At 69.3% G+C, this 41,396-nt stretch carries 45 protein-coding genes and 1 pseudogene; 6 read left to right on the forward strand and 40 right to left on the reverse strand.

Annotated elements, in window-relative coordinates:
• Window positions 1-167, reverse strand: a 167-nt coding sequence (locus tag ACTWP6_RS24715; protein ID WP_443189078.1) for a transposase, incomplete at its 3' end; no start/stop codon positions are given.
• A gap of 343 nt (window positions 168-510) precedes the next feature.
• On the opposite strand from ACTWP6_RS24715, the gene ACTWP6_RS24720 reads away from it, so the two are divergent.
• Window positions 511-891, forward strand: coding sequence for a nitroreductase family deazaflavin-dependent oxidoreductase (locus tag ACTWP6_RS24720; RefSeq protein ID WP_443189052.1), 381 nt, complete (start codon window positions 511-513; stop codon window positions 889-891).
• Here the strand turns inward: ACTWP6_RS24720 and ACTWP6_RS24725 are convergent, their stop codons facing one another.
• The 14 genes from ACTWP6_RS24725 to ACTWP6_RS24790 form a co-directional block, all read right to left on the reverse strand.
• Complete coding sequence (locus tag ACTWP6_RS24725) at window positions 892-2,256, reverse strand: cytochrome P450 (RefSeq protein ID WP_443189053.1); 1,365 nt, start codon at window positions 2,254-2,256, stop codon at window positions 892-894.
• The gene (locus tag ACTWP6_RS24730) at window positions 2,240-2,740 is read right to left on the reverse strand and encodes a pyridoxamine 5'-phosphate oxidase family protein (protein ID WP_443189054.1); all 501 of its coding nucleotides are present in this window, start codon (window positions 2,738-2,740) and stop codon (window positions 2,240-2,242) included. Before ACTWP6_RS24730 ends, ACTWP6_RS24725 begins: the two co-directional genes overlap by 17 nt.
• Before the next feature lie 46 nt (window positions 2,741-2,786).
• Window positions 2,787-3,122: a hypothetical protein gene (locus tag ACTWP6_RS24735; RefSeq protein ID WP_260756875.1), complete on the reverse strand. Its 336-nt coding sequence runs from the start codon at window positions 3,120-3,122 to the stop codon at window positions 2,787-2,789.
• Between the two features lie 42 nt (window positions 3,123-3,164).
• Window positions 3,165-3,758, reverse strand: coding sequence for a TetR/AcrR family transcriptional regulator (locus tag ACTWP6_RS24740; protein ID WP_260756874.1), 594 nt, complete (start codon window positions 3,756-3,758; stop codon window positions 3,165-3,167).
• Window positions 3,745-4,641: an oxygenase MpaB family protein gene (locus ACTWP6_RS24745; RefSeq protein ID WP_260756873.1), complete on the reverse strand. Its 897-nt coding sequence runs from the start codon at window positions 4,639-4,641 to the stop codon at window positions 3,745-3,747. The genes ACTWP6_RS24740 and ACTWP6_RS24745 overlap by 14 nt, the downstream gene beginning before the upstream one ends.
• 103 nt (window positions 4,642-4,744) lie before the next feature.
• Window positions 4,745-5,023, reverse strand: a complete 279-nt coding sequence (locus ACTWP6_RS24750; protein WP_443189055.1) for a hypothetical protein — start codon at window positions 5,021-5,023, stop codon at window positions 4,745-4,747.
• Complete coding sequence (locus ACTWP6_RS24755) at window positions 5,020-5,511, reverse strand: DUF3093 domain-containing protein (protein WP_260756871.1); 492 nt, start codon at window positions 5,509-5,511, stop codon at window positions 5,020-5,022. The genes ACTWP6_RS24750 and ACTWP6_RS24755 overlap by 4 nt, the downstream gene beginning before the upstream one ends.
• Window positions 5,508-5,954: a hypothetical protein gene (locus ACTWP6_RS24760; RefSeq protein WP_260756870.1), complete on the reverse strand. Its 447-nt coding sequence runs from the start codon at window positions 5,952-5,954 to the stop codon at window positions 5,508-5,510. The genes ACTWP6_RS24755 and ACTWP6_RS24760 overlap by 4 nt, the downstream gene beginning before the upstream one ends.
• A gap of 47 nt (window positions 5,955-6,001) precedes the next feature.
• Complete coding sequence (locus ACTWP6_RS24765) at window positions 6,002-6,412, reverse strand: hypothetical protein (RefSeq protein WP_443189056.1); 411 nt, start codon at window positions 6,410-6,412, stop codon at window positions 6,002-6,004.
• Window positions 6,409-7,389, reverse strand: coding sequence for a porphobilinogen synthase (hemB, locus tag ACTWP6_RS24770; protein ID WP_443189057.1), 981 nt, complete (start codon window positions 7,387-7,389; stop codon window positions 6,409-6,411). The genes ACTWP6_RS24765 and hemB overlap by 4 nt, the downstream gene beginning before the upstream one ends.
• A 77-nt stretch (window positions 7,390-7,466) precedes the next feature.
• Window positions 7,467-9,182, reverse strand: coding sequence for a uroporphyrinogen-III synthase (locus ACTWP6_RS24775; RefSeq protein ID WP_443189058.1), 1,716 nt, complete (start codon window positions 9,180-9,182; stop codon window positions 7,467-7,469).
• Window positions 9,179-10,117 (reverse strand): hydroxymethylbilane synthase, encoded by a 939-nt coding sequence (hemC, locus tag ACTWP6_RS24780; protein WP_443189059.1) that lies wholly within the window; start codon window positions 10,115-10,117, stop codon window positions 9,179-9,181. The genes ACTWP6_RS24775 and hemC overlap by 4 nt, the downstream gene beginning before the upstream one ends.
• A 25-nt stretch (window positions 10,118-10,142) precedes the next feature.
• Entirely contained in the window at window positions 10,143-11,513 is a 1,371-nt protein-coding gene (locus tag ACTWP6_RS24785) for a glutamyl-tRNA reductase (RefSeq protein ID WP_443189060.1), read from the reverse strand.
• Window positions 11,514-11,658: 145 nt separating this feature from the next.
• Window positions 11,659-11,913 (reverse strand): glutaredoxin family protein, encoded by a 255-nt coding sequence (locus ACTWP6_RS24790; protein ID WP_260756862.1) that lies wholly within the window; start codon window positions 11,911-11,913, stop codon window positions 11,659-11,661.
• 39 nt (window positions 11,914-11,952) lie between these two features.
• Between ACTWP6_RS24790 and ACTWP6_RS24795 the strand changes: the two genes are divergently transcribed.
• Both ACTWP6_RS24795 and ACTWP6_RS24800 read left to right on the forward strand, forming a co-directional pair.
• Window positions 11,953-12,858, forward strand: a complete 906-nt coding sequence (locus ACTWP6_RS24795; RefSeq protein ID WP_260756861.1) for an HAD family hydrolase — start codon at window positions 11,953-11,955, stop codon at window positions 12,856-12,858.
• A gap of 38 nt (window positions 12,859-12,896) precedes the next feature.
• A complete protein-coding gene (locus tag ACTWP6_RS24800; RefSeq protein ID WP_443189061.1) occupies window positions 12,897-13,439 on the forward strand; it encodes an FAS1-like dehydratase domain-containing protein in 543 nt (180 codons plus the stop codon).
• An 8-nt stretch (window positions 13,440-13,447) separates the two neighbouring features.
• Here ACTWP6_RS24800 and ACTWP6_RS24805 read toward each other — a convergent pair whose 3' ends face one another.
• From ACTWP6_RS24805 to ACTWP6_RS24845, 9 genes are all read right to left on the reverse strand, one after another.
• The gene (locus ACTWP6_RS24805; RefSeq protein ID WP_443189062.1) at window positions 13,448-14,515 is read right to left on the reverse strand and encodes a lysophospholipid acyltransferase family protein; all 1,068 of its coding nucleotides are present in this window, start codon (window positions 14,513-14,515) and stop codon (window positions 13,448-13,450) included.
• 52 nt (window positions 14,516-14,567) lie between these two features.
• Window positions 14,568-15,680, reverse strand: a complete 1,113-nt coding sequence (locus ACTWP6_RS24810; protein WP_260756858.1) for an SDR family oxidoreductase — start codon at window positions 15,678-15,680, stop codon at window positions 14,568-14,570.
• A 30-nt stretch (window positions 15,681-15,710) separates the two neighbouring features.
• Window positions 15,711-15,812 (reverse strand): 30S ribosomal protein bS22, encoded by a 102-nt coding sequence (locus ACTWP6_RS24815; protein ID WP_003402602.1) that lies wholly within the window; start codon window positions 15,810-15,812, stop codon window positions 15,711-15,713.
• Window positions 15,813-15,945: 133 nt separating this feature from the next.
• Window positions 15,946-16,218, reverse strand: coding sequence for a helix-turn-helix domain-containing protein (locus ACTWP6_RS24820; RefSeq protein WP_260756857.1), 273 nt, complete (start codon window positions 16,216-16,218; stop codon window positions 15,946-15,948).
• Between the two features lie 139 nt (window positions 16,219-16,357).
• On the reverse strand, window positions 16,358-17,230 hold the full coding sequence (gene proC, locus ACTWP6_RS24825; protein ID WP_260756856.1) for a pyrroline-5-carboxylate reductase: 873 nt from the start codon (window positions 17,228-17,230) through the stop codon (window positions 16,358-16,360).
• Window positions 17,231-17,310: 80 nt separating this feature from the next.
• Window positions 17,311-18,183, reverse strand: a complete 873-nt coding sequence (locus ACTWP6_RS24830) for a thioesterase family protein (protein ID WP_443189063.1) — start codon at window positions 18,181-18,183, stop codon at window positions 17,311-17,313.
• A gap of 20 nt (window positions 18,184-18,203) precedes the next feature.
• Window positions 18,204-19,049 carry a sugar phosphate isomerase/epimerase family protein gene (locus ACTWP6_RS24835; RefSeq protein ID WP_443189064.1) on the reverse strand — a complete coding sequence of 282 codons (846 nt, stop codon included), beginning with the start codon at window positions 19,047-19,049 and terminating at the stop codon, window positions 18,204-18,206.
• 14 nt (window positions 19,050-19,063) lie between these two features.
• The gene (locus tag ACTWP6_RS24840) at window positions 19,064-20,368 is read right to left on the reverse strand and encodes a hypothetical protein (protein WP_443189065.1); all 1,305 of its coding nucleotides are present in this window, start codon (window positions 20,366-20,368) and stop codon (window positions 19,064-19,066) included.
• A gap of 27 nt (window positions 20,369-20,395) precedes the next feature.
• On the reverse strand, window positions 20,396-21,433 hold the full coding sequence (locus ACTWP6_RS24845) for a Ppx/GppA phosphatase family protein (RefSeq protein WP_443189066.1): 1,038 nt from the start codon (window positions 21,431-21,433) through the stop codon (window positions 20,396-20,398).
• A 12-nt stretch (window positions 21,434-21,445) separates the two neighbouring features.
• Here ACTWP6_RS24845 and ACTWP6_RS24850 point away from each other — a divergent pair, with 12 nt between their 5' ends.
• Complete coding sequence (locus ACTWP6_RS24850) at window positions 21,446-22,249, forward strand: hypothetical protein (protein ID WP_443189067.1); 804 nt, start codon at window positions 21,446-21,448, stop codon at window positions 22,247-22,249.
• Complete coding sequence (locus ACTWP6_RS24855; protein WP_443189068.1) at window positions 22,246-22,545, forward strand: YciI family protein; 300 nt, start codon at window positions 22,246-22,248, stop codon at window positions 22,543-22,545. Before ACTWP6_RS24850 ends, ACTWP6_RS24855 begins: the two co-directional genes overlap by 4 nt.
• Here ACTWP6_RS24855 and ACTWP6_RS24860 read toward each other — a convergent pair.
• Complete coding sequence (locus ACTWP6_RS24860) at window positions 22,535-24,958, reverse strand: glutamate-1-semialdehyde 2,1-aminomutase (RefSeq protein WP_443189069.1); 2,424 nt, start codon at window positions 24,956-24,958, stop codon at window positions 22,535-22,537. The two genes, ACTWP6_RS24855 and ACTWP6_RS24860, sit on opposite strands and share 11 nt — an antisense overlap.
• Before the next feature lie 14 nt (window positions 24,959-24,972).
• Here ACTWP6_RS24860 and ACTWP6_RS24865 point away from each other — a divergent pair, with 14 nt between their 5' ends.
• A complete protein-coding gene (locus ACTWP6_RS24865) occupies window positions 24,973-25,527 on the forward strand; it encodes a dTDP-4-dehydrorhamnose 3,5-epimerase family protein (protein ID WP_260756850.1) in 555 nt (184 codons plus the stop codon).
• Here ACTWP6_RS24865 and ACTWP6_RS24870 read toward each other — a convergent pair.
• From ACTWP6_RS24870 to ACTWP6_RS24940, 15 genes and pseudogenes are all read right to left on the reverse strand, one after another.
• Complete coding sequence (locus ACTWP6_RS24870; protein WP_260756849.1) at window positions 25,511-26,545, reverse strand: NAD-dependent epimerase/dehydratase family protein; 1,035 nt, start codon at window positions 26,543-26,545, stop codon at window positions 25,511-25,513. The two genes, ACTWP6_RS24865 and ACTWP6_RS24870, sit on opposite strands and share 17 nt — an antisense overlap.
• Entirely contained in the window at window positions 26,542-27,201 is a 660-nt protein-coding gene (locus ACTWP6_RS24875; RefSeq protein ID WP_260756848.1) for a PIG-L deacetylase family protein, read from the reverse strand. The genes ACTWP6_RS24870 and ACTWP6_RS24875 overlap by 4 nt, the downstream gene beginning before the upstream one ends.
• On the reverse strand, window positions 27,198-27,998 hold the full coding sequence (locus ACTWP6_RS24880; protein WP_260756847.1) for a glucose-1-phosphate cytidylyltransferase: 801 nt from the start codon (window positions 27,996-27,998) through the stop codon (window positions 27,198-27,200). The genes ACTWP6_RS24875 and ACTWP6_RS24880 overlap by 4 nt, the downstream gene beginning before the upstream one ends.
• Window positions 27,995-29,239, reverse strand: coding sequence for a methyltransferase domain-containing protein (locus ACTWP6_RS24885; RefSeq protein ID WP_443189070.1), 1,245 nt, complete (start codon window positions 29,237-29,239; stop codon window positions 27,995-27,997). Before ACTWP6_RS24885 ends, ACTWP6_RS24880 begins: the two co-directional genes overlap by 4 nt.
• Window positions 29,236-31,344: a hypothetical protein gene (locus ACTWP6_RS24890; protein ID WP_443189071.1), complete on the reverse strand. Its 2,109-nt coding sequence runs from the start codon at window positions 31,342-31,344 to the stop codon at window positions 29,236-29,238. The genes ACTWP6_RS24885 and ACTWP6_RS24890 overlap by 4 nt, the downstream gene beginning before the upstream one ends.
• Entirely contained in the window at window positions 31,337-33,409 is a 2,073-nt protein-coding gene (locus tag ACTWP6_RS24895; RefSeq protein ID WP_260756843.1) for a family 16 glycosylhydrolase, read from the reverse strand. The genes ACTWP6_RS24890 and ACTWP6_RS24895 overlap by 8 nt, the downstream gene beginning before the upstream one ends.
• A complete protein-coding gene (locus ACTWP6_RS24900) occupies window positions 33,406-34,704 on the reverse strand; it encodes a glycosyltransferase family 2 protein (RefSeq protein WP_260756842.1) in 1,299 nt (432 codons plus the stop codon). The genes ACTWP6_RS24895 and ACTWP6_RS24900 overlap by 4 nt, the downstream gene beginning before the upstream one ends.
• Before the next feature lies 1 nt (window position 34,705).
• The gene (locus ACTWP6_RS24905; RefSeq protein ID WP_443189072.1) at window positions 34,706-35,695 is read right to left on the reverse strand and encodes a glycosyltransferase family 2 protein; all 990 of its coding nucleotides are present in this window, start codon (window positions 35,693-35,695) and stop codon (window positions 34,706-34,708) included.
• Entirely contained in the window at window positions 35,685-36,587 is a 903-nt protein-coding gene (locus ACTWP6_RS24910; RefSeq protein ID WP_443189073.1) for a glycosyltransferase family 2 protein, read from the reverse strand. The genes ACTWP6_RS24905 and ACTWP6_RS24910 overlap by 11 nt, the downstream gene beginning before the upstream one ends.
• A 23-nt stretch (window positions 36,588-36,610) precedes the next feature.
• Window positions 36,611-37,444: a glycosyltransferase family 2 protein gene (locus ACTWP6_RS24915; protein ID WP_260756839.1), complete on the reverse strand. Its 834-nt coding sequence runs from the start codon at window positions 37,442-37,444 to the stop codon at window positions 36,611-36,613.
• 477 nt (window positions 37,445-37,921) lie between these two features.
• Window positions 37,922-38,608, reverse strand: a complete 687-nt coding sequence (locus ACTWP6_RS24920) for a winged helix-turn-helix domain-containing protein (RefSeq protein ID WP_443189074.1) — start codon at window positions 38,606-38,608, stop codon at window positions 37,922-37,924.
• A gap of 7 nt (window positions 38,609-38,615) precedes the next feature.
• Complete coding sequence (locus ACTWP6_RS24925; protein ID WP_443189075.1) at window positions 38,616-39,809, reverse strand: sensor histidine kinase; 1,194 nt, start codon at window positions 39,807-39,809, stop codon at window positions 38,616-38,618.
• Between the two features lie 137 nt (window positions 39,810-39,946).
• Window positions 39,947-40,699 (reverse strand): phosphoglyceromutase, encoded by a 753-nt coding sequence (locus ACTWP6_RS24930; protein ID WP_443189076.1) that lies wholly within the window; start codon window positions 40,697-40,699, stop codon window positions 39,947-39,949.
• Between the two features lie 12 nt (window positions 40,700-40,711).
• Window positions 40,712-41,275, reverse strand: a complete 564-nt coding sequence (locus ACTWP6_RS24935; protein ID WP_443189077.1) for a YbjN domain-containing protein — start codon at window positions 41,273-41,275, stop codon at window positions 40,712-40,714.
• Window positions 41,272-41,396: pseudogene (locus tag ACTWP6_RS24940) on the reverse strand (hypothetical protein); the annotation flags it as partial. The pseudogene ACTWP6_RS24940 and the gene ACTWP6_RS24935, both read right to left, overlap by 4 nt.

Genomic DNA, 41,396 nt, shown 5'->3' on the forward strand with positions numbered 1-41,396 from the left:
CGCTCGGTGCTGCGCTCGCCGTAGCCGGCGCCGCACAGGGCGTCGGCCTCTGCACCCATCAGGGTGTGGATAAACGTGGCCAGCAGCTCACGCAGCACGTCAGGGTGCGCTGTGGTGAGTCGTTCGGCAAGCACGGTGGGCAGGTCGATATTGTGGGCAGTGGTCATCGCGTCGATTCCTTTGCTCGAGTGACTTTGACGGGTCTCTCGAAGAATCACGCGATGACCTTCAATCATTCGGCAACGACACGCCGGTACCGCTGATCAGGTCCGACTCGTAACCACTCTGCTGGACGCAACCTCGATATCCCGGTCCGTATACCGAACCTCAGCAGCTTCTCCACTCTGCTGTGAGTTTCGTCCATGGATCCGGAGTCCGCATCTTTGAGCCTGCTGATCAGCTGCCCACCTGGGTGGATTCGCCGGCCGACGTCGGCGCTGCGGGGCCGGCCGTGGAGCGGCGCCGGGGTTGCGGTGGAAGTCGCCGCCGCGCAAGGAGGATCATGGTGACATGCAGTTGCCGCAGTGGCTGGCGCGGTTCAACCGGCACGTCACCAACCCCATCCAGCGGATGTGGGCGGGCTGGGCGCCGACGATGGGAATTCTCGAACACACCGGACGCCGCTCCGGCCGCCGTTGCCGCACCCCGCTGACGGTGTTCTCGACCGCCGACGGCGTCGCCATCCTGCTCACCTACGGCCCCGACCGGCACTGGCTGAAGAACATCGTCGCTGCCGGCGGCGGCACCATGCGCCGCCACGGCCGATCGTTTGCGGTGGTGAATCCGCGGGTGATGACGAAGGTCGAGGCGGCCCCGTCGGTGACCGGCGTGATGCGGCCGGTGTTCGGGCTGCTGCCGTTCGAACAGGCGGTGCTGCTCGACCGGGGTTGATCAGCGACGCGGGGTGATGCGCGCCCTGATCGGCCCCTTGGCGACCGTGGTCAACGGCACCTCGCACTCGAAATCGTCATCGAGCGACTCGATCCGGCAGGCGCGGACCACGGTGGCGAGCGCCAGCGTGGTCTCCAGCCGGGCGAAGTGCTCACCGATACAGGGGCGTCCCCCGCCGAGGAACGGCAGGAACTGCCAGCGGTCGCGGGCCTTGACGTTCTCCGGGCTGAACCTGTCCGGGTCGAAGGCCATCGGATCCGGCCACAGGGCCGGGTCGTGGTGCAGCCCGTAGAGCCCGAGGGCGACCAGGCTGCCGGCCTCCACCCGGTAGCCGTCGACCGCGATGTCGCTGGTCACCAGCCGCGCCACGCCGGCGGCGGGCGGGCACAACCGCACCGCCTCATGCAGCACCTGAACGGTGTATCCCAACGCCGGCACGTCGTCGGGCGTCAGTTCGCGGTCACCGATCGCGGCGGCCTCCGCCGCGACACGATCCTGGATCTCGGGATGGTGGCCGAGCACCCACAGCGCGTAGGTCAGCGCCGTCGCGGTGGTGTCGTGGCCGGCCAGCATGAAGATCAGCAGGTCGTTGGAGATCTCTTCGTCGGACAGCGGACGGCCCGTCTCCGGGTCGGTGGCCGCGATCAGCGCCTGCACCAGCGGTGCGTCCCGCTGCGGGTCGTGCCGGCACGCCCTGACCATCTCGTCGGTGATCGCGCGCATCGCGTTCACCGCCGAACGGGCCCGCCGACGCGCCGGGGTGGCCAGCCAGCGCGGTGCCCGCACCGGCCGCAACGCGCGGTCAGCGGTGTAGGAGGAGGCCACATGCATGCATCGCGCAATGGTCTCGCCGCGTTCGTTCAGGTCGACGCCCAGCACCGACCGGCCTAGCGACTGCATGGCGACACTGCGGCACTCGGCGTCGAGGTCGACATCGCCGCCGGCGGGCCATCGGTCGACGAATGCCTGTGCGGCCGTGGACATGTGACCGCCGAAGGTGCGCACGCTGAATTTGGTGAACACCGGCGCGAGTGCCCGCTTGCGGGGCCGCCACTGTTCGTTCGGCAACACCCACAGGCTGTCGCCCGCCGTCTGTCGGACCTCGTCGTGGATGATGCAGCGATCCGAGGAGGCGTCGTTGCGCCCCAACACATCTCGCATCCCGGTCGGTGACATCACCGCCACGATCGGCGGCACCAGTTTCCTCGGGCCCAGCTGAATGCGGGTGATCGGACCGCCGGCGTCGCGGATCACCTCCTGGCCGGTGTCGAGCCGCCGGACCAGCTGCGCCAGCTTCCACAGCGGCAGCGGATTGCGCGGGACCAGCGGTAAGCCGGCGACGGCGGTGTCAGTTTCTGCGACCACTGCGGTCACTCCACAGCAACGGGGCACCTCGGCCCTGAGTCATCACGGTGCCGGGCATCACCCGCAACCGGTACGGCGCCAGCCGCAGCACGGCGAAATCGGCGCAGGTCGGGCCGTCGGTCCACATCGGGATGATGGCCGGGTCGTATCCGACCGGAGCCGGCGCCGTCGCGAACTTCTGCCACACCGCGGAGCGGGTGTCGTCGTCGGTGTACCACTCGGTGAGGCACTCGGCCGAGCACGTGTCGTGGTTGGTGGTCCAGTAGCTCACCGACACCTCGGGGTGGGCGGACAGATGGGCGCGCTTGATCGGTGTCGGCACCGTCGCGATCCAGCCGAACAAGTCGGTGCCGTCCCACTCCCAGAGGGGATGCAGGATGCGGGAGCGAGGTTTGCCGTCGTCGTCGACGGTGGCCACCGACGCCCAGACGATCGAGTGCGCCATCTCGACGAAGGCGGGGGCGATCTGATCGAGAGGTGTCACAGCAGTCAGATTAGGCAAGCGGTCTTTGTCCCCGCCGCCGGGACCGTCACTCTTCGAGTTTCTTGCGGAACTCCTCGGTCTTGCGGTACTCGACGTTGCCCTCGTCGGCCGACGTCTCGATCTTGCCCTTGTCCTTGTCGTCGACCCAGTCGGTGACGGACGTTCCGGAGACGGTGCCGCTGCTGCCGGGCAGCGTGGTGGTCTGCAGGTCCTCGGAGTAGGCCTTGGCCATCTCCTTGGCCTTCTCCCGGTGTTCGTCGGTGACCTCAGGCTTCTCCGTGAGCTTCTGGTTCTCCGAATTCGGTGTCTCGGTGACGTGATCGAGCTGGACGTCCGGTGTGTCACCGGACTGACGTTGCTGGGTTTTGTCATCGGTGGTCATGGCTTTCGGGCTGCCCGAAAGTGTGATCTGCGAAACACGGCGTCATGCGGGGACCGACCGCAGCGCCGTGGGCAGGCTCGTCAGGAAATGCCGGCGCGCGAATGCGCGGATGTCGTCGGCTGTCTCCAAGGGCTGCGCGCTGGGCAGCAGCAGCACCATCGCCGCGTACCGCAGGATGGTGTCGGCAAGGTCGTCGACGGCCTCGGCCCCGATGCGGTCGGCGAATCCGGGCGGGAAGATCGTCCGCAACGCCTCGGCCATGCGCTCGATCGCGGCGCGGTGGTGGCGGCCGGCGAGCTCGAGCACGAGTCCGGGTTCATCGGTGATCATCTGGTGCAGCACTCGGTGCCCGCGGAACTTCAGAATCGACAGCGTGAACGCTTCGACATAGTAATTTGATTGCGGCCCAGCCTGTTTCAGCTCGGCCGCGATGTCGGCGAAGAGTCGGACGTTCTCCCGCTCGATGACCGCGCCGACCAGTTCGTCCTTGTTGGCGAAGCGCCGGTAGATGGTGGTGCGGCTGACCCCGGCTCGCCGCGCGACATCGTCGAGGGCGACCCGGCGGAAGCCGTGCCGCTCGAACTCGACGACGGCGGCGTCGAGAATGTGCTGGGTCGCCGAATCAGGGCCGGACATCGGAGCGGGCATACCCCTTCACCGCGTATCCGCTGTAGCGCACGCGCATGGGCAGACGGTCCCAGGCCCAGTTCACCGGCCGCGACCGCCAGAACGCGGCGAAGCGCTGATAGCGGCGTTCCTGCTTGTCGGTCCAGGGCAGCCCGAGCAGGTCCCGCGCCCGCGGCGGCAGCCCTCCGGTGGTCAGGAACGCCGCGAGCGGGTTGAACACCGGAGCCACGAGTCGCCACACCAGCGGGTGCACCGCCTTGGGTTTCGGGAAGCCCTTGGTGACGTAGCCGACGCCGTACCTGGCCGACGGGTGGGCGACGAGGACCTCGGTCATCATCGCGTCCCAGTACTTCTCGAACTCGTCGTAGGTCGCGGGCATGGCGCGGTCGCTGACCCCGTAGCGGCGGTACCAGGTCTTGGACTCCAGCCAGATCTGTTCGCGTTCGGCGCGGGTCAGCCGCTTCACGAAGGTGTCGGCGAAGTAGTAGATCTGCTCGACGAAGGTGGCGTGCGCCCAGAAGTACGTGTCGGGGTCCAGCGCGTGGTAGCGGGAGCCGGCAGCACCGTCGGGGCCGGGCATCTCTCCCTTGACGTGATGGTGGAAATCGCGGACCCGCAGACCCGCATGGTCGTCGTCGGAGCCGTACACCGTGTTGAAGATCGGCGGGATGGTGCGCTTGAGGCGTTCGGCGGTGTCGGCGAAGAACGTCGAGTGGTCGTACACGCCCTGGCCGAGCTCGGCGAGCATGTTCTGCAGCACCGCCGGGCGCGGGCCGATCAGGTACATGCGGTTGTCGCCGAAGTAGCGCCACACCAGGGACCGGGGCCCCAGCGGCAGCGCATCCGGTTCCGCAGCGTCGAGGTGCTCGCTCTTGTCCGCCAACTCGGTCATGAGCAACAGTGTTACAGATTGTGCACTTTGTACCAAGACGCCTGTGGCGAGGGTCACTCCGGTTCGCGAGGGCGCCTTCCCGGTAGTCGAAGGCGGCTCATCACTACCGTGATGGCGGTTTCGCGGCGCCCCCGGCGAGGGGGACCCGGGTATGCGACCCGCGCAGGCGGGCCACACCGAGGACGGTCAGCACGCCGGCCGCCGTCGCGAGCAGCAGAGACAAAGTCAGCATCGGGGCGTAATAGACCTGCGAGATCGTCGACGGTTCACCGGCCAGCACCGGGCCCACGACCACGTCGCTGCGGGCCGCCAGCCAGCTGAGCACGCAGCCCACCGCCGCGGCGGCCGCCAGCGCCAGCTGCACGACGGCCCACCGGTTCACGACGCGGGCTCCGGCGGAATGCGTTCCTCGACCAGGCTGGTCAGCGCGGCGCGCAGCCGCTGGTGTTTGCGGGCCCACGCCTGGGCGGTGCGGTCGTTGGTCAGGCGCAGACCGATGCCGGTGCGACCGCGGGGCACCCCGGTCAGCTCACCGAGTGCCCGCGCGTACTGCCACTTGGGCGTCTCGGAACCGCTGGCTTCCGGGTAGATGCGCACGATCTCGTCGGTGAGCGTGATCTCGGTGCCCTGCCGTAGCTTCTCGGTGGTCAGCTCCACGGAGGTGTGGATCCGGGCCGCCTTCACCTGGATCGCCAGGAACAGCGACACGAGCACGAAAAACAGGCCCGGCACCATCCACTGGATTCCGTAGCCGGCGGAGAGCTGGATCAGAGCCATCGCGACACCCGCGGCCGGGCCCGCCAGCACCCACAGCCAGCTGGCGCCCTGTTCGTAGAAGAGCACCTCAGGGGTGTTGGAAGATTCGGTCACCGTCGGTCCTCCTGTTGGAACCAGAATCGCGCCGCGGGCTGCACGATGAGCAGCGTCCCGATCAGGACCGGCAGCAATCCGAGCAGGATCAGCGGCTGCGCGACACCCACCCCGAGCGCCAGCACACCGATGACGACCAGCGCCGCGAAAGCCAGAGCCAGCGTCGCCAGCCGGAAGCGGGAGTCGCCGTGCCGGGCGCGACCGGCCAGGAACGCCAACGCGCCGGCCACCAGCACCGCCCCGATACCGGTGAACCGGTAGACAGTCAGGTAGTTGCGCACCTGCTCGTCGGACACCGTCGTCGGGATCGCCGCCCGCGCGGCGTCGTAAGTCGCGGTCGCCGCCATCAGTCCGCCGACGATCATCAGCACCGCGCCGCCGATGAAGCACCAGAACGCCAGATCGACGATGCGCGGCCGGGCGGCGGGGGTGGGCGGGGTCATGGTCGGGTCAGCCTAGCGAATCAGCGGGTGAAGAACTCGTGGGAGTCTTAGCGGTGCAGCAGGTACACGCCGCCGCCGGTCAGTACGGATCCGATGATGACCGACGCGGCGTAGGCCATCGCCGCCGCGGTGGGCCGCTCGACACCGAACAGGTTCGACAGCGAGTACACCACCGACGCGATGGCGCCGGCGGTCAACAGCGTGCGCGCCCAGCGATAACCCTGCCTGAGCAGGAACAAGAACGTGAGCACGACTGCGGCAAGAATCCCGGCGAACACCAGCGACAGCGCCAGCATCAGGCTGTTCGGATGGTCACGGGTCACCAGCAGGTCCAGCACGTAGCTGCCGATCATCAGAGGCAGCGCGACCACCCACAACCAGAACGCCGTGTCGACGTCAGGCGGGCGGGCGGGCGACGGGCCCTCGATTCGGTGCGGCTGCTCGGCCGGACCGGTCACGACAGCCAGCGGGCCACGTCGGCGGCCCAGTAGGTCAGCACGATGTCGGCGCCCGCCCGCCGGATCCCGGTCAACGACTCCAGCACGGACGCCCGCAGATCGATCCAGCCCCGCTCGGCGGCGGCGGTGATCATCGCGTACTCGCCCGAGATCTGATACGCCGCCACGGGGACCGGGGAGAGCTCGGCGGCTTGGCGCACCACGTCGAGGTAGGACATCGCAGGCTTGACCATCACGATGTCGGCGCCCTCCTCGAGGTCGAGGGAGACCTCGTGCAGCGCTTCCCGCACGTTGCCGGGATCCTGCTGGTAAGTGCGCCGGTCGCCCTGCAGGCTGGACCCGACCGCCTCCCGGAACGGACCGTAGAACGCCGACGCGAACTTCGCCGCATAGGCCAGGATCGCGGTGTCGGGGTATCCGGCGGCGTCGAGACCGTCGCGGATCGCGGCCACCTGGCCGTCCATCATGCCGCTCGGCGCCACCACATGGGCGCCTGAATTAGCCTGCGCCACAGCAAGTTCGATGTACCGGCGGTTGGTCAGGTCGTTGTCGACGCGTCCCGCGGCGTCGATCACCCCGCAGTGCCCGTGGTCGGTGAACTCGTCGAGGCAGGTGTCGGCCATCAGCACGGTGTCGTCGCCGAGATCCTTGGCAAGGTCGCGCAGCGCGGTGTTGAGGATGCCGTCCGGGTGGACGCCGACGCTTCCGGTGGGGTCCTTGTCCTCGCCCTTCGGGACGCCGAACAGCATCAACCCGCCCACGCCCGCGCTGACCGCCTCGGCAGCGGCCCGGCGCAGCGAGTCCCGGGTGTGCTGCACGACCCCGGGCATCGAGGTGATGTCTCGGGGTTCGTCGATGCCGTCGGCGACGAACAGCGGAAGCACCAGATGCCGTGGCTCCAGCGTGGTCTGGGCGACCAGCCGGCGCATCGCCGGCGTGGTCCGCAGCCTCCTGGGGCGGTGTCGTGGGAACGCCATGTCAACCTTCCACGAAATCGCATTCCAGCAGCCAAGAGTCGAGTGCCCACCTGCCGGAGTGCATTTTCGGCGAGTTCCTAGCGGCGGCGGCTCTTCTTCCGCGGCGGCGGCAACGCGCCCTCGGCGCGCAGCCGGGCCGCGTGCTCGGCGAGCGCCTCGACCAGCGGGCCCACCGCGGCGACCTCGGGCTGCACGTCCACGCGCAGGCCGAATTCCGCTGCGGTCTCGGCGGTCTTGGGGCCGATGCACGCGACGATGGTGCGCGCGTGCGGCTTACCCGCGATACCGACCAGGTTGCGCACCGTCGAGCTCGATGTGAAGCACACGGCGTCGAACCCGCCGGTCTTGATCATCTCGCGGGTGTGCGCCGGCGGCGGGGCCGCGCGAACCGTGCGGTAGGCGGTGACATCCTCGATCTCCCAACCGAGTTCACGCAGACCTTCGGCCAGTGTCTCGGTCGCGATGTCTGCCCGTGGTAACAGCACCCGGTTCACCGGATCGAAAATCTCGTCGTACGGCGGAAACTCGTCCAGCAGCCCCAACGAACTCTGCTCGCCGGTGGGCACCAGCTCGGGGTTGATCCCGAACGAGCGCACCTTCTCCGCGGTGGCCTGCCCGACGCAGGCGATCTTCACACCGGAGAACGCGCGGGCGTCGAGCCCGAACTCGTTGAACTTCTCCCACACCGCGCGCACCGCGTTGGTGGAGGTGAACACCACCCACTGGAACCGGCCGTCCACCAATCCCTTGACGGCCCTCTCCATCTGGGCCGGGCTGCGCGGCGGCTCGACGGCGATGGTCGGCACCTCGATGGGCAGCGCGCCGTGACCGACCAGTCGGTCGCTCATCTCGCCCGCCTGATCCTTGGTGCGCGGCACCAGAACGGTCCAGCCGTACAGCGCGCGGCTCTCCCACCAGTTCAGCTTCGCGCGGTGGGACACGGTGCGCCCGAGCGTGACCACCAGCGTCCCGGTCAGTGGGCCGGCCGGCTCGGTGACGGCCGGCTTGTCCAGCACGGCCTTGTCGAGCAGGCCGCCCAGCGTGGTCTCGACCGAACGCTGTTGGCACGTTGTCCCATTGGCGGTGACGACCGCCGGGGTGGATTCGGTCAGGCCGTACTCGATGAGGGTCCGCGCCGCCTCGGGAAGGTGTGACGCGGTGGCGTGCAGGATCAGCGGCCCGGGGGCGGCGGCCAGCGCCGCCCAGTCGACGTTGGGATCGCGGACGTCGGCGACGGTGTGCGACGAACCCAGCGGCAGACCGGCATAGGTGGGTACCGCCGAGGTTCCGGGCAGGCCCGGCACGATCTCGAATGTCAGCTGCGTCTTGGCCAGCGCGTTGATCTCGGTGATCACCGAGTCGATCGACAGCGGATCACCGGCGACGAGCCGGACCACGTCCACCCCGGTGCGGGCCTCGGTGGCCAGGGTCTTGGCGACCTCGGCCGGGTCGCCCAGCGCCGGGCGCACATCGGGCCCGCCGGGGATCACGGCGTCCTCGGCGGGCTTGGCACCTTCGGCCGGCCTCGCCACGTCGGCCTCGTTCTCGGCGGGCTTCGCCGCGGCCGCGGATTTCTGCGCCGCGTCGGTGACCGGCGGCAACGGTCCTGACGGCGGCGGCAGCTCCGAGCCCACCAGGGCCAGTACCGCTTCGGGCACGTCGGGGTCGGTGAACACCAGCGCGGCGTTGTTCAGCACCGCACGTGCCCTCGTCGTCAGCAGGCCCGGATCCCCGGGCCCGGAGCCGACGAACGTGATGCGGCCGGGCTTGCCCTTGCGTCCTCGCAAGCTCATCTGTCTCTCCCGCCTTCGTCCAACAAATCGCGCGCTCCCAGCTCGAACAACTCCTCGGCCACCGAGAGCCCCAGCTCCCGGGCCCGATCGGGTGTCCCGATCCCGGACGCGCGGATCACGTCGGATCCGTCCAGCGTCGCCACGCAGCCGCGCAGCGACAGCTCTTCGAAGACGCGGCCGTCCTCATCGATAGACTCGACCACCTCGGCGATCGCGCCCACCGGTGCGGAGCAACCCGCCTCCAGTTCGGCCAGCAGGGTTCGCTCTGCGGTGACCGCCGCCCGCGTGTCGGCGTCGTCGAGTTCTGCCAACACCCGCGCGAGCGCCGTGTCGCCGGCGCGGCACTCGACGGCCAGTGCCCCCTGCGCAGGCGCCGGCAACATCTGTACCGGCTCCAGCGCTTCGGTCACCGCGTCGAGGCGACCGATGCGGGCCAATCCCGCTCTGGCCACCACGATGGCGTCGAGTTCACCGCTGCTTACCCTGTTCAACCTGGTATCTAGGTTGCCTCGTAGGGGGCGGATTTCCAAACCGAGACCCAGTGCTCTAAGCTGTGCCGCCCGCCGCGGGGACGACGTGCCGATCACCGAGCCCGCCGGCAACTCCCCCAGCACCAGTCCGTCACGGGCCACGAGCGCGTCCCGGGCGTCCTCGCGCACCGGGGTCGCCGCGATCACGAAGCGCGGGTCGGCCGCGGTCGGCAAATCCTTATACGAGTGCACGGCGGCGTCGACGACGTCGTCGGCAATGGCCTCACGCAGCGCGGCGGTGAACACCCCGACGCCGATGTCGGCGATGGGCGCGTCGGCGCGGCGGTCCCCTTCGGTGGAGACGATGACCAGTTCGGCGTCATGTCCGGCGGCGATCAGGGCGTCACGCACGGTTCCGGCTTGGGTGGTGGCCAGCAGGCTTCCCCGGGTGCCGATTCGAATCACGTAATGGCTTTCGGCGGGCCGAGCGTCACTCGGTCTTGTCGAGATCAATTGCATGGGAACCCATGTCATCACCTCCGGCAATGGGTCCCAGTTCGCTGCCGGCGACGGCGTCGACCGCGTGCTGGTCGAGCTCGAACAGCTCACGCAGCGCCTCGGCGTAGCTGTCGCCGCCGGGAGCGCTGGCCAGCTGCTTGACCCGCACCGTCGGCGCGTGCAGCAGTTTGTCGACAACCCGGCGGACCGTGTTGGCAACTTCGTCGCGGTGCCCGGCGTCCAGTCCGGGCAACCGGTTGTCCAGCCTGAGCAGTTCGGCCTCGACGACATCGGCAGCGCGCTGACGAAGCGCGGTGACGGTCGGGGTGACCTCGGCCATACGCTGCCCGGCCAGGTAGTTGGCGACTTCCGCCGCCACGATCGTGCGGGCGGCATCCGCGTCGGTGGCCGCGGCCTTGGCCGTCGGCTCGCGCAGGATGCGCTCCATGTCGACCACGAAAACCCCCGGCAGGCCGGCGACGGCGGGGTCGACGTCCCGCGGCATCCCGAGGTCGCAGATGACCAGGTCTTTCGGCTCCCGCACGTGCGCCAGTCCGCGGTGCACGTCGGCCAGCGAAACCACCGGCCGCACCGCGCCGGTACAGCTGATCACGATGTCGGCGTCGGTGAGCAGCGGCGGCAGGTGGTCGAACGGGTATGCGTCAGCGGCGAGGCCGTACGCGCGGATGTTCTCGGCGAGGCGCTTGCCTCGCGGCAGCGTGCGGTTGACCACGTGGATGCGTTCGACACCGGCTCGCGCCAGATGCTTGGCGGCCAGCGCCCCCATGGATCCGGCGCCGACGACCACCGCGCTGCGGCCGGCCAGCGATCCGACCTTCTGCTCGGCGATGTCGAGGGACACCGAGACGACCGAGGCGCCCGCGGCGTCGATCCCGGTCTCCGAATGAACCCGCTTGCCGACGGCCAGGGCCCGCTGAGACAGCTCGTGCAGGATGCGGCCCACCGAATGGTTGGCTTCAGCGGACGCATAGGCACGCCGGACCTGGCCGAGCACCTGCTGCTCGCCGATGACGGCGGAATCGAGGCCGCCGGCGACGGCGAACAGATGCTCGACGGCCGCTTCGGCGTAGCGCACATAGGCGTACTTGGTCAGATCCTGCAGTGACATCCCGGAGTGCTCGGAGAGCACCTGGCCGATCACCGACAGCCCGCCATGGAACGCCTCGACGACGGCGTAGATCTCCACGCGGTTGCAGGTCGAGAGCACCATGGCCTCGGTGACCAGCGAGGAGCGCAGCACCTCTTCGACGATCTTGGCCTGATCGGATTCGTCGGTGCTCAGTTGCTCGAGAACGGACACCGGCGCGCTGCGGTGCGAAACCCCGAAGAGCAAGACGCTCATGGCTCCCTCACCACGCTCAGCACGACATCAAAGGTAGTCCTTCTCAGCTGGCCTACCAAATTTGCTCTCTCTGCGCTGAAACCGCATTCCACGCGGCAAAACGCGTGCCAACCCGTACCGGAATGCGATTTCGGCGGCGGGATCGTCAGCGCGCGAGGTCCTCGCGCAGCCTCGGCTCGTCGATCTCCCAGTAGCTGTGCTCCGCCCCGTCGAGCAGCACCACCGGAAGCCGGTCGCCGTATTCGGCGCGCAGGCCGCGCTCGCCGGCCGCGGCCGCGACGTCGACGTCCGTCACGGTCAGCACGAAGCCGAGCTCGGCGGCGAGCTCATGCAGCCGCGCCGCGGCGGCCGCGCACATCGGGCAGCCCTGGCGTGTGAGCAACTCCACCTGTCGATCCACCCCGCCAGTATTCCGACCAGGTGACCTAATCTGGTAGCCGTGTCCGTTACCGGGGGATCCGAGGCCGGGGCCGGCAGCCGGGCGCAGAAACTCGCCGGTCAGGTCAGCGCGGAAGTCGCCGCCGAGGGGCTGGCCCGCCCGCTGGAACCGGAGGCCGGCCCGCCGCCGCCACCGCCGGATCTGACCGCGGCCGCGTTCTTCGACGTGGACAACACCCTGGTGCACGGCTCCTCGCTGGTGCACTTCGCGCGCGGCCTGGCCGCCCGTGAGTACTTCACCTATCAGGACCTGGCCCGCTTTGCGTTCGCCCAGGCGAAGTTCCAGCTGACAGGCCGGGAGAACAGCGACGACGTGGCCGCCGGCCGTCGCAAGGCGCTGGCGTTCATCGAGGGACGTTCGACCGCGGAGCTGGTCGCACTGGGCGAGGACATCTACGACGAGATCATCGCCGACAAGATCTGGCCGGGCACCCGGGCGCTGGCGCAGATGCACCTCGACGCCGGCCAGCAGGTGTGGCTGGTGACCGCCACGCCGTACGAGCTGGCCGACACCATCGCCCGCCGGTTGGGGCTGACCGGCGCGTTGGGCACCGTGGCGGAGTCGATCGACGGGGTGTTCACCGGGCGGCTGGTGGGCGATATCCTGCACGGCACCGGCAAGGCGCACGCCGTGCGGTCGCTGGCGATCCGCGAAGGCCTGAACCTGCGCCGATGTACCGCGTACTCGGACAGTTTCAACGACGTGCCGATGCTGTCGCTGGTCGGTACCGCAGTCGCCATCAACCCGGACGCCGACCTGCGCGACCTGGCGCGGGAGCGGGGCTGGGAGATCCGCGATTTCCGCACCGCGCGCAAGGCCGCGCGGATCGGCGTCCCGTCGGCGCTGGCGCTGGGCGCCATCGGCGGCGCGCTGGCGGCCGCGGTGTCCCGCCGCGAAGCCAGGTAGGCTCGCGCCCGCTGACGGCAGAACGGAAAGACTTGGGCATGGCTATCGCTGAAGAGATCATCGGCACCCACTACCGGTATCCCGACTACTTCCAGGTTGACCGCGAGAAGATCCGCGAGTTCGCCCGCGCCGTCAAGGACGAGCACCCGGCCCACCACGACGAAGAGGCGGCCAGGGAGCACGGCTACGACGGCCTGATCGCGTCGCTGACCTTCCTGGCGGTGGCCGGCAGGCGGGTGCAGCAGGAGATTTTCAATCAGTTCGACCTGCCGATCAACATGGAGCGGGTCCTGCACCGCGACCAGAAGCTGATCTTCCACCGCCCGATCCTGGCCGGGGACAAGCTGTGGTTCGACTCCTACCTGGACTCGGTGACCGAGTCGCACGGTGCCGTGCTGACCGAGATCCGCGGCGAGGTCACCGACGACAACGGCGAACGGGTGATCACCAGCATCGTCACCGTGATGGGTGAGGCGGAGTCGGACACCGAGGCCGACGAGTTGACCGCCCAGATCGCGGCGAAGCGGGACGCGGCGGCACTGTCGAAGTTCGTTGCCGGGCACAGCCCGAGAGCGGACTGACCGGGCGGTCAGCCGAAGAAGGTGTTCCGCCGGTTCGCCAGCAGCTGGTACAGCGTCTGCTGAATCGTCTCGCGAACCTGGTCGGTCAGATCGAACGTGACCATCGGGTCGTCGGCCGCGGACTCGTCGTAGCCGGTGGTGTCGATGGGTTCACCGAACTGGATGTGCCACTTCGACGGCAGCGGCACCACGCCCAGCGGACCGGCCAGCGGGAACAGCGGCGTGACCGGGAAGTACGGCAGGCCCAGCAGGCGTGCCATCAACTTCACGTCGGCCATCATCGGGTAAATCTCCTCGGACCCGACGATCGAACACGGCACGATCGGCGCCTTGGTGCGCAGCGCTGCGGAGACGAAACCGCCGCGGCCGAAACGCTGCAGCTTGTAACGGTCCTTGAAGTGCTTGCCGAGGCCTTTGTAGCCCTCGGGGAACACCGCCGTCAGCTCCCCGGCGGCCAGCAGCCGGTGCGCGTCGTCGGTGCACGCCATGGTGTGGCCGGCCTTGCGGGCCGCCTCGCCCACCATCGGCATGTCGAACACCAGGTCGGCGGCGAGCAGGCGCAGGTTGCGATGAGCCGGATGCCGGTCGCGGACGGCGACCTGGGTCATCAGGCCGTCGAACGGCAGCACCCCGGCGTGATTGGCCACCACCAGTACCGCACCCGTCTCCGGCAGGTTCTCGACGCCGCTCACCTCGACCCGGAACCAGGAGTTGAAGAACACTCTCAGCAAAGGCAGAAAGATTGCGTTGGTGAGGTGCGGATCGAAGCCGAACTCATCGACGGGATAGTCACCGGTCACCCGCTTGCGCAGGAAATCGGCGACCGCGGAGATCCGCTGCGCCAGCTCGTTGGGTGTGTCGGCGACACCGGCGCCCGGGCTGGATCCGCGGCGCTGATCGATCTCGCGGACCACCGCGGCGATCTGCTCGGCCGACGCGCGGCCACCGGGATCGTTGAATACCGACGGATGTCGACGAGCCGCGTCGGCGCGCTGAGCCGCGGCACGCCGTTTGTTCGCACTGCGACCTGAATTCGCATGCAGCGGAATGACTTTCGCTTTAGGCTCGCCCGGCAACGTCTTACCTTCTCCCCCAAATCCCCCCGGCCTATAAAACTGAGACGTGAGTTTACCGCCCCCAGCGCTGCGCCGCCGCAACCGCACGATTCTCCACAGCATGTATCCAGCGAGGGTCCACGATCGGTGTCAGACCGCGGCCCCGCACGTAGTCGTCGAAGGCCTCGGCCGTCGTCCACTTCGGGGTGTAACCGAGTTCGCTGCGCATGCGGGTGGTGTCCATGACGCGCCCGTAGCTCAGATAGTCGACCTGCTCCCGATCGAGCTCGGAGTTACGAGTGGCCCGCCATAGCGAATCGACGGCCACCAACGCCGACCGTGGGACGGGCAGCGCCAAACGCCCGGCCCGCCGGATCGCCTGACTCATCATGATCACGCCGGAGGCCCCGACATTGAACGTGCCGGCCTTGCCGGCCATCGTCGCGCGCTCCAGGGCGCCCAGCGCATCCTGCTCGTGCAGGAGCTGCAGCCGGGCGTCGTGGCCGAGCACCGACGGCACCACCGGGCCGGCCAGGTAGCGCGAGAGGGCGGTGTCCATCGCGGGCCCGATCATGTTGGCCAGCCGCAGGATCGTCACCGCGATGTCGGGTCGGCGCCGGCCCAGCCCGCGGGCGTAGCCCTCGATGTCGATGCTGTCCCGGGCGAAGCCCTCACCGGGTGGCCTGCGGCGGCTGGAGCTCTCGGTGAACAGCACCGGGTCCCTCGAGCTCGACCCGTAGACCTCGGAGGTGGACTTGAGGATGACCCGACGCACCGACGGCGCCTTCTGGCAGGCCGCGAACAACTGGATCGCACCCATCACGTTCAGCTCTTTGAGCGTCGCGCGACCACCCGCCCGCGGCGCGTACGACGCCGCGGCGGCATGCACCACGGTGTCGACCTCGCCGTTGCGGATGACCTTGGCGATGAACGGGTTGCGGATGTCGGCCCGCACGAATTCCGCACGGCCCATCCGGCGCAGCAGATCCTTGCTCGGCGCGACCGCGTCGACCGCGATCACATGGTTGATCAAGGGGTTCTGCGCCAGCCGGGCGGTCAAGTACCCGCCCAGGAACCGGCAGGCGCCGGTGACCAGCACGACCTTCGGGTAGTTCAGACCGTCACGGGTGTTCGAGCCGTCGGCGCCACCCCGGGAACGACTTCCAGAGCGGGCGTCGGAATCCATCCAGACAGCCTAGCGAGCGGGGCGCGGGGCCTACTTGCCGAGTTTTCTGCGTTGCACCCGCGTGCGACGAAGCAGCTTGCGGTGCTTCTTCTTCGACATGCGCTTGCGCCGCTTCTTGATGACAGAACCCATGAACTCCGCTACCTAAGTGTGTGTGTAGATCCGTCGGATCTCGTCAGTCTCGACCGGTCACCTTACCTCGCGACCGCGCCGGCGCTGAAATCCCCTTCGGTCGGCGACCGGAGGGGAGCCGCGCCGTATGGCGCTATCCGGCGTCGAAGTACGAGCTTTCCAGCATGTCGTGGACTGCCTTGGCGTGCACCCGGAACGACCGGCCCACGCGCACCGCGGGCAGTTCGCCGTTGTGCACCAGGCGGTAGACGGTCATCTTGCTCACCCGCATCAGGCTCGCCACCTCGGCGACGGTGAGGAACTGGGCACGCTGCTGCTGCCCGTCGCCGGAGCTGGTCTGTCCGGCGTCTCGCGCCGCCTTACCGCCGGCCGAATCCCGCGAAGATGGCCCGTTCATAGACGTCATCGCAACCCAATCAATCAGGCGCGGGCAGTTCCAGCGGCTTCCCCACCGCTGGCACCAACCCGTGCTTACCACCAGGAGAATAGCGTGGCAGGTGTGGTTACTGCGACGGGTGTGGGTTATTCAGTTTCAAATTCCCGAACTACTCGGGTGTAATTCCGAGCTGCTCAGAGCGCGTTTTCGCGGCCTCGACGGCGTTGGCCACCGCGGCCCGCAGCCCGCCCCGTTCGAGTTCGCGCAGCCCAGCGGCGGTGGTGCCGCCCGGGGAGGTCACCGTGGCCCGCAGCTGGGCCGGTGAGGTGTTCATCGCAGCGGCCGGCGCCGCCTCCGCCGCGGCGGCTGCGACATCGAGTTGCTCGAGGAGCATCGCGGCCGAACCGGCCATCGTCTGCACCACCAAGTCGGTGGCCACCGGACGCGAAAGACCGGCGTCTACGGCGGCATCCACGAGCGCCTCGACCATCAGGAAGAAGTAGGCGGGCCCGGAGCCCGACACCGCGGTGACCGCGTCGATCTGGGATTCGGCGACCGTGAGCACACCGCCGACCGCGTCGAACAGCAGCGAAACCTCCTTGAGGTGCTCCGGGGTGGCGAACCGGCCGGGGGCAACCGCGCTGACGCCGCCGCCGACCAACATCGGGGCGTTGGGCATCACACGTACCACCGGCGAACCGGCGGGCAGTCTGTTCTCGTAGAACGCGGTGCTCACCCCGGCCGCGACGGACACCACAACCTGTTCGGCCGCGTCGCTTTCCGCGCGGGCCGCGGTGTCGGCGATGTCGCCGATGACGTACTGCACATCCCCCGGCTTGACCGCGACGACGACGTAGGTCGCGCTGTCCACCGCGTCGGACACCGTCGTCACCAGCACCGAGTACTTCTCGGACAGGTACTTCGCCCGGGCGGGGTTCTGCTCGGCGACGACGAGGTCCTTGACCTGCCTGCCGGCACGCAGCAAGCCCGCGAGCAGCGCCTCGCCGATGCTGCCGCCGCCGATGATCGCGATTCTGGCCATGCCGGACAGCATCGCACGCTGGCGGTGTCAGCCGCGTGGCGGTGCCAGCCGCTCCAAACCCGACTGGCGGCCCGGGCGGCTCAACCGGTCGGCACCATCGCCAGCTGCCGCGTCTGCACGATGATGCGCCCCTCACAGTCGACCACGATGTGGTCCTCGTCGAACCAGTCCTGACCGATCTGCGTGGCGGTGCACATCACGCGCAGCCAGCCGTCGGCCGGCCGGGCCCGCAGATACGCGGTGAGCTGAACCGTTGGCGCCCACCCGAACCGGTTGACCCCGAACGTCACCGGAGCCGACACGTCGCCACACAGCAGCGCGAACAGCACGTCCGGTGCAACGCCCTTGGGGCGCACCCAGTATTCGATCACCGGCATCTGCTGATCCGCTCCTCGCGTGCGCGGTCCGCCTTCCGCGCGCCGGTCGAACGTCGTCAGCGACGGCCGGATGTCGCACCCGTGCGCCAGGTGCACGATGTCGGCCATGGAATGCCCCGGCCCGATCGGTGCCAGCCCGGGCGGCGGCTCCGGCGTCATCAGCGGGACCACCGGATTGACCGACAGCAGCGGCGGCACATGGTGCTCCGGGGTGCCCAATGTGATCGCCGCGCGCAGGGCCGTGCGGTCGCCCTGGTTGAGTTCGACGTCGATCAGGCTGACCCGGCGGCCGCGCTTGCGCACGGTGGTGACGAGGTTCATCGGTCCCGGGTCGGGCGCCCACAGGAAGCTGCCCGACACCGCGATGGGCTCCACGTCGGGCTCGGCATTCTGTCGCGGCGCCGAGCCCGCCGCTCGGCCGAACTCGGTGCGTGCGGCATTCGCGCACAGCGCCAGCATCGCGCCGCCGTGCACCTTGGGCCCGATCGTCCAGTGCTCGTTGAGTTCTCCGCGATACACCCCGTCCGCTACAGAGGTCAGGGCCATGGCGTCGGTGAACAGCGTCGAACTCGTCACCGCGGCATCATCGCACGCGCTCAGCGCAGCAGATGCCGCCGCGCGAACTGCAGCGACTCGGTGAGCAGCGCCTCGCGTTCGGCGGCGGTGCGCGCGCCGGAGGTACTGACCTCCAGGATCACGTGGCCCACGAAGTCACTCGCGGCGAGCATCTCGCAGATCTCCACGGTCGGCTGGGTGCCGCGGCCCGGCACCAGGTGTTCGTCGGTGGACGCGCCACTGCCGTCGGCCAGGTGCAGGTGCACCAGACCGTCGCCCATCCGGCGGGCCATCTCTACGGCGTCGGTGCCTGCAGTGGCGGTGTGCGACAGATCCAGCGTGTAGTGCGCATGACCACCGTCGAGCGGATCGTAGGACGGCGCGAACGCCGAGATGCCGGGCCCCGGGTTGCCTCCGCGTTTGCGCATCCGCTCGATCGAGGTCTGGCCGGCGCCGAAGAACCGGTCGGCGCGGAACGGGAACATGTTCTCCACGGCGATCATCACGTCGCTGGAGGCTTCCAGCTCGGCCACCTGGTCGCTGAATCCTTCCGCGTAGCGCCGCTGCCACCGAAACGGCGGATGCACCACCACGGTCTGGGCGCCCAGCTGTTCGGCGGCGCGCACACTGCGCTCCAGTTTCGGGATCGGGTTCGCGCCCCAGACGCGCTGGGTGATCAGCAGACACGGCGCGTGCACCGACAGCACCGGCACGCCGTAGTGCTTCGACATCGCCTCGATCGCGGCCGTGTCCTGGCTGACCGTTTCGGCCCACACCATCAGCTCGACGCCGTCGTAGCCGAGCTCGGCGGCGTACTCGAAAGCGGCCTCGGTCTTGAGCGGGTAGACCGAGGCCGTCGACAGACCGACCTTGATAGCGGGACGCACCGTGCCGGTCGGCCTCAGCCGGACTGCAGCAGCGCGAGCGGGCCGAGGGTGACCAGCGCGCCGACCGCCACCGCGATCAGCGTGCTGCCGATGTCCTCGGTCTTGCGCACTACCCGCACCCCGACGACGAGGCCCAGGATCACCAACACCGACAGCACCAGCGCGACGATGTTGTTCCATTTCCACAGCTGGTCGAACGCGACGAACAAGCCGGCGCCGAAGATCACGGCGATCACGCTTTGGCCGACGATCCACAGGCCGCTCACGAACGACGACATCCGGCGGGGTTCGCCGTGCTCCTCGTCGAGCTCGTCGCGTTCGAATTCGTCCCGATCGAGTTCGTCCCGGTCGAGCTCGTCGCGATCAGCGGTGCCGATGACGGCGTCGCGGTCCTCGCTGTCGGCGCTCGGGCCGCCGAAGAGCGGCTCCTCGGTCGAGCGGAGGTAGGACGGCAACTCGTCCTCGTCCTCGTCTTCGTCGAGGGCCCGTTCGACGGCGTCGTCCTCCTCGATATCGGTGTCGAAGCCGGTGTCGGGGTGCGCGTCGAGGTCGGTGGTCAGGGCGATCTCGTCGTCGAGGTCCTCGATCTCCGGGGCGTCTCCGTCCAGCAGATCCGCGTCCGATTCCGTGGCGGCTTCTGCGCTGGGTCCGCTGGTGCGGGCGTCCTCGTCGACCGGGTCCGGGGTCCACTGCTCGGCGTCGACGGTCTGGTTCTTGCGGCCAAACAGGCTGAAGCCGAAGCGGCGGGTCGGTTCGGGCGCGACCTCGCGTTCGGCCTCCCGCTCCGCGACGTGGGCGCTGGGGTCGGCGCCCGCGTCGGCGTACTCGCCGTCGTCGGGGACGGCCTCAACCGGGACCTCCTCGATGGCCCCGGGTGCGGCGTCCTCGTCAGGCGTGACGTCCTCTTCGCGGTCGACTTCGCGGTCGACAAGGTCGTCGGACTCCGCCTCGCTTGCGGCCTCCCCGTCCGCTGCGGCGTCGGGCTCCGTTTCGGCTTCAGGCTCCGCTGCGGCGTCGGGCTCCGTTTCGGCTTCGGGCTCCGTTTCGGCTGCGGCTTCGGGCTCCGGTTCCGGCACGAGCTCCGGTTCGGGTTCGGGCTGGGATTCGGGCTCTGGCTCGGCCGCGACGGGTGGCTGGTCGTCCGGACGGACGATCGGGATCTCACCGGTGAGCTCGGCGACGGTGACGGCATCGGCGTTGCCGCGCCGGCGGCGGCGCCGGCCGCCGACCGGGGGTGCCCCGATCGTGCCGTTGCGGGCGAGCAGCTCCGCGACCGAAATCGGCCGGGTGTTGCTGTGGTCGTCCTCAGATCCAGTCATCGCCTGCTGCCTTCGAGCCTCGCTGCTTCACCGTCCAGCATCGCGCACCGACATCGGCCGTGAGGCCGATTCTCCGCTCGCTCTGCCTGGTTTGCCAGAATCGTCCGATTCGCCGCTGCCGCCCACGAAGGCGCTACCGTCTGCCTCACTGTCGAGTTTCCGCAGGATGAGACCTTCACGCAACGCCCAGGGACAGATATCGACGCTCTCGATGCCGAGGGCTTTCATGCTCGCCTCCGCCACCAGCGCGCCCGCGACGATCTGAGGTGCCCGATCGGCACTCACCCCTTCCAGTTCTGCTCGGTCAGCCGCGGTCATCCTAGAGATGAAATTTATGAGTTGCCGAAGACCGGTGGCGGTCAGCGTGCGTTTGACCCGCGGACCGGCGCCCGACGGGGCCGCACCGGTGAGCCGGGCCAGTGACCGGACCGTCTTCGACGTCGCCACCGCCAGGTCTGGGGCGCCGGCATCGCTGATCGCCGCCGCCGCCTCGGACAGTTCGTTGGACAGCCAGTCCCGCAGCATCGACACCCGGCGCCGCCCGGGCGGATCGTCGGGAAGCCACTCGCGCGTCAACCGGCCCGCACCCAGCGGCAGCGACAGCGCGACGTCGGGCTCCTCGTCGACACCGCTGGACAGTTCCAGTGATCCGCCGCCGATGTCGATGTTGATGATGCGGCCGGCACTCCAGCCGTACCACCGCCGCACCGCCAGGAAGGTCAGCCGCGACTCGTCCACGCCGCTGAGCACCCGCAACTCGACGCCCGTCTCGGCCTTCACGCGGGCCAGCACATCCTCGGAGTTCGTCGCATCGCGGACCGCGGAGGTGGCGAAGGCCATCAGTTCGGCGCATCCCGAACTCGTCGCGATTCGGGCGAACTCGTCGACGGTGCCTACCAGCTTGTCAGCGCCCCTGCGGGTGAGCTTTCCCGAAGTGTCGATCGCCTCGGCCAGCCGCAGCGAAGCCTTGGTGGAGCTCATCGGGGTCGGGTGGCCGCCCCGACGCGCGTCCACCACCAGAAGGTGGACGGTATTGCTGCCCACGTCGAGCACGCCTAATCGCACCCATCCAACCTAATGGGTCTACCGTTGAAAACCGTGAGCGCATCGGCATCTTATCCAGGCGAGGTCGAGCTGGATTTCGCCCGGGAGTGGGTGGAGTTCTACGACCCGGACAACCCCGAGCATCTGATCGCAGCCGACATGACGTGGCTGCTGTCCCGCTGGACGTGCGTGTTCGGCACCCCGGCCTGCAAGGGCACCGTGGAGAATCGCCCCGACGACGGATGTTGTTCGCACGGCGCGTTTCTCTCCGATGACGACGACCGCGCCCAGCTCGACGACGCGGTCAAACTCCTGACCGACGAGGACTGGCAGTTCCGCGACAAGGGCCTGGGCCGCAAGGGCTACCTGGAGCTCGACGAGCACGACGACAAACCCAACTGGCGCACCCGAAAGTACAAGGGCGCCTGCATTTTTCTCAACCGGCCGGGCTGGCCGAAGGGCATCGGGTGCGCGCTGCACCAGAAGGCGCTGGAGATCGGCGTGGAACCGCTGACGCTCAAGCCCGAGGTGTGCTGGCAGCTACCGATCCGGCGCACCCAGGAATGGGTGACCCGGCCCGACGGCTCGGAGATCCTCAAGACCACGATCACCGAGTACGACCGCCGCGGATGGGGTGAAGGCGGTCTCGATCTGCACTGGTACTGCACCGGAGACCCCGGCACGCATGTCGGCACCAAACAGGTTTGGCAGTCCTATGCTCCCGAGCTCACCGAACTGCTCGGCGAGAAGACCTATGCGGAGTTGGCCGCGATCTGCAAACGGCGCAATGGATTGGGGTTGATCGCCGTACACCCCGCCACTCGCGCCGCCGAATGAGCGGGTCGCTCTACCTGTTCCGGCTGATCCCGCCGCGCGCCGACTTCGCCCAGACGATGACCGACGCCGAGCAGCAGGCGATGGACCAGCACGTCGGGTACTGGCAGGAACTGCTCGCCGCGGGCCGGGTCGTGGTGTACGGACCCGTCGCCGACCCCGAGGGCGTCTGGGGGCTCGGCGTGCTTCGGGTCGCCGACCGTGCCGAGGCACTGGCGATCGGTGAAGCCGATCCGTCGGTCATCGCGGGCGTCAACGCCTTCGAGGTCGCCGAGATCATGGGTGGTGTCACCGGCTGAGCCGGCGCGGCTCCGCGGTGCGCCGGATCGCCGGTGCGACCGGCCTGCCCTGCAGCAGTCCGTGCACGCTGCCCGCCTCGATCGCGTACCGGTAGACCGTCAGGGCGCCGCGCACGGCCGCCACCGTCGCGTCGACGGCGTCGTCGGTGTGCGCAGCCGACGTGACGAACGACTGACCGAGCACGCCGCGGCGCAGCAGCTCCTGCAGGAACAGCGTGCGGTAGGCCTGTGACGGTGCGCCGTCGGCGTCGCAGGTGGTGAACACCAGACACGACGGGCGCCCGATCACCCGGATGCGATCGCCCAGCCCGGCCTCGGCCACCGCGGCTCCGACCCCGTCGGCCAGCCGCCGGCCGGCATACTCCATCCGCGCGATCGGCTCCTCGGTGCGGTACGCCGCAGCCACGGCCCGGAAGGCCGCCAGCGACGCGGTCTCCGGGCCGTGGGTGGTCGAGAGCAGGAACACCCGGTCGGCATCGGTGCGAAGCCCGCCCCGCTCCAGGTAGCGGCGCCGGCCGGCCAGCGCCGACAGCGGGAACCCGTTGCCCATCGCCTTGCCCCAGCAGGACAGGTCCGGGGTGACCCCGTACAGGGTCTGCGCGCCGCCGGCCGCCCAGCGGAAGCCGGTGATCATCTCGTCGAACACCAGCAGCGTGCCGGTGCGGTCGCACAGGTCGCGGACCTCGTCGAGGAACCCGGCGGCGGGTTCGGCGGTCGCCGAGGCGGGCTCCATCACCACGCAGGCGACGTCCTCGGCGCTCAGCAGTTCGGCCAGCGACGCGGCGTCGTTGTACCGGAACCGGACCGTGGCCGCGGCGTGCTCGGCGGGCACGCCTGCGGCCATCGCGGTGGTGCCGATGAACCAGTCGTCGGTGGAGAAGAACGGTTGATCGCAGACCGCGACCTTGACCCGGCCGGTCACCGCGCGGGCCAGCCGCACCGCCGCGGTGGTGGCGTCGGACCCGTTCTTGGCGAACTTGACCATCTCCGCCCCGGGCACCAGTTCCAGGAAGTCCTCGGCGGCGGCGACCTCCAGCGCGGTCGGCCTGCTGAACCCGAGGCCGTCGGCCATCGCGCGAGCTGCCGCGTCGACGACCGGGCGATAGCCGTGACCGAGGGTCACCGCGCGCAGCCCGATCCCGTACTCGATGTATTCGTTGCCGTCGGCGTCCCACACCCGGCAGCCCGACCCTCGGGTCAGCACCGGCGGCATGAACTCCGGGTACTGGTCGGGCCCCCGCGCGTAGGTGTGCGCGCCGCCGGGCACCAGCTCGTGCAGCCGCTCCTGCAGCTGCCGGGACCGCGCGAAACTGCGTGCGGGCCTGACGAACCGATCATCGGGAACCCAGCGGCCGTCCAGTTGCGGCCAGCGCGCCGACACCTCGGCCCGCAGATCACCCAGCGTCAGCAGCACCCGGTCCGGGTCCGCCGCGACGAGCTCGTCCGGTGACACGATCGGCACATCGGTGCCCGGCATCCGGCGGCCCTGCTTGGCCGGTGCCGCGTCCGCGACCGCACCGATCAGCGTCCGGTCCAACCCGGCCCGGGCGAACAGCGCGACGGCGCGCGACGCGGCGCCGTACGCGTAGACCCGGCGGCCGGCCCGGCGTTCCTGCTCCAGCCAGCTACGCAGCGCGACCACCTGCGAATCGGCGGCGTCCTGCACAACGCCCACGGTGGCCGCATCGGTCAGCGCGGCTTCGGATTCCAGCAGGGACGCGACGGTCGGGCCGGGTTCGCCGGTGCCATGGACGGCCGCGACGAGCACGGTCCCGCCGTAGAGGTCGAAGGTCCACGCGTGTGCGGCGCGCATACCGACCCGCTCGAGCTGTGCGACGACGACCGGCGTGGAGTAGTAGGCGAAGTGGCCGTGCCGCAACGAGTTCCACTGCCCGTGCGCGACGATCGCGGCCAAGCTGTGGAACTGGATCAGCAGCACCCCGTCCGGCGCGGTGGCCCTGGCGCGCTCTTCGAACGCGGTCTGCTGGTCGGCGTCGTGCATGATGCCGAAACAGTCGAGCACGACGTCGGCCGTGCCCCCGCAGGTGGCGCGGTACCGGCGCTCGGCGAGAAGCGGCAGCCAGCTGCCGCCGTGCGGGCTGCCGAACTCGCGTACCGTGCCGCCCGCCACGTTCAGCCAGCCCGCGTCCTCGACGCGGCGGACCGCTTCTGCAGCTTGATCTTTGAGCGCCTGCGGCTCGACACCGCGGGGCTCAGCAGTGTCGGTGTCGTCCTCGGCGAGCTGAGCGAGCCCGCATGCGGCGCACAGGTCCATCGCCAGCGGGTGGGACACCTCCGCCGGATCGACGGGCAGGTCGGCCGGCGGGAAGTGGTCGGCGGCGGGCACCAGCCCCAGGTCGAGCACACGGTGCAGTCCGGGATCCCCGCATCCGCGGCAGTGGCCGGCCTTCATGCCACCATGTCCTGGTGCGTATCGAACCGGCCCAGCTCGCGGGTGTGGTCACGCTGGTGCCGCAACCGCACCACGACGACCGTGGATTGTTCACCCGCACGTTCGACGCCGAGGTTTTCGACGACTGGTCGGGTGTGCCCGGCGCCGCGGCCTCGTTCGTCCAGGATTCCCAGTCCCGCTCGGCCCGTGGGGTCATCCGCGGCCTGCACGGCCGGCGCGGCCGCGGCGAGGCCAAGCTCGTGCGCTGCGCACACGGTGCCGTGCACGACGTGCTCGTCGACGCCAGACCGCAGTCGCCGACGTTCGGCAGGCACGAGGTGTTCCTGCTCGACGACACCACATTCCGCCATCTCTACGTGCCGCCGGGCATGCTGCACGGCTTCCAGGCGCTCACCGACGTCGCCGACGTCTGCTACCGCATCAACCGCGCGCACGATCCGGCCGAGGACATCGCCGTGGCGCACGACGACCCCGACCTGGATATCGAATGGCCGCTGCGTCCGGCCCTGCTGTCGCCGCGTGACGCCGCGGCGGCCAGCTGGGCCCGGCTGCTCACACAACTTCACTGATCCTCCGCATCGCGTCGTCCAGCCGGCCGCTGTCGCGCAGCTGCGCGAGGCGGGCCAGCCGGGTGAACTTCGCCGCCATGTCTGCCGAAGTCAGGCCGTGGCGCAGATACGCCGAGCACAGCTCGGCGGCCCCTTCGGCCACCGACACGGCGGCCTCGAAGCCGAGTTCGGTTCTGGCCCTCGTGAAGTCGACCCGGTAGGAACGCGGGTCGGCACCGGTCTCGCCGGTGATCAACACCTGTGAGGCCGGCACGGCGTCGGCCACCTGCCGCGCGATCTGCGCCACGGTGACGTTGTTGCGCTCGCTGCCGATGTTGAAAGCGCGGCAGGCGACCGTCGGCGCCGGCGCCTCCAGGCACCGGATGAACGCCGCGGCGATGTCGCGGGCGTGCACCAGCGGACGCCACGGGGTGCCGTCGGACAGCACGCGCACTACCCCGGTCAGCACCGCGGATCCGACCAGGTTGTTCAGCACGATGTCTGCGCGCAGCCGCGCCGAGAAACCGAACGCCGTGGCGTTGCGCAGGAACACGGGAGCGAAGTCGCTGTCGGCCAGTGCCGCCACATCGTCCTCGACGCGGACCTTGCTGACCGCGTAGGGCGTGAGCGGGCGCAGCGGGGCGTCCTCGTCGACCGCCCCGTCCCCTGCCGCGCCGTACACCGAACACGTCGAGGCGTACAGGAACCGTTGCACCCCGGCCTCTTTCGCGAAGCGGGCCAGGCGCACCGAGGCGTGGTGGTTGATGTCGTGGGTGACCTCGGGCGCCAGCGCGCCGAGCGGATCGTTGGACAGGGCGGCCAGGTGGATGACCGCGTCGAAGCCGGCCAGGTGCTCGGGGCGGACGTCGCGCAGGTCGACTGCCAGGCCCACGGGGTCGTCCGGGCGGGGGCCCAGCACGCAGTCGGCGAAGTACCCGACGTCCAGACCGGTGACCTGGTGGCCTGCCGCGCGCAGCGCCGGCACCATGACGGTGCCGAGATAGCCCTGGTGACCGGTGACCAGTACGCGCCGGCTCATGCCGCACCTCGCCGCGGGAATCGCAGCACCGTCTTCTCCGCGACGAACGCCTCGGCGTGCGCGCTGCGGCACTGCACGCCGCGCAGTCGCGTCAACCCGAGGAACGACTGCTCGTCGAACCAGTCGCGGCCGGCCTGCGACGGGTAGTGCTTGTGCAGCAGCCTGACCTTCTCCTCGGCGATCTCGGCATCCACCGGGTGGAACACGTTGGGCGACGGGGTGTCCGACTCCCATTTGAGGATCTCGTAGCCCAGCACCACGTGGTCGCGGAACTCGGTGGGGGTCAGTTCGGCGAGCAGCCGGTGGTCCTGGTGGGCGTCATGGCGGTGCGGGCTGAACACCAGTTGCGGTTCGCAGCTGCGGCGCATTGTGCTGAGCCCGTCCTTGACGCTGTCCCAGTGGGCCGGGGTGCGCCCGTCGGGCAGGCCCAGGAGGGTCAGGTGCACCGTGGCGCCGGGGCAGAACGCCGCCAGCGCCGCCCGCTCCTCGGCTTCGCGTTCGGTGCCGGCGCCGCACAGCACCAGTGCATGGACCTGCAGTCCCGGGTTCGCCCGAGACAGCGTGAGAAGTGTTGCGCCTGCGCCGATCGCGATGTCGTCGCAGTGCGCGCCGAGCGCCGCCACCTCGCGGACGGGTCCTGCGGTGAGGTCGATCACGAGGCCGCCTTCGCGTGCTCCCACAGTGCCCACGGCCGGTCCCCGCTGCGGTAGGCGACTTCGAGCTCGGCACGCTCCTTGAAGGTGTCGGCGGGCTTCCAGAAGCCGAGATGCCGGTACCCGAACAGCTTTCCGTCGGCGGCCAGCCGGGCGCAGGTGTCCTCGACCAGATCGCAGTTCTCGGTGAGCAGGTTCAGGATCTGCGAGGACATCACGAAGTAGCCCCCGTTCTCCCAGATCGGCAGCCGGGACACCGGGGTGATCCCGGTGATCGCACCGCATCCCTGCCCGGAGTCGGCCACGTCGACGCAGTGGAACGACGACTGGGGCGGCACGATCAGCATCGACGCCGTCGCTCCCGACGCCTTGACCTCGTCGATGATGTCGTTGAGCGGCGCGTCGGTGAGCACGTCGGCGTAGTTGGCGAGGAAGTACTCGTCGTCCTCGACGAAGTGGCGCACCCGCCGGAGCCGTTCTCCGATCGAGGATTCCGTGCCGGTGTCGACGAAGGTGATGGACCAGTCGCTGATGTCGGTCTGCAGCAGCTCCACCTTGCCGCCGCGGATGACGAAGTCGTTGGACGCCGATTCCTGATAGGTGAGGAAGTAGTTCTTGATGTGCTCGGCGCCGTAGCCCAGGCACAGCACGAACTCGGTGTGCCCGAAGTGGGCGTAGTAGCGCATGACGTGCCAGATCAGCGGTCGCGGACCGAGCATCTGCATGGGCTTGGGGATGGTGTCGTCGCTGCTGTTGCGCATGCGCATCCCGTAGCCACCACAGAACAACACGACTTTCATTTCACGGTTCCTTCCGTCAGGTCGACGACGTGCAGGGTGGGAAGTGGGAAGACCAGCCGCGCACCCCATTCGGCGGTGTACGCGAGCTGCTCGGTGATCTCGGCCCGCAGGTTCCACGGCAGCACCACGATCACGTCGGGGCGGTCCTTGTCGAGCTGGGCCGGATCGTGAATCGGGATCCGCGTGCCCGGGGTGAACCGGCCGTGCTTGTACGGGTTCCGGTCCACGGTGTACTCGATCAGGTCGTCGCGGATACCGCAGTAGTTGAGCAGCGTGCTGCCCTTGCCGGGTGCCCCGTAGCCGACCACCCGCAGGCCGCGGGACCGGCAGTCGAGCAGGAAGCGCAGCAGGTCGTGCCGGATCGCCTCGGTCCGGGGCCGCAGGCCGAGATATCCGTCGAGGTGGTGCAATCCGGCCTCGTTCTCGGCCTCCAGCGCCGCGGTGACCCGAGGGCCCGGTGCACCGGCGCTCTCCGCGGGACGTGCCCACAGCCGGATCGATCCGCCGTGGGTCGGCAGCATCTCCACGTCCACCACCGACAGCCCTCCGGTGGCCAGCGCCCGGATCGCCGAGAGCACGGTGTAGTACTGGAAGTGCTCGTGGTAGACGGTGTCGAACTGGCCCAGCGCAACCAGATTCAGCGCGTGGTGGACCTCGATGCTCAGCCAGCCGTCGTCGGCAAGCAGACCACGCAGCGCCCGGGTGAAGCCGAGCAGGTCGGGGATGTGGGCGTAGACGTTGTTGGCGACCACCAGATCGGCGGGCCCGTGCTGGGCGCGCACCTCGGCGGCGGTCTGTTCGTCGAGGAACGCCGACAGCGTCGGCACTCCGCGGCGGCGCGCGGCCGCCCCGACGTTGATCGAGGGCTCCACGCCCAGGCACCCGATGCCGGCCGCGACGACGTGCTGCAGCAGGTACCCGTCGTTGCTGGCGACCTCGACCACGAACGAATCCCGGCCCAGCCCGGCACGTTCGGTGGCGTCGGCGACGAAGCGCCGGGCGTGGTCGACCCAGGTGTCGGAGTACGACGAGAAGTACGCATACTCGGTGAAGTTGTCCTCGGGGGTGATCAGCGCCGGAATCTGCAGCAGCAGACAGTCCTGGCACAGCCGCAGGTGCAGTGGGTAGGTCGGCTCCGCGACGTCGAGTTCGTCTGCGGTGAGGAACTTCGCGCACGGCGGCGTGGCGCCGAGGTCGAGCACACTGTGCATCCGGGCGGATCCACACAATCGGCATCTCATCGGCACACCTCCTGGTATCGGTACACGGTGGTGGTCTCGTCCTGCAGTCGCAGGCACCACACCGGGCTCGTCGCGAACATGTCCTCGAAGCGCTCGACCGTGTCGGGTTCGGCGTGGCCGAGATAGGACAGCGCCGTCGTCGCCTCGTCGGAGAACACGAAGTACGTGTCCCCCGTCCCGGCCGCGGCCAGCGCGGTGACGTCGTCGAACTGTCCGGCGTCCGGGAAGCCGGTCTCGATACCCGGCCAGCGTTCGAAAATGGTTCCGTCGTAGGCACTGTCGGCGACGGCCAGGGACACCGCCGTCGCCGTCGCCCGCGACGGGAAGCCGGCGGTGTGCAGGTTCCACACGGTGGCCGGGCCGCGGGACCCGTCCACACCCTCGACCAGGTTCGCCAACAGCGCCAGCTGGGACGGCTTCTGCACGTTGAGCTGCCAGGTGCCGTAATAACCCTGCAGTCCCGCGGCGGCGATCCCGGCCAGGGCGAGCACGGCCACGTACCGGCCGGCACGGACTCTGACCGATGCGACCAGCAGCGGAGCGATCAGCACCGCGCAGCCCGGCAGTGCGTACAGGTAGACGCGGAAGATCGCCTCGCCCCCATAGCTGTTGAGCAGCAGCAGGCCGAACGGACTGAACGCCAGCACGGCCGGGATCAGCACGCGGCGCCCGCTGCGCCACCACACCACCACCGCGACCAGCGCCAGCAGCACCACCCCGGCCGACAGCCCGCGACACACGAGCGAGGTGAACATCTTCGCGGCCGACCCGGCGTACTCGACGTTTCCGGCGCCGTTGGCCAGCGGGTTCATGCTCGACAGGCCGCCGTGCTGGAACACGATGTAACTGCGCGGAATCAGGTATCCGATCAGCACTGCGGCATAAGGGATCACGATCCAGGCCGACCTGAGCCGACGCGCTGCCGCCAGCGTCACGACCACACCGAAAACCCAGTACGGCGTGAGCTGGTGGGTGGGCACCAACGCGGCGAACAACACCAGCGACAGCCATCCGGCCGCAGGCGCGGTGCGCGCGGCGAGCAGCGTGACGACGACACCGAGACCGAGCACCATCGCATAGGCCTGGGGGGCGAAGTAGTCCTGGGCCACCCAGTTCGCCAGCTCGGCGACCATCACCGCGGCGAGCGTCTGCGGCCGGTCCAATCCGAGCGTGGCCGACAGGCCCGCGATGACCAGTGCCAGCACCACGTGGGTCACCGGCGCGAACCAGTGCGCGACGATCACGGGATCGACTGCGGTGACGTCACTGAACCAGGCGAACGAGGTGAAGAACGCGGGCCATTCGCGGTAGACGTCGACGCCGGACGGTGGGAACCCGTGATGCTGTATCAGGTAGTCGACGATGCCCAGATGTTTGTAGGTCCACGGATACAACGGCAGGTCGGTGATCAGCGTGACGGTCAACCGCAGCACCACGATCACGGCGCCGACCGCCGCGGCGGCGACCACCAGCGCGTCGTCCCGCAGCGCGACCACGAACACCGCGACGAGCACGGCGGCCACCGCGACGAGCATCGGTCCGGTGCCGCTGAACAGCAGGCCGAACGGCGAGTCGGGGGCGGCTGCCATCCCGGGCAGCGCGGCTGCCCATCCGCACAACGCCGCGATGATCCACAGGTACGGCGCGGTCACCCGCCAATGCTGCGCGGCCGGCAGCGGCCAGGCGGTGGTGAAAGTGCCGCGGCGCCAGACTGACACCAGCGCCGACGCCGCGACGGCCGCCGTGGCCGACAGCAGCAACGGCACCGGGAGCCAAAGCCCCGCCCAGTTGCACACCGCGGTGGCCCCGGCCATTCCGGCCAGGCCGGTGACCGGCACGACCGCGACGACGGTGGCCGACGGCAGACGCAACCACAGCACCGTCGCCAACCCGGGACCGGTCAGGACGAACACCGCCAGCAGCACCGCCCGCAGCCACGGCGGCACCGGGGCCAGTGACAGCGTGCCGAGCACCGCCGACGCCAGCGCGAACGGTTCCACCGCCGGGGTGTCGAGGTGATGCGCGACCGGGGCGACCTTGCGGTGCCTGCCGCCGCCCGACGGCGGCGCCACGCGATGGACCGGGCGTTCGAGGAGATCAGTCACCGGTCACCCTCACCCAGTCGACCGTCATCTCGGCGGGAAACGGTGTGCCGTCCTGCACGGGCCCCGGCCAGTCCCCCCCGACCGCGACGTTGAGCACGAGGAAGAACGGCTTGTCGAACACCCAGAGTTGTTCGGGGGAAAGGTCTGCGGCGTGGAACACGCCGGTGGTCCGGTCGTCGACGCCCATCGAGACGATGCCCGGTTCCCGCTGCACCCAGTAGGTGTGGAAGCCGTCGACGAAGGCCGGATCGATCGGCACGGCCGCAGCCAGCTTGTATTCCGTGCCGTCGGTGTAGGGGCCGATCGCGCCGGAGTGGACGAAGTGCGCCTCACCGATGGTCTCGACGACGTCGAGTTCTCCGCTGGCGGGCCAGCCCACACTGTCGAGGTCGGTGCCCAGCAGCCAGAAGGCGGGGTGCAGCCCCGCGCCCTGGGGCAGCTTCAGCCGCGCCTCCGCACGTCCGTAGGTGAAGGACAGACGGTCTTTGGTGGTCAGCCGCGCGGAGGTGATATGCCGGCCGTCGCGCCGGGCGGTCACCACGAGGTGGCCGTCGCCGTCCAGCGCCGCGTTGGCCGGATCGTCGGTGTACACCTGCACTTCGCCGTTGCCCCATCCGCCGCCGCCGACGTCGTGGCCCCACCGCGCCGGGTCGGGCGGCGTCCCCGCGGCACCGTTGAAATCGTCGAAGAGCACCAACGACGCTGCTGCAGTGGGACGTTCGATCACATAAAGCAGACCGACCGGCAGTGCCGCGGCCAGCAGCACCGCCCCGACGCGGATCGGGACCCGGTTCGACGGCGCCGCATGACGGGGCCGCGCGCCCGGTGCGGCACCGATACCGCGCAGCCACGCCACGGTCGGCCAGATCAGGATCAGCGCGGCCAGCGCTTCGGCCACCAGGTAGGCCCAGCCGACGCCGATGACACCGAGCGCGCGGGTGCCGTACCAGGATCCGGCGACGATCACCACGGTGACCAGTGCCTGCACGGACAGGTACAGCGCGAGTCTGCGCTGCACGCGGGCGAAGCCCTCGTAGACGGCGGCCACCGCCGACAGCGGCAGGAACGCCGCCGCCAGCCACAGCAGAGCTGTGCCCTCGGCACGGTATTCGTCACCGGCCAGGCCCAGCGTCAGCGGTCCCACCAGGAGCAGACCGGCCGAGGACAGCACGGCCACGGCGGCCATCATCCGCACCATGCGCCAGGACAGCGCCCGCACCTGGCCGGGGTTGGCCGCGACCTCGGCCACGTACGGTCCGACGACCAGGTGCATCATCAGGTACAGCGCGCTGATCATGGCCCAGCTGATCGCGAAGTACGCGTTCGCCGCAGGTCCGATCTGGGTGACCACGATCAGCGGCACCACCAGCGGACCGATCGACCACAACGACCCGATGCCCAGTGACGAACCGAAGTACGACCACATCTGTTTGCGCGGAGGCAGATCGGCCGGGCGGTGCCATCGGGGATGCCGCCGGCTGCGCCGGTGTAGCACCACGTAGGTGCACAAAGCGGCGACCGCGGCGGTGAGCGTCCAGCTCAGCACGATGGTGGCGGCCTGCTCCCAGACCGCCAGTGCGACGACCGCCACCAGCTTCGCCGCGGCGTGCGCCAGGTTCTTCACCGCCGACCAGCGCGCCACACCCAGCCCCGAAGTGGCCTTGTCGAGCAGGGCGAAAACAGCCAGCACCATCACCATCAGCGGGAAACCCGCCATCGCCCAGCCGGATTCGAACAGCGGCTGACGCGGGCCGACGACGACCAGCACCGCCCCGGTCAGCGCACCGGTGCCTGCGACCAGCAGGAAGCCACGGTGCAGCAGAGCGGGCGCGCGCGTTCCCGCCACCGGCAGGAAGCGCTCGTAGAGGACGTCGAGGCCGAGACACGACAGCGACGACAACAGCACCGCCGAAGTGATGAGCGCCGAGGCCAGACCGACCTCGTGAGCGGGGAACAGCCGGGCCGACACGGCCCAGAACGCCAGGCCGAGCACACCTGTCGACGCCGTCGACAGGATCAGCGCAACGGTGTTGAGCCGCAGGTTGCGTTCGGCGTGCAGGCTCACGTCGTCCCCAGAAGCGGTGCGGGGCTTCGCCCCTCGCGCAGCGCGGCGCGGTAGGCGCGGAAGCCGGCGAGGACCGAGCGCCACGCGGGCGTGGTCAGCCCGTCGGGCAGCAGGTCGGTCAGGTCGTCGGCGGGGCGGGCCGTGGACGCCGAGTACGACAGGTGCCCGACGAACGCAGGAGCCTTGCGCACCGCCGTCATCACGGCGTCGGGGGCCGTGCGGCGATCGCACGCGATCTTGGCGATCCAGGCCCCCAGGCCTGTCCCGTAGGTGCGGCTCTGCGCGGCGAGGCCGTCACCGTCGGCGCGGTGCCGGTGCCACACCAGCGCAGCCGGGTCGTACACCAGCTGCCCGCCTGCGGCCAGCACACGGAAGAACATGTCGAGGTCCTCCCCGCCGCCCGCCGGGGCGCCGGCCCCGAGGGCCTCGTCGAATCCACCCAACGCGAGGGCGACGGCCCGGTCGACGGCGAAGTTCGCGCCGGTGCCGTAATGCCCGACCGCGTACGGGAACAGCGGGATGTCGGCCGGCGGCGCGGACCGGTCGAACACCCGCGCGTCCAGACACTTCGACCACGCCACCCGGGCGTCGAAGTACGCCTGCGCCGGGGTGCGCAGTTCGGCGGCGGGCACGATCCCGGACACGCACGAGACCGACGGTCCGCGACCGAAGCCGTGGGCGATCGCGCTCAGCCAGTGCCGGTCGACGACGACGTCGTCGTCGGTGTACGCGACGACCTCGCCCCCGGCGGCCAGCAGTCCGGTGTTGCGCGCCCGGGACAGTCCGGGGCGTGGTTCCTCGACCACCCGCACCCGGGGGTCGGCCAGGCTCTCGACGTACCGCCGGGTGGCGTCCGTGGCACCGGCGTTGTCGACGACGACGATCTCGAAGTCCGGATAGTTCACGGCCAGAGCCGATTCCACGGCGGTACGCAGCATGGACACGCGGTCGCGGGTGCAGATCACGATGCTGATCGGCACGGCTCGCGCGCCGGGAACCGTCGATGCGGGGCCCGTCGGCGACGGGTCCCGCGCGGGCAGGTCGGCGACAGCCGCCCGCAGCTGCCGCGGATCGACGGCCCGGTCGACGATGTCGAGCTCGACGAAGCCGAGCGGGCCGGACTCGGCGCGCACCAGCAGGCGGGCCCGCCGGTATCCGTCGGCGGCGTGCAGCCGGTGCACGCCGCACGCGTCCGCCCAGATCTCGCCCACCCAGAGCGCGCCGTCCCAGTCCGGCCGCGCCGCACCGGCGAGCACGGGGCGTAGCGTCACGTCGGGGACGGTGAGGTCGGTCATCTCAGCTGCTCCGCCGGGTGAGCCTGCCCCGCAGGTAGCCGGCGGTGGTGACGCCGAGCCCCAGCACCATGACCGCCGCTCTGGCCCGGCCGCCGCGGCGCAGGGACACTGCTTCCCGGGCCACCGCACGCGGCAGAACCCTGGTGGTGTAGGCACGTTCGCTGTCGAGTGGCCGCGACGCCCGGGCCAGCCGGGTGACCACCGCCTTGGACAAGCCTTCGTGGTAGCAGCGGCTGACGAAGTACCGCAGCGTCGCCCGGTCGCTGCTGACGTAGTGCCGCACGGACGCAGCGGGATCCAGCAGCACCCGGCCGGTCGGTCGCATGGTGCGCAGCCGCAGGAACAGCTCGGTCTCCTCGCCGCCGACCGGCTTCTTTCCGACCCGGCCGACCTCCGGGCGGAATCCGCCGATGTCGTCGAGCGCGGACCTGCGTAGCGACATGTTGCAGCCCAACGGATTACGCACCGGTGCGAGACGCTCGGGTTGGCCGGTATAGCTGCAGCCGACCACCCAGTCGAACTCGGCGGGCATCCAACGGGGGCGGCCGTCCGGCCAGACCGGTGCCGCGGAGCCGCCGACCCCGAGCACGCGGGGATTGTCGTAGTGCCGCAGCAGGGCCCGGCTCCATCCGGGTTCGGCGGCCGCGTCGTCGTCGAGGAACGCCACCACCTCGCCGTCGGCGAAATCCACTCCGGTGTTGCGAGCCCCCGACAGCCCACGCGGACCGTCGCTGTGACGCACCAGGATTCGATGATCGTGGCCGAACCGTACGATTGCGCGCACGTAGAGCTCGTCGTTGTGGTCGATCACCACGACGACCTGCAGCTGCGGGCCCCGGTCGGCCAGCACCGACTCGACCGACCGGCACAGGTCGTCCCAGCGTTCGGTGGTGTAGGCGCAGATGACGACGGACAGGCTTTCCACCGGCCGCAGTTCGGCCCGCCGAACGTGCGGCAGTACCCGGTGGTTGCGGACGTGCTCAATGGTCATGTGCGCTCCTGCGGCTGCGGATCGTGCTCAACGCGTAGAGACCGGTGCGCCGGAGCTGCATGTCGCAGGACCGGACACGGCCGTAGATGCGGTCGCCGACGGTGACGTTCCAGGCCGGGTCGGCCGCGAGCATGCCGGAGAACCCGAGGATCTGCCCGAGCTGGGACCGCGCGGAGGTCAGCGCCGTGGTGGAACCGCTGGCGATCCGGAAGGCCGCGAGAGTTCTCGGGACGCCGTAGAACTCGCCGCGGCCGAGCAGACGCACCCACAGGTCGAGCTCGCTGAGGAACGAGCTGACGTGCCGGAACCCGCCGCAGCGGTCGAAGTCGGCGCGCCGGAACATCGCGGCGACCGGCGGGCCGATCGGGTTGGTGCCGCTGCGGACGATGCGGCGCACGACGTGGTCGGCCGGCCGCCTGCCCTCGATGCCCGGCAGGCCCCGGTCGGGCCGGATCATCGTGCCTGCGTCGTCGATGAAGTCCGTCCGCGCCGAGACCAGCGTGACCTCGGGCATCGCCTCCAGCGCGGCCGCCTGTACCCGCACGCAGTCCGGCGCCAGAATGTCGTCGGCGCAAACGAGTTTGACGTAGCGGCCGCGGCTGCGGCGGATCGCGAGATTGAAGTTGTCGATCATCGGCACGGTCACGTCGTTACGCAGGACCCGAACCCGCGGATCGGTGAGCCCGTCGAGTAGTCGGCCGGTGCCGTCGGAGCTGTTGTTGTCGACGACCACGACCTCGAAGTCGTCGCTGTCCTGCGCCAGCGCGCTGTCCAGGGTCGCGCCCAGATGGCGCTGCGCCTGGTAGGCGGGGATGCAGATCGACACTGCGGGACGGGCTTTGCGCTCGCGCGGTGTTCTCGACGGCGACGTCGAGGCGATGATGCTGGTCACGTCGTCAACCCCCCGGATGATCGCTACGCCGAGCGCTTCTCGGCGGCCAGCGCCTGGGCCACGCGGCCCGAGACGCCCGACCGGTGGTTGCGCAACACCGTGCGCAGCACCCGGATCCCGTCCCGGATGGCGTGCAGGTTCGATGTGCCGTAGCGCCTCGGCATCTCCATGCTGGGCACCTCGGCGATGCGCAGCCCCGCTTGACTGGCGCGCACCGTCATCTCCGCCTCGATCTCGAAACCCGTTGCCTGCAAGGCCAACAAGTCGAGATACCGGCGATGGAAGGCACAGAACCCGTAGCACAGGTCGGTGAGCTCGCTGTCGAACAGCGAGTTGAACACCGCAAGAAGGAATTTGTTGCCGGCCCGGCGGAACGGTGTGATGTCCAGCGACCCGCCGCCGGCGATGAACCGCGAACCCTTGACGAAGTCGTAGCCGTTGGCCAGGAAGTGCAGGTAGTGCCGGATCTCCTGGGGGGCCATGCTGCCGTCGGCGTCCATCATCACTACGACGTCGCCGGTGGCGGCGGCGAAGCCGGCGCGCAGCGCATCCCCCTTGCCGGTCCCCTGCTGCGACACCACCGTGATGTCGGGGCGGTAGCTGCGCGCGGTGATCACGGTCGCGTCGGTCGATCTGCCGTCGACCAGGATGATCTCGTCCACGTCGTCGGTGATCTGTTCGAGCACCCACGCGACGTTGCGGGCCTCGTTGCGGACCGGGATGACCAGGCTGACCGTCATCGCCGACGCGGCAGGCGTGCGGCCCGCCGCCGTGCGCGCGCTTCGGCCGTCGATCAGGCCGGTGGCCCGCATCGTCGCGGTCGTGTCGTGCCCGTTCTGCGCCGCCAGTTCAGTCACTGCTCGACTCCCTCTGTTCCGGGTCAGGTTCCCGTGGTTCGGACCGGTCCGCCGGCGGCCGCACAGGTGCAGTCAGCACATTCGGCTGCAAACCTCACTGCGTTCGCTACGGCGACAGATCGTGGCCGTTCGGCGTTAGCGCGGGACGTTATCAGTGCGTCAATCGACGCGCTAGGCAAGGTATTTTGGATCTAGCTAACCGATTCTGAGAGTTAGCTGTGTATCGACATCCGCGTTAATACTCGGGCATGTACCAGCTGGTAGACCGTATAACCGTGGAAGTTCATGAGACACCGACGCTTGTGGTGTCGCGTAATTTTGTGCGATCTTGTGCAGAGTTAGCAAACAGAAGACAACGAAAACGACCTGTCGACTGTTACCAAGATCACGAATTAACGGTGGTTGCCATTAAGGGCGTCAGCACCGAGATTTAATCTCACCGCAAACCGGGATACCGGGGAGCAGCGCCGCGACGGGTCAGCCTTCGAGCTTGTAACCCAGCCCCCGCACGGTCACCAGGTGAACGGGATTGGCCGGGTCCGTCTCGATCTTGCTGCGCAGCCGCTTGACGTGCACATCCAGGGTCTTGGTGTCCCCGACGTAGTCGGCCCCCCATACCCGGTCGATGAGCTGCCCGCGCGTGAGTACCCGCCCGCTGTTGCGCATCAGGTACTCCAGGAGGTCGAACTCCTTGAGCGGCAACGTGATCGGCTGCCCGTTGACGCTGACCACGTGCCGGTCCACATCCATCCGGACCGGTCCGGCCTCCAGCACCGCGTCGCCGACGCCGATCTCGTCGTTGTCGGCGCCGCGGCGCAGCACGGCCCGGATCCGGGCGATGAGCTCACGCGCCGAGTACGGCTTGGTGACGTAGTCGTCGGCCCCGAGTTCGAGTCCCACCACCTTGTCGATCTCGCTGTCCCGGGCCGTCACCATGATCACCGGGACGCTCGACCGCGACCGCAGTTGCTTGCACACGTCGGTGCCGCTCATCCCGGGCAGCATCAGGTCGAGCAACACGATGTCGGCGCCGGCGCGGTCGAACTCGGCCAGCGCGGCCGGCCCGTCGGTCACCACGGTGGTCTCGAAACCTTCTTTACGCAACAGAAAGGCCAGGGGATCGGCCAGGGACTCCTCGTCCTCCACGATCAGCACGCTGGTCATCGATGCATCAGCCCTCTCGCTCTTCGGGGTCGTCGGCACCGTCGGCGTCGGCGCCGCGGTGATAGGCAGGAATAGACAAGGTGAAGGTCGAGCCGGTGCCCGGCTGGCTCCACAGCCGGATGGAACCGTTGTGGTTGGCGGCAACGTGCTTGACGATCGCCAGCCCCAGACCGGTACCGCCGGTGGCCCGCGACCGCGCCTTGTCGACGCGGAAGAACCGTTCGAAGACCCGCTCCTGGTCTTCCGGGGCGATGCCGATACCGCGGTCGGTGACCGCGATCTCGATGTTGTCGCCCCGCCGCCTGCGGCTGATTGAGACTGCAGATCCGTTGGGCGAGTATGCAATAGCGTTGGACACCAGGTTCGCGATGGCGGTCACCAGCAGCGTCTGGTCACCCAGCACTTGAAACCCGGTGGGTGCGTCGGTGGTGACGGCGATATCGGCGTTGTCGGCGGCGACTTTGTGCCGGGACAGCGCCTCGGAGACCACGGTGTCAACGTCGACGGCTTCCAGATCGGGCAGCCGTTCGGCGCCCTGCAGCCGGGACAGCTCGATCAGCTCGCCGACCATGTCGGCCAGCCGGGTCGACTCCGCCACCATCTTGCCGGCGAAGTGCTTCACGGTGTCGGGGTCGTCGTCCGAGGCGAGCACGGCCTCCGCGAGCACCCCCAGCGCACCGACCGGGGTCTTGAGCTCATGGCTGACGTTGGCGACGAAGTCGCGGCGAGTCGCCTCCATTCGCGCCTGCTCGGAGTGATCGGTCACGTAGACCACCGCGAACCGCCGGTCCTGATCGGTGAGCAGCTGCGCGTGTCCGCGGATCGACAGCCCCGCCCGGACAGGACGGCTGCGCCGGCGAGGCGACAGGTCGAAGGTGATGGGCTCACCGGTGAGCAGCGTGCGTTCCGCGGCCCCCCATGCCTGGTCATCGAGTAGCCGGTCACGCACCAGGCCGAACTCCTCGGCCCGGTCGTTGGTGTAGACGACGTCACGGAACGTGTCCACGACCGCGATGCCGACCGGAGCCTGGGACACGATGTAATCCAGCATCTGCGACACCGTGAGGCCGATCTGTTCGCTGGATCGCCGTTGACGGCCGTCTCGAAGCCGGGGCGCCACCAGCACTCCGCACGCCACACCGACCGCCGATGCGAGCAGTGCCACCACCGCTACGAGAAGCAGCGCCGATCCGACACTCACGGGCAAATCGTACGCATTCGGTGAACGTCATCCCAGCGGCGAGCGGCCAAAACGGGACATGTCACAACGTCGGAGCCGGAAGTTCGGTCTCATGTCCCCGGTTGTTCACCCGGCGTTCGCCCGACGTCACCGCAGGATTACTTGGCGCCTTGGGCGGCCACGGCCGCGGCGCCCGCGGCCGCAGCCTCGGGGTCGAGGTAGCTGCCGCCGGCCACCGTCGGCTTCAGGTTCTCGTCCAGGTCGTACCGCAGCGGGATACCGGTCGGGATGTTCAGGCTGACGATGTCTTCGTCGGAGATCCCGTCGAGGTACTTGACCAACGCCCGCAGCGAATTGCCGTGCGCGGCGATCAGCACGGTCTTACCGGCCTTCAGGTCCGGCACGATCACCTCGGTGAAGTAGGGGATGAAGCGTTCGACGACGTCCTTCAGGCACTCGGTCAGCGGGGGGCCGCCGGGGATGTCGGCGTATCGCGGGTCGCGGTCCTGGCTGAACTCGCTGCCGGGTTCGATGGGCGGCGGCGGGGTGTCGTAGCTGCGGCGCCACGCCATGAACTGCTCTTCGCCGTACTTGGCCTTCACCTCGGCCTTGTTCAGCCCCTGCAACGCGCCGTAGTGGCGCTCGTTGAGGCGCCAGTCGCGGTGCACCGGGATCCAATGCCGGTCGGCCTTGTCCAGCGCGATGTTGGCGGTGGTGATGGCCCGGCGCAGCAGCGACGTGTACAGCACGTCGGGCAACCGGTCCTGCGCCTTGAGGAGCTCACCGGCGCGTGCCGCCTCGGCCCTGCCCTTGTCGGTGAGGTCGACGTCCACCCAACCGGTGAACAGGTTCAGCGCGTTCCACTCGCTCTCGCCGTGGCGGAGCAGGATCAGCGTCGAGGTTTCAGCCATGGGCTGATCTTCTCACGGCCGGGTCCAGTCGTCGTCGCGGTCGTCGGTGATGAGGTGCTGGAAGGCCTGCAGGTTCTTCAGCGACTCCCCGCGCGATACCCGCCACTCCCATTCCTTCTGGATGGAGGTGCGAAAACCCAACTCCAGCAACGTGTTGAAGTCGGAGTCCACCGCTTCGAGCACCTGCCCGAGCACACGGTCGACCTCGTCGGGGGTGACGGAGGCCAGCGCCATCCGGCCGACGAGGTAGATGTCGCCGACGTTGTCGAGAGTGTAGGCGACGCCGTAGAGCCTGCGATTGCGCTTGAGCAGGAACCGGTAGACGCCTTCGTGGTTCTCGTCGGGTTTCCGGCACACGAACGCCTCGACGCGCACCGAGTGCTCACCGATGGAAAGGATCGTGTTGGTCTTGAGCCTGCGCTCTCCCGGCAGCGCGACGACCAGCCCGGGCAGCCCGCCGGCCCCGCCGTCATGGTGGCTGTACTCCAGGTCGTGTTCCTTGAGCGTCTGCTCGATCAGGTCCTGCACCGCCGCTGCGCTCTGCGCCCTTCGCGCAAGCGGCTCATCGCCGCTCACTGGTGCACCATCCTTGTGTCGGTGATCTTGGATGGATTGCCGATGCACCCGAGGTGCCGCTGATCTATCGCCCTGCTCGCTCGACACATTCGATGTCCAGCATGAGTTCTGCGGAGGCCAG

The sequence above is a fragment of the Mycobacterium sp. 4D054 genome (assembly GCF_052245755.1).
Classification (GTDB): domain Bacteria; phylum Actinomycetota; class Actinomycetes; order Mycobacteriales; family Mycobacteriaceae; genus Mycobacterium.

Bases quoted from the DNA above. Each gene is read 5' to 3' on its own strand.
- ACTWP6_RS24760 (WP_260756870.1), bottom strand. From the start codon at position 5,954: ATGACCCCGCCCACCCCCGCCGCCCGGCCGCGCATCGTCGATCTGGCG.
- ACTWP6_RS24855 (WP_443189068.1), top strand. From the start codon at position 22,246: ATGAGCGGGTCGCTCTACCTGTTCCGGCTGATCCCGCCGCGCGCCGAC.
- ACTWP6_RS24885 (WP_443189070.1), bottom strand. From the start codon at position 29,239: ATGAGATGCCGATTGTGTGGATCCGCCCGGATGCACAGTGTGCTCGAC.
- ACTWP6_RS24785 (WP_443189060.1), bottom strand. From the start codon at position 11,513: ATGAGCGTCTTGCTCTTCGGGGTTTCGCACCGCAGCGCGCCGGTGTCC.
- ACTWP6_RS24905 (WP_443189072.1), bottom strand. From the start codon at position 35,695: ATGACCATTGAGCACGTCCGCAACCACCGGGTACTGCCGCACGTTCGG.
- ACTWP6_RS24745 (WP_260756873.1), bottom strand. From the start codon at position 4,641: ATGACCGAGTTGGCGGACAAGAGCGAGCACCTCGACGCTGCGGAACCG.
- ACTWP6_RS24740 (WP_260756874.1), bottom strand. From the start codon at position 3,758: ATGTCCGGCCCTGATTCGGCGACCCAGCACATTCTCGACGCCGCCGTC.
- ACTWP6_RS24775 (WP_443189058.1), bottom strand. From the start codon at position 9,182: ATGAGCTTGCGAGGACGCAAGGGCAAGCCCGGCCGCATCACGTTCGTC.
- proC (WP_260756856.1), bottom strand. From the start codon at position 17,230: ATGGCCAGAATCGCGATCATCGGCGGCGGCAGCATCGGCGAGGCGCTG.
- hemB (WP_443189057.1), bottom strand. From the start codon at position 7,389: ATGGCGTTCCCACGACACCGCCCCAGGAGGCTGCGGACCACGCCGGCG.
- ACTWP6_RS24880 (WP_260756847.1), bottom strand. From the start codon at position 27,998: ATGAAAGTCGTGTTGTTCTGTGGTGGCTACGGGATGCGCATGCGCAAC.
- ACTWP6_RS24860 (WP_443189069.1), bottom strand. From the start codon at position 24,958: ATGAAGGCCGGCCACTGCCGCGGATGCGGGGATCCCGGACTGCACCGT.
- ACTWP6_RS24870 (WP_260756849.1), bottom strand. From the start codon at position 26,545: ATGAGCCGGCGCGTACTGGTCACCGGTCACCAGGGCTATCTCGGCACC.
- ACTWP6_RS24840 (WP_443189065.1), bottom strand. From the start codon at position 20,368: ATGACTGGATCTGAGGACGACCACAGCAACACCCGGCCGATTTCGGTC.
- ACTWP6_RS24800 (WP_443189061.1), top strand. From the start codon at position 12,897: ATGGCTATCGCTGAAGAGATCATCGGCACCCACTACCGGTATCCCGAC.
- ACTWP6_RS24810 (WP_260756858.1), bottom strand. From the start codon at position 15,680: ATGGATTCCGACGCCCGCTCTGGAAGTCGTTCCCGGGGTGGCGCCGAC.
- ACTWP6_RS24720 (WP_443189052.1), top strand. From the start codon at position 511: ATGCAGTTGCCGCAGTGGCTGGCGCGGTTCAACCGGCACGTCACCAAC.
- ACTWP6_RS24900 (WP_260756842.1), bottom strand. From the start codon at position 34,704: ATGACCGACCTCACCGTCCCCGACGTGACGCTACGCCCCGTGCTCGCC.
- ACTWP6_RS24735 (WP_260756875.1), bottom strand. From the start codon at position 3,122: ATGACCACCGATGACAAAACCCAGCAACGTCAGTCCGGTGACACACCG.
- ACTWP6_RS24815 (WP_003402602.1), bottom strand. From the start codon at position 15,812: ATGGGTTCTGTCATCAAGAAGCGGCGCAAGCGCATGTCGAAGAAGAAG.
- ACTWP6_RS24930 (WP_443189076.1), bottom strand. From the start codon at position 40,699: ATGGCTGAAACCTCGACGCTGATCCTGCTCCGCCACGGCGAGAGCGAG.
- ACTWP6_RS24850 (WP_443189067.1), top strand. From the start codon at position 21,446: ATGGGTCTACCGTTGAAAACCGTGAGCGCATCGGCATCTTATCCAGGC.
- ACTWP6_RS24820 (WP_260756857.1), bottom strand. From the start codon at position 16,218: ATGACGTCTATGAACGGGCCATCTTCGCGGGATTCGGCCGGCGGTAAG.
- ACTWP6_RS24920 (WP_443189074.1), bottom strand. From the start codon at position 38,608: ATGACCAGCGTGCTGATCGTGGAGGACGAGGAGTCCCTGGCCGATCCC.